General features: G+C 59.6%; 47 protein-coding genes and 3 pseudogenes (1 of these 50 running past the window's edge). 33 read left to right on the top strand and 17 right to left on the bottom strand.

Features of this window, described 5'->3' with window-relative positions:
- The 4 genes from FHL16_RS19980 to FHL16_RS19960 form a co-directional block, all read left to right on the top strand.
- Positions 1 to 783, top strand: the 3' portion of a protein-coding gene (locus tag FHL16_RS19980) for an APC family permease (RefSeq protein ID WP_077749072.1). The gene continues 567 nt to the left of window position 1, outside the view; 783 of the gene's 1350 nt are visible here — the last part of the coding sequence; its start codon lies beyond the left edge, outside the window; it ends in the stop codon at positions 781 to 783.
- A gap of 119 nt (positions 784 to 902) precedes the next feature.
- A complete protein-coding gene (locus FHL16_RS19975; protein WP_077749071.1) occupies positions 903 to 1919 on the top strand; it encodes an arginine N-succinyltransferase in 1017 nt (338 codons plus the stop codon).
- Positions 1920 to 1980: 61 nt separating this feature from the next.
- Positions 1981 to 3015 (top strand): arginine N-succinyltransferase, encoded by a 1035-nt coding sequence (astA, locus tag FHL16_RS19970; protein WP_010455566.1) that lies wholly within the window; start codon positions 1981 to 1983, stop codon positions 3013 to 3015.
- A 329-nt stretch (positions 3016 to 3344) separates the two neighbouring features.
- A complete protein-coding gene (locus tag FHL16_RS19960; protein WP_010455567.1) occupies positions 3345 to 4214 on the top strand; it encodes an isocitrate lyase/PEP mutase family protein in 870 nt (289 codons plus the stop codon).
- Between the two features lie 94 nt (positions 4215 to 4308).
- On the opposite strand, the gene FHL16_RS19955 is transcribed toward FHL16_RS19960, so the two are convergent.
- Both FHL16_RS19955 and FHL16_RS19950 read right to left on the bottom strand, forming a co-directional pair.
- Positions 4309 to 5550 (bottom strand): M20/M25/M40 family metallo-hydrolase, encoded by a 1242-nt coding sequence (locus tag FHL16_RS19955; protein WP_077749069.1) that lies wholly within the window; start codon positions 5548 to 5550, stop codon positions 4309 to 4311.
- Positions 5551 to 5673: 123 nt separating this feature from the next.
- Positions 5674 to 6747 (bottom strand): diguanylate cyclase, encoded by a 1074-nt coding sequence (locus FHL16_RS19950; protein ID WP_077749068.1) that lies wholly within the window; start codon positions 6745 to 6747, stop codon positions 5674 to 5676.
- 182 nt (positions 6748 to 6929) lie between these two features.
- Between FHL16_RS19950 and FHL16_RS19945 the strand changes: the two genes are divergently transcribed.
- From FHL16_RS19945 to hglS, 3 genes are all read left to right on the top strand, one after another.
- Positions 6930 to 8384, top strand: a complete 1455-nt coding sequence (locus FHL16_RS19945; RefSeq protein WP_077749067.1) for a flavin-containing monooxygenase — start codon at positions 6930 to 6932, stop codon at positions 8382 to 8384.
- Positions 8385 to 8406: 22 nt separating this feature from the next.
- The gene (locus FHL16_RS19940) at positions 8407 to 9354 is read left to right on the top strand and encodes an alpha/beta fold hydrolase (RefSeq protein ID WP_010455571.1); all 948 of its coding nucleotides are present in this window, start codon (positions 8407 to 8409) and stop codon (positions 9352 to 9354) included.
- A 177-nt stretch (positions 9355 to 9531) separates the two neighbouring features.
- Positions 9532 to 10923, top strand: coding sequence for a 2-oxoadipate dioxygenase/decarboxylase HglS (gene hglS, locus FHL16_RS19935; protein WP_077749066.1), 1392 nt, complete (start codon positions 9532 to 9534; stop codon positions 10921 to 10923).
- A 171-nt stretch (positions 10924 to 11094) separates the two neighbouring features.
- On the opposite strand, the gene FHL16_RS19925 is transcribed toward hglS, so the two are convergent.
- Positions 11095 to 11772 (bottom strand): type 1 glutamine amidotransferase domain-containing protein, encoded by a 678-nt coding sequence (locus FHL16_RS19925; RefSeq protein WP_010455574.1) that lies wholly within the window; start codon positions 11770 to 11772, stop codon positions 11095 to 11097.
- 416 nt (positions 11773 to 12188) lie between these two features.
- Here FHL16_RS19925 and FHL16_RS19920 point away from each other — a divergent pair, with 416 nt between their 5' ends.
- The 8 genes from FHL16_RS19920 to FHL16_RS19885 all read left to right on the top strand — a co-directional run bounded on the left by FHL16_RS19920 (position 12189) and on the right by FHL16_RS19885 (position 23101).
- On the top strand, positions 12189 to 12704 hold the full coding sequence (locus FHL16_RS19920; protein ID WP_033058787.1) for an Hcp family type VI secretion system effector: 516 nt from the start codon (positions 12189 to 12191) through the stop codon (positions 12702 to 12704).
- Positions 12705 to 12835: 131 nt separating this feature from the next.
- On the top strand, positions 12836 to 14878 hold the full coding sequence (tssI, locus tag FHL16_RS19915; protein ID WP_077749065.1) for a type VI secretion system Vgr family protein: 2043 nt from the start codon (positions 12836 to 12838) through the stop codon (positions 14876 to 14878).
- Positions 14868 to 15605 carry a DUF4123 domain-containing protein gene (locus FHL16_RS19910; RefSeq protein ID WP_077749064.1) on the top strand — a complete coding sequence of 246 codons (738 nt, stop codon included), beginning with the start codon at positions 14868 to 14870 and terminating at the stop codon, positions 15603 to 15605. The genes tssI and FHL16_RS19910 overlap by 11 nt, the downstream gene beginning before the upstream one ends.
- Complete coding sequence (locus FHL16_RS19905; protein WP_077749063.1) at positions 15605 to 20251, top strand: RHS repeat-associated core domain-containing protein; 4647 nt, start codon at positions 15605 to 15607, stop codon at positions 20249 to 20251. Before FHL16_RS19910 ends, FHL16_RS19905 begins: the two co-directional genes overlap by 1 nt.
- A 7-nt stretch (positions 20252 to 20258) precedes the next feature.
- A complete protein-coding gene (locus FHL16_RS19900; RefSeq protein ID WP_010455584.1) occupies positions 20259 to 20591 on the top strand; it encodes a hypothetical protein in 333 nt (110 codons plus the stop codon).
- 267 nt (positions 20592 to 20858) lie between these two features.
- Positions 20859 to 21953, top strand: coding sequence for a DUF6708 domain-containing protein (locus FHL16_RS19895; RefSeq protein WP_342212508.1), 1095 nt, complete (start codon positions 20859 to 20861; stop codon positions 21951 to 21953).
- Between the two features lie 485 nt (positions 21954 to 22438).
- Complete coding sequence (locus tag FHL16_RS19890; RefSeq protein ID WP_077749061.1) at positions 22439 to 22816, top strand: DUF6124 family protein; 378 nt, start codon at positions 22439 to 22441, stop codon at positions 22814 to 22816.
- An 18-nt stretch (positions 22817 to 22834) separates the two neighbouring features.
- Positions 22835 to 23101, top strand: coding sequence for a hypothetical protein (locus FHL16_RS19885; RefSeq protein ID WP_077749060.1), 267 nt, complete (start codon positions 22835 to 22837; stop codon positions 23099 to 23101).
- 38 nt (positions 23102 to 23139) lie between these two features.
- Here the strand turns inward: FHL16_RS19885 and FHL16_RS34810 are convergent.
- The 8 genes and pseudogenes from FHL16_RS34810 to FHL16_RS19850 all read right to left on the bottom strand — a co-directional run.
- Positions 23140 to 23789: pseudogene (locus FHL16_RS34810) on the bottom strand (VanW family protein); the annotation flags it as partial.
- A 304-nt stretch (positions 23790 to 24093) separates the two neighbouring features.
- Complete coding sequence (locus FHL16_RS19875; protein WP_010455601.1) at positions 24094 to 24672, bottom strand: hypothetical protein; 579 nt, start codon at positions 24670 to 24672, stop codon at positions 24094 to 24096.
- Between the two features lie 86 nt (positions 24673 to 24758).
- Positions 24759 to 24932 carry a hypothetical protein gene (locus tag FHL16_RS34070; RefSeq protein ID WP_010455603.1) on the bottom strand — a complete coding sequence of 58 codons (174 nt, stop codon included), beginning with the start codon at positions 24930 to 24932 and terminating at the stop codon, positions 24759 to 24761.
- A gap of 11 nt (positions 24933 to 24943) precedes the next feature.
- On the bottom strand, positions 24944 to 25186 hold the full coding sequence (locus FHL16_RS19870; protein ID WP_010455605.1) for a hypothetical protein: 243 nt from the start codon (positions 25184 to 25186) through the stop codon (positions 24944 to 24946).
- 62 nt (positions 25187 to 25248) lie between these two features.
- Positions 25249 to 26304: a lipocalin-like domain-containing protein gene (locus FHL16_RS19865; RefSeq protein WP_010455607.1), complete on the bottom strand. Its 1056-nt coding sequence runs from the start codon at positions 26302 to 26304 to the stop codon at positions 25249 to 25251.
- Entirely contained in the window at positions 26294 to 28765 is a 2472-nt protein-coding gene (locus FHL16_RS19860) for an ABC transporter permease (RefSeq protein ID WP_077749059.1), read from the bottom strand. Before FHL16_RS19860 ends, FHL16_RS19865 begins: the two co-directional genes overlap by 11 nt.
- Position 28766: 1 nt before the next feature.
- Positions 28767 to 29435, bottom strand: coding sequence for an ABC transporter ATP-binding protein (locus tag FHL16_RS19855; RefSeq protein ID WP_077749058.1), 669 nt, complete (start codon positions 29433 to 29435; stop codon positions 28767 to 28769).
- A gap of 180 nt (positions 29436 to 29615) precedes the next feature.
- The gene (locus tag FHL16_RS19850; protein ID WP_077749057.1) at positions 29616 to 31313 is read right to left on the bottom strand and encodes a sulfatase-like hydrolase/transferase; all 1698 of its coding nucleotides are present in this window, start codon (positions 31311 to 31313) and stop codon (positions 29616 to 29618) included.
- Between the two features lie 388 nt (positions 31314 to 31701).
- On the opposite strand from FHL16_RS19850, the gene FHL16_RS19845 reads away from it, so the two are divergent.
- The 17 genes from FHL16_RS19845 (at position 31702) to FHL16_RS19765 (ending at position 50501) form a co-directional block, all read left to right on the top strand.
- Positions 31702 to 33054, top strand: a complete 1353-nt coding sequence (locus tag FHL16_RS19845) for a UDP-glucose dehydrogenase family protein (RefSeq protein WP_077749056.1) — start codon at positions 31702 to 31704, stop codon at positions 33052 to 33054.
- Positions 33051 to 34109 (top strand): NAD-dependent epimerase, encoded by a 1059-nt coding sequence (locus FHL16_RS19840; RefSeq protein WP_138739056.1) that lies wholly within the window; start codon positions 33051 to 33053, stop codon positions 34107 to 34109. Before FHL16_RS19845 ends, FHL16_RS19840 begins: the two co-directional genes overlap by 4 nt.
- Positions 34106 to 34852: a sugar transferase gene (locus FHL16_RS19835; RefSeq protein WP_077749055.1), complete on the top strand. Its 747-nt coding sequence runs from the start codon at positions 34106 to 34108 to the stop codon at positions 34850 to 34852. Before FHL16_RS19840 ends, FHL16_RS19835 begins: the two co-directional genes overlap by 4 nt.
- On the top strand, positions 34853 to 35500 hold the full coding sequence (locus FHL16_RS19830; protein WP_010455621.1) for a CpsD/CapB family tyrosine-protein kinase: 648 nt from the start codon (positions 34853 to 34855) through the stop codon (positions 35498 to 35500).
- A gap of 22 nt (positions 35501 to 35522) precedes the next feature.
- Positions 35523 to 36548, top strand: coding sequence for a polysaccharide biosynthesis/export family protein (locus FHL16_RS19825; protein ID WP_010455623.1), 1026 nt, complete (start codon positions 35523 to 35525; stop codon positions 36546 to 36548).
- Between the two features lie 17 nt (positions 36549 to 36565).
- Positions 36566 to 38158 carry a GumC family protein gene (locus FHL16_RS19820; RefSeq protein WP_010455625.1) on the top strand — a complete coding sequence of 531 codons (1593 nt, stop codon included), beginning with the start codon at positions 36566 to 36568 and terminating at the stop codon, positions 38156 to 38158.
- The gene (locus FHL16_RS19815) at positions 38155 to 39243 is read left to right on the top strand and encodes a glycosyltransferase family 4 protein (protein ID WP_010455627.1); all 1089 of its coding nucleotides are present in this window, start codon (positions 38155 to 38157) and stop codon (positions 39241 to 39243) included. The genes FHL16_RS19820 and FHL16_RS19815 overlap by 4 nt, the downstream gene beginning before the upstream one ends.
- On the top strand, positions 39240 to 40607 hold the full coding sequence (locus FHL16_RS19810; protein ID WP_077749054.1) for an O-antigen ligase family protein: 1368 nt from the start codon (positions 39240 to 39242) through the stop codon (positions 40605 to 40607). Before FHL16_RS19815 ends, FHL16_RS19810 begins: the two co-directional genes overlap by 4 nt.
- Positions 40604 to 41572, top strand: a complete 969-nt coding sequence (locus FHL16_RS19805) for a glycosyltransferase family 2 protein (protein ID WP_077749053.1) — start codon at positions 40604 to 40606, stop codon at positions 41570 to 41572. The genes FHL16_RS19810 and FHL16_RS19805 overlap by 4 nt, the downstream gene beginning before the upstream one ends.
- Entirely contained in the window at positions 41565 to 42701 is a 1137-nt protein-coding gene (locus FHL16_RS19800; protein ID WP_077749052.1) for a glycosyltransferase, read from the top strand. Before FHL16_RS19805 ends, FHL16_RS19800 begins: the two co-directional genes overlap by 8 nt.
- Positions 42702 to 42713: 12 nt before the next feature.
- Positions 42714 to 43715: a polysaccharide deacetylase family protein gene (locus tag FHL16_RS19795; protein ID WP_077749051.1), complete on the top strand. Its 1002-nt coding sequence runs from the start codon at positions 42714 to 42716 to the stop codon at positions 43713 to 43715.
- Positions 43712 to 45016 carry a lipopolysaccharide biosynthesis protein gene (locus FHL16_RS19790; protein ID WP_077749050.1) on the top strand — a complete coding sequence of 435 codons (1305 nt, stop codon included), beginning with the start codon at positions 43712 to 43714 and terminating at the stop codon, positions 45014 to 45016. The genes FHL16_RS19795 and FHL16_RS19790 overlap by 4 nt, the downstream gene beginning before the upstream one ends.
- Positions 45013 to 46932, top strand: a complete 1920-nt coding sequence (locus FHL16_RS19785) for a hypothetical protein (RefSeq protein WP_077749049.1) — start codon at positions 45013 to 45015, stop codon at positions 46930 to 46932. The genes FHL16_RS19790 and FHL16_RS19785 overlap by 4 nt, the downstream gene beginning before the upstream one ends.
- Positions 46933 to 47018: 86 nt before the next feature.
- Positions 47019 to 47708: an N-acetyltransferase gene (locus FHL16_RS19780; protein ID WP_077749048.1), complete on the top strand. Its 690-nt coding sequence runs from the start codon at positions 47019 to 47021 to the stop codon at positions 47706 to 47708.
- Between the two features lie 4 nt (positions 47709 to 47712).
- A complete protein-coding gene (locus tag FHL16_RS19775) occupies positions 47713 to 48930 on the top strand; it encodes a GNAT family N-acetyltransferase (RefSeq protein ID WP_077749047.1) in 1218 nt (405 codons plus the stop codon).
- On the top strand, positions 48902 to 49693 hold the full coding sequence (locus FHL16_RS19770) for a ChbG/HpnK family deacetylase (protein WP_077749046.1): 792 nt from the start codon (positions 48902 to 48904) through the stop codon (positions 49691 to 49693). The genes FHL16_RS19775 and FHL16_RS19770 overlap by 29 nt, the downstream gene beginning before the upstream one ends.
- A gap of 115 nt (positions 49694 to 49808) precedes the next feature.
- On the top strand, positions 49809 to 50501 hold the full coding sequence (locus FHL16_RS19765; protein WP_077749045.1) for an N-acetyltransferase: 693 nt from the start codon (positions 49809 to 49811) through the stop codon (positions 50499 to 50501).
- Between the two features lie 451 nt (positions 50502 to 50952).
- Here FHL16_RS19765 and FHL16_RS19760 read toward each other — a convergent pair whose 3' ends face one another.
- A complete protein-coding gene (locus FHL16_RS19760) occupies positions 50953 to 51759 on the bottom strand; it encodes a class I SAM-dependent methyltransferase (RefSeq protein WP_077749043.1) in 807 nt (268 codons plus the stop codon).
- Positions 51760 to 51938: 179 nt separating this feature from the next.
- Here FHL16_RS19760 and FHL16_RS19755 point away from each other — a divergent pair, with 179 nt between their 5' ends.
- Positions 51939 to 52325 (top strand): hypothetical protein, encoded by a 387-nt coding sequence (locus FHL16_RS19755; RefSeq protein WP_077749042.1) that lies wholly within the window; start codon positions 51939 to 51941, stop codon positions 52323 to 52325.
- A gap of 3 nt (positions 52326 to 52328) precedes the next feature.
- Here FHL16_RS19755 and FHL16_RS19750 read toward each other — a convergent pair whose 3' ends face one another.
- From FHL16_RS19750 to FHL16_RS19735, 5 genes and pseudogenes are all read right to left on the bottom strand, one after another.
- On the bottom strand, positions 52329 to 53756 hold the full coding sequence (locus tag FHL16_RS19750) for a sigma-54-dependent transcriptional regulator (RefSeq protein ID WP_077749041.1): 1428 nt from the start codon (positions 53754 to 53756) through the stop codon (positions 52329 to 52331).
- On the bottom strand, positions 53725 to 55218 hold the full coding sequence (locus FHL16_RS19745) for a sensor histidine kinase (RefSeq protein ID WP_077749040.1): 1494 nt from the start codon (positions 55216 to 55218) through the stop codon (positions 53725 to 53727). Before FHL16_RS19745 ends, FHL16_RS19750 begins: the two co-directional genes overlap by 32 nt.
- A gap of 103 nt (positions 55219 to 55321) precedes the next feature.
- A pseudogene (locus tag FHL16_RS34065) lies at positions 55322 to 55564 on the bottom strand (SCO family protein); the annotation flags it as partial.
- Positions 55538 to 55948: pseudogene (locus FHL16_RS34060) on the bottom strand (copper oxidase); the annotation flags it as partial. The pseudogenes FHL16_RS34060 and FHL16_RS34065, both read right to left, overlap by 27 nt.
- 185 nt (positions 55949 to 56133) lie before the next feature.
- Positions 56134 to 57582 (bottom strand): sensor histidine kinase, encoded by a 1449-nt coding sequence (locus tag FHL16_RS19735; protein WP_077749038.1) that lies wholly within the window; start codon positions 57580 to 57582, stop codon positions 56134 to 56136.
- Between the last annotated feature and the right edge of the window lie 89 nt (positions 57583 to 57671).

Here is a 57671-nt window from a genome sequence, read left to right as displayed (position 1 = left end):
CTGTACAACCCGGACACCTTCAATTTCGCCCTGCTGATGCAAGCCGTGTCGATTGCGGTCCTGTCCTTCCTCGGTTTCGATGCGATCTCCACCCTCGCCGAAGAAATCAAGGGCGACCCTGGCCGCAGCGTCGGCAAGGCAGCGCTGATTACGCTGCTGGTGATGGGCGTGATCTTCGTCGTGCAAACCTGGATTGCCACAGACCTGGCGGCCGGCATGGGCTTCACCTCCGCCGACACCGCGTTCTATGAAATCGCCGAAATCGCTGCCGGCAGCTGGCTGGCAACCCTGACTGGCGTGGCCACCGCCCTGGCCTGGGGCGTGGCGGTTGCCATCACCTCGCAAGCGGCGGTATCGCGTCTGCTGTTCGGCATGGCCCGGGACGGCAAGCTGCCGAAAGTGCTGGCCAAGGTTCACCCGAAACACAACACCCCCTACCTGAGCATTTACCTCGTAGCGGTGCTGTCGCTGGTGATCTGCTACCTGTTCATCAACTCGGTGGACACCCTCACTTCGCTGGTGAACTTCGGCGCGCTGAGCGGTTTCATGTTGCTGCACCTGACCGTGATCAACTACTACTGGCGTCGGCAGAAGTCCGGCCAGGTGATCCGCCACCTGGTCTGCCCGGTGGTTGGCTTCATCATCGTCGCGGCCATCATGTACAACATGGGGGTCGATGCACAAAAACTCGGACTGATCTGGATTGCCTTGGGCCTGGTGTATCTGTTTTTCCTCAACAAACTGGGCGCCAGCACAGCGTTGCCCGACCCGAGCAACGGCTGACAAGAAAAAGAGCGGCGTCTGACAAGAAATCAGGCGACCGCCGATTTAATGCGTGGAAACCGACAGTGATAGTCAGGTTCGGCACACAGCGCCGAACCCTTTGATACAGGAGTACATCCATGCTGGTCTTACGCCCAGTCGAGTTAGCCGACCTGCCCCAGTTACAGCAACTGGCGCGCGACAGCCTGGTCGGTGTCACGTCCTTGCCGGATGACACTGAACGCCTGCGCCTGAGGATTCTCGACTCCTGCGCCTCGTTCGACAAAGACGTGGAAGGTCATGGCCCGGAGAACTATTTCTTCGTGCTGGAGGATCTCGCGGCCCGGCGTCTGGTGGGGTGCTCGGAGATCCTTGCCACCGCCGGCTTCAACGAACCGTTCTACAGTTTGCGCAACCGTCACTTCACCAGCGCCTCCCGGGAGCTGAACATCGAGCACGGCGTACCGGCGTTGTCGTTGTGTCAGGACCTCAGCGGCCACACCTTGCTACGGGGCTTTCACATCGACACGGCGTTGGTGCGCACAGCGTTTTCGGAGTTGCTGTCCCGGGCGCGCCTGTTGTTCATTGCCGCCCATTGGCAGCGTTTTGCGCAAGCGGTGATCACCGAGATCGTCGGCTTCAGCACCGAGGAGGCGCAATCACCGTTCTGGGATGCGCTGGGCAAGCATTTCTTCGACCTGCCCTACGCCGAAGCCGAGCGGCTCTGCGGTCTGGAGAGCCGGACCTTCCTCGCCGAACTGATGCCGCAATACCCGATCTACGTGCCGATGCTGCCCCAGGCTGCGCAGGATTGCATCGGCCGGATCCACCCCGATGGCCAGGAGGCCTTCGATATTCTTGAGCGTGAGGGATTTGAAACCAACAGCTACATCGACCTGTTTGACGGTGGGCCGACGCTGTACGCGCGCACCTCGAACATTCTCTCCATCGCCCAAAGCCAGACCGGCACGGCGCAACGGGCTTCACTGATCGATGCGTGCGGCCGTTACCTGGTGAGCAATGACGCGCTGAAGGACTATCGCGCGATCGTCGCCGAGTTGAATGTCCAGGCCGGGCAACCGGTGGGGTTGAGCGCCGAGATGTGTGCTGCCCTGAACGTCACCGATGGCAGCCCGATCCGGCTGATTGCCCTGTGAGCAGCACCCGGCCCCATGCCCAACGACAGCGCCCGAACTGGCGCGAAGAAGGAGCTGCATCATGATTGTCCGCCCGGTTCGCATCACCGACCTGCCCGCCTTGATGGATCTGGTGCAACAGGCCGGCCCCGGGTTTACCACCCTGCCGGCCAACGAAGAACGCCTGGTGCACCGGGTGCGCTGGGCCCAGCGGACCTTCGCCGAGCAGGTCGAGCGTGCAGATGCCGATTACCTGTTCGTGCTGGAAGATGACGATCAGCAAGTGGTCGGCATCAGTGCGCTGGCCGGTGCCGTTGGCCTGCGCGAACCCTGGTACAACTATCGGGTCGGGCTGACCGTCAGTTCGTCGCCGGACCTGGGTATTCAACGGCAGATTCCGACGCTGTTCCTGAATAATGAAATGACCGGGCAATCGGAAATCTGCTCGCTGTTCCTGCGCCCCGATCAACGCCACGGCAGCAACGGTCGGTTGCTGTCCCTGGGACGCTTGCTGTTCGTGGCCGAGTTCCCGCACCTGTTCGGCGACAAACTCATCGCCGAACTGCGCGGCAGCGCCGACGAACACGGCTGTTCACCGTTCTGGGACAGCCTGGGCCGGCACTTCTTCAAGATGGATTTCAGCCACGCCGATCACTTGTCGGGGCTGGGCAGCAAATCGTTCATCGCCGAACTGATGCCGCGCCAGCCGCTTTACACGTGCCTGCTCACCGAACAGGCCCAGGCCGTCATCGGCCAGGCCCACCCAAACACCGAACCGGCACTGAAGATCCTCAAGGCCGAAGGTTTTGTGCATCAGGGTTACATCGACATCTTCGACGCAGGCCCGGTGATCGAAGCCCCGGTCGCGAAAATCCGCACCGTGCGCGACAGCCAACCGCTGGTTTTGGCTATCGGCACGCCCGACGAGCAGGCCCCGGTGTGGCTGATCCACAATCGCCGCCTGGAAAACTGCCGCATCACCACCGCCCAGGCCAGGCTGGTGGGCAACAGCCTGGTCGTCGACCGACTCACGGCCAAACGCCTGCAACTGCAACCGGGTAACTCGGTGCGGGCCGTGCCGTTACCCAATCGGCAACAGCAGGCGGTGGCAGCGTGATCAGATCCTGAGTCCTACCCCACCCTTGTGGTAAGTGGGGTTCACCTGTGGCGAGGGAGCTTGCTCCCGTTGGGCTGCGAAGCGGCCCCAAAACTGCCACCCTATTTTTCCAGACACTCCGCACCCATCGTTTTACGACTGCTGCGCAGCCGAACGGGAGCAAGCTCCCTCGCCACAGGTAAACCCGCTCGCCACAGAGGTCCGCGTTTATCTGAGCCCCCCGCAAAATTCGTCATCATCTTCCCCTCCTTCGCGTGATAGCCTTTTGTTCCTTCGGCGTTGACACCTTTGCTCAAGCCTTTCCATTCCTTTGTATTGGTGGAACTCATATGTCCAGGCTTTCTCATCAAGATTTGCGCCGTAACTTCCGCGAGCTGTTTGCTTCCAACACCTGCTATCACACGGCGTCGGTCTTCGACCCGATGTCGGCCCGCATTGCCGCTGACCTGGGGTTTGAAGTGGGCATCCTCGGCGGTTCTGTTGCCTCGTTGCAGGTGCTGGGCGCTCCCGACTTTGCCTTGATCACTCTCAGCGAGTTCGCCGAACAGGCCACGCGCATCGGTCGAGTGGCCCAATTGCCGGTCATCGCCGACGCCGACCACGGCTATGGCAACGCGCTCAACGTGATGCGCACCATCGTCGAACTGGAACGCGCCGGCATCGCCGCCCTGACCATCGAAGACACCCTGCTGCCGGCGCAATTCGGCCGCAAATCCACCGACCTGATCGGCGTGGCGGAAGGCGTCGGCAAGATTCGCGCGGCACTGGAAGCCCGGGTCGACTCGGAAATGGCGATCATCGCGCGTACCAACGCCGGGATCCTGCCGGTTCAGGAAGTCATCAGCCGCACCTGTCATTACCAGCAGGCCGGTGCGGACGGGATTTGCATGGTGGGCGTGCGGGACTTCGATCACCTCGAACAGATTGCCGAACACCTGAGCGTGCCACTGATGCTGGTCACCTACGGCAACCCGCTGCTGCGCGATGACAAACGCCTGGCCGAATTGGGCGTGCGGGTGACCATTGATGGTCATGGCGCGTACTTCGCGGCGATCAAGGCGACGTATGACAGCTTGCGCGAGCAACGGCAGATCTTTACCCAGGCGTCGGATTTGAGCGCTACCGAGCTGACTCATACGTATACGCAGCCTGAGGAATATATCCGTTGGGCGGAAGAGTTCATGAGTGTGAAGGAGTAGCACTGCTGCTTGTTGCGCTGTAGGACATCGATTTTACTAACACCAAAAATCCCTGTGGCGAGGGAGCTTGCTCCCTCGCCACAGGGAACAATTTTCAGCGCTTCGCCAACTCCATGATCATCCGCGACAGCAGATAAATCCGCGGCGCTACGCTCTCTACCTCCGCGTATTCTTCAGGCGTATGAATATTGCCGCCGACAATCCCGAACCCATCCAGTGTCGGCGTACCCACCCCGGCCGAGAGGCTGGCGTCTGCCGCCCCGCCGCTGCCTTCTTCCGTCAACTTGCGCCCGATCTCGCCGTAAATTCCCTGAGCGATGGCCATCAGCCGATCCGATTCCGCCGTTTGCGGCATCGGTGGCAAACCGCGTTGTAGCGTGGTGGTGACTTCGGTATCAGGAATCAGCTTGTCCTTGGACACCCGCGCCAGGTCCTTCTCGATCCGGTCGAACTCTTCGGGTACCGCCGCCCGCACGTCGGCCTTGGCCGTGGCCTGGTCCGGAATCACGTTGGTGCGATCGCCCGACTTGATCACGGTGAAGTTGATGGTGGTTTTCTTCTCGGCGTCGCCCAGTTTGCCGAGTTGCAGAATCTGGTGCGCCGCCTCCATCGCCGCGTTACGCCCCAGCTCCGGCGCAACACCGGCATGTGCGGCTTTGCCTTTGACTTCCACCACCGCCGTCGCGCTGCCTTTGCGCCACACCACCAGGCCATCCGCCGGGCGGCCCGGTTCGAGGTTGAGGGTCACGTCGTGGGCCTTGGCGGTTTTCTTGATCAGGTCGGTGGCGATGTCCGAGCCGGTCTCTTCGCTGGCATCGAGCAGGAAGGTAATTTGCGCGTAGTCCTTGAAGTCGAGGTTTTTCAGGACTTTCAGTGCGTAGATCCCGGCGACGATGCCGCCCTTGTCGTCCATCACGCCCGGCCCGTAGGCGCGGCCGTCCTTGATGTGGAAAGGGCGCTCGGCGGCCGAGCCTTCCTTGAACACGGTGTCCATGTGCGCCATCAGCAGGATTTTCGCCTTGCCGGTGCCTTTGAGGGTCGCGATCACGTGGCTGCTTTTGTCCGGTGTGTTGGGTACCAGTTCGATGGTGGCGCCGAGTTTTTTCAACTCGTCGATGGCGATGTCGCGCACTTGCGTCAGGCCGGGTTCATAGCCGGAACCGGAGTCGATGTTTACCAGACGCTCCAACAATTTCAGGGCTTCACCCTTGTACTGTTCGGCGTCGGCGAGGACTTGTTTGTGGGGTTCGGCGAAGGCTGCAGGGGCGAATGCGCCAAGGGCGAGGGTCAGGCCAAGGCTGGTGGCCAGCAGGGAACGAGGGAGATTGAGCGTCATGAATCGATCCTTGTTTCGTGTCGGGGGTCAAAAACACCCTACCTGACTACGGCGCAAGGCTCTAGACCGAATGCGACGCACACGAACCTGAGGCCGATCCCGCAGGGGGATGTGTGCAGGCCCTCAGACCGGGTCGAGCAGCTCGTGATGGGGTTTGCCGTTTATGCGGTAGATCACGCGGTTGCGGCCGGTGGTCTTGGCTTGGTAGAGCGCCTGGTCGGCATCATTGAGCCACAAGGTGGCGTCGGTGTGTGACGGGTCGAATGCCGCCAGGCCAATGCTCAAGCTGACTTTCAGCGCCGGGTTCTGCTCGTAGCCCAGGGTCGCGAAGCGATCACGCAAGGCGTCCATGGCAGCCGCTGCGCTGTCGAGGGGCAAATCCGGGAGGAGCACGCAGAATTCGTCGCCACCATAGCGCCCCGCCACATCGGTCGCCCGCAGGTTCTGCTTGAGCATCTTGCTCAGTTGCCGCAGCACGATGTCCCCGGCGACATGGCCGTAGGTGTCATTGATGGTCTTGAAATGGTCGATGTCGATCAACGCAATCGCCCCGCCCTGCTGCTGGCGTTGGCAACGCTGGAACTCAACTTCCAGCTGGTCTTTCCAGGCGCCATGGTTCAGCAGGCCAGTGAGGCTGTCGGTACGGCTCAGGGCCAGCAATTCGCGTTTTTGGCGGCCCAGGGTGGTGGCCTGTTGAAAACAGATCCAGCCCAGCGCCAGCGGATACAGGCTCAGCAAGGGCAGACAGGCGTAGAGCTGCAACGGGCTGGTTTGCGCAACGAAGGCCGGTGTGAACACCAACAGGCCGACACCCACCCCGAGAATCTGCGCAACCGTGCCCACCAGCAGGAAACGCAAACCGCCGATCGCCACGTTGTTCATGGCCATCATGGACAGCGTCGCCGCGCTCGGCAGTGGATTGAACTGCATGGCAGCGACCCAGAATCCACCGAGAAAGGCATCGACGAGAATGTTGCGATGTTCGGCGTGAAACGGCACCTTCGCCCGACGCGCCCATTGATAGGCAACATGTGGCCAGAGCACGCCATTGACCACCATCAGCACCCAGACCCATGGCGCCGGGTTGAGTGGATACATCGCCGCGCCTACGCACAACAGGCCCAAGACCAGGCCCAGGGTTCGCGACGTATAGAGCCTTCTGGCCAGTGAAAGCCCTTTTCCTCCCGTTTTTCCCATAAGGGCCTCTGCGTCACACAACGGAACCCGACAAAACACGGGGTGCGGGTGTGGTGGGAGTCTATCAGGGCAACGTTAAATAGCCATCACCGGCGGGCAGCCTGAATCCTGCGCAGTCTTCGTCGGCCTTGTTTGGGCTATACATGAAGGAAGAGTTGGATAAACAACGATAAAGGAGACCCATGCAGACTTTTCAGGTGTTGATCATCGGCAGCGGTTTTGGCGGTCAGTGCGCGGCGATCAATCTGCTCAAGGCAGGCATCGACGATTTTCGCCTGCTGGAACGACGGGACTTTTTTGGCGGCACCTGGTGCCAGAACACCTACCCCGGCGCGGCCGTCGATGTGCCCTCGCCCCTCTATTCGCTGTCCTTCGCCCCTTACCGCTGGACGCAAATGTTCGCCGGTCAGGCTGAACTGCATCACTACACCCAGTACGTGGTCGAGCACTTCGGCCTGCGGGACAAGGTCGAACTGCAAGCCAATGTCGAGCGCATCGAATGGGACGCCGACGGCCAGCGCTGGGCGGTGCACACCGGCGCCAAAGGCACGTTTTACGCGCAGTTCCTGATCAACGCGACGGGGCCGCTGAGTCAACCGGTGGTGCCTCATTTCGAAGGCCAGGAACGCTTCCAGGGCACGACGTTTCACACCAACAAGTGGGATCACACCTTCGATTACCGGCACAAACGTGTCGCCATCGTCGGCAGCGGCGCCAGTGCGGCCCAGGTCATTCCGACCATTGCCCCAGACGTCGAGCACCTGCATGTGTTCCAGCGTACGCCGCACTGGGTGTTGCCCCGCGCCGACCGTACCTTCGGGCCTTTCCAGCGTTGGCTGCTGGGCCTCAAACCGGCGTACAAACTGCTGCGCTGGATGCTCTACTGGCAGTTCGAAACCCGGGTGATTGCCTTCAAATACTCGAAACCGGCGATCCGCATGGTCCAGCAACACGCCCTGCGCTTCCTCAAGCGCCAGGTGCCTGACCCCGAATTGCGTCGCAAACTGACACCGGATTTCACCATCGGCTGCAAGCGCGTGATCGTCTCTAGCACCCTCTACCCGGCACTCGGGCGCAGCAACGTGACGCTGCACAGCCGCGAACAAGGCATCGCGTCCATCGACGAAACCGGCATCGTCACCCAGGACGGTCAGCACATCGACCTGGACCTGATCGTCTGGTCCACCGGGTACGACGCCACCGACGGGGTGATTTCCTACCCGGTCACCGGTAAAAACGGTACCCGGCTCAAAGACGTCTGGGCCCAGTACCCGCGGGCTTATCTGGGCACCAGCCTGCCGGACTTTCCCAACTTGTTTATCGTCACCGGGCCCAATACCGGCATCGGCCACACCTCGGCGCTGTTCATCATCGAGTCACAGATGAATTACATCCTCGATTGCATCCGCACGCTGAAAGAAAAGGGTTTGCGCAGCATCGAAGTACGCCCCGAGGCAGAACGTACCTACACTGAGATGATCCACCGTGAAATGGAGCGTACCGTCTGGAAGTCCGGGGGCTGCCACAGTTGGTATCAAAGCAAGAGCGGTCATGTGATCGCCATGTTCCCGGGGTTCAGTTTCAGCTATCACCGGTTGACCCGGGCACTGAAACCCGCCGATCACATTTTGTCCTGATCACGTAAAAGGAAGATGCCTGATGCTTGTGTTGGTTGTCCTTATCGCGGTTTTTGTGGCCTGGAGCTGGCTGAGTTACCCGGCCATCGGCTATTGGCTCTATGACCTGAATATGGCCCTGGAAGCCAAGCTGTATCGGCTGCACAAAATCGTCGTACCCATCACGGAAATGACCGTCTCGACCTGGCAAGGCGGGCCCTATGAAGCGTCCAGCAGTGTGCTGATGCTGCACGGCTACAGCGCCGACAAGAACATCTGGCTGCGCTTCGCCCGGCATTTTGTCGGCAACTATCGGGTGATCATCCCGGACATCGCCGGTCACGGCGAAACCGGCTTCAAGGCCGGTGGCGGCTATGACATCCCGCTGCAGGCCAAGCGGATGATTCAGCTGCTGGACGTTTGCGGAGTCGAGAAAGTCCATGTGATCGGCAATTCGATGGGCGGCTACATCGCCGCGTGGCTGGCGGCGACGTACCCGGACCGGATTGCCTCCGTCGCCCTGATCGACCCGGCTGGCGTCACCGCCCCCGAGGCCAGCGACCTGGAGCGACATCTGGCCAAGGGGCACAACCCGTTTCTGATCAACTCGCGGGAAGAATTCCAGCGCTTCTACGCCATGACCATGGCCGAGCCGCCGTGGGTGCCGGGCGTGGTGCTGGACGCCATCGCCCAGCGTTATGAACAGAGTCGTGATGAGCTGGAAGAAATCTTCAACGACTTCCGCGCCAGCCCGCCGATGGAGCCCAAACTCCCAGACATCAAGTGCCCGGCGCTGCTGCTGTGGGGGCGCAAGGACCGTCTGATCGATGTCAGCAGCGTGGCGGTCTGGAGTAAAGGCATTGCTGATTTGCGCGTGGACATCTGGGACCACATTGGCCATATGCCGATGGTCGAACAACCGGCCAATACGGCGCGGTTGTATCGGGAGTTCCTCGGATCGCTGCGTTCGGAGAGCCGTTCGCACCTGTAATCCCCAATCAATCCTGCAGGACCGCCGCCCGCTCGCTCCTACAGGGTTTGTGGGCAACCAATAGTGCGAAGCAGTCCTTGGCAGAATGAAGTCCGTAAGATTCTTCGTTTGTCGGCGTTGCAGAAGGCTGCGATCTTTTCCCCCATCCTTCACGTCACCGCGCCAGGAATTTTTTTCATGAGCCACCCAAGCTTCGTCAGCCCTGACCTGATCCGCCAACGCTTCTCCAAAGCGATGTCCGACATGTACCGCGAAGAAGTGCCGCTGTACGGCGCGCTGATGAAGCTCGTGGAGCAGACCAACCGTCACGTGCTCGACAGCGATCCGCAGGTGGCCCGCCAGCTGAACAGCACCGGCGAAATCGAGCGGCTGGACCTGGAGCGTCACGGCGCAATCCGCGTCGGCACCGCTGGCGAACTGGCCACCCTCGCCCGATTGTTCGCGGTCATGGGCATGCAGCCCGTGGGCTATTACGACCTGACCCCGGCCGGCGTGCCGGTGCACTCCACCGCGTTCCGCGCCGTGCATGAAACCGCCCTGCAAGTCAGCCCGTTCCGGGTGTTCACCTCACTGCTGCGCCTGGAACTGATCGAAGACCTGGAGCTGCGAGCCTTCGCTCAATCGGTACTGGATAAACGCCAGATCTTCACCCCCACAGCCCTTGCCCTGATCGACCGCGCCGAAACCGCAGGCGGTCTGAACGAACAAGAGGCGCAGGACTTCGTCGAACAGGCGCTTGAAACCTTCCGCTGGCACCACAGCGCCACGGTCACCGCCGAGCAGTACCAGAAACTCAGCGCACAGCATCGCCTGATTGCCGATGTGGTCGCGTTCAAAGGCCCGCACATCAATCACCTGACGCCGCGTACCCTGGACATCGACATCGTCCAGGCGCAAATGCCCGCCCACGGCATCACGCCCAAAGCCGTGATCGAAGGCCCGCCCCGCCGTCAGTGCCCGATCCTGCTGCGCCAGACCAGTTTCAAGGCGCTCGACGAGCCGATTACCTTCACCGATCAAGCCGGGACACGCGGCAGCCACAGCGCACGCTTCGGTGAAATCGAACAGCGTGGCGCGGCGCTCACCCCGAAAGGCCGGGCACTTTACGACCGCCTGCTCAACGCAGCCCGTGATGAGTTGCAGGACTTCCCCAACGAGGCCAATGCCGCACGCTACAACGCGCTGATGATGCAGCACTTTGCAGAATTCCCTGACACGTATGAAGGCATGCGCCAACAGGAACTGGCGTACTTTCGTTATTTCGTCACAGAAAAAGGCCTGGAGGCGGATGAGCTGAAATCGTTGTCGCTAGACGATTTGCTCAGCGGCGGGTACTTGCGGGTCGAACCGTTGGTGTATGAAGATTTTCTGCCGGTCAGTGCGGCGGGGATTTTCCAGTCGAACCTGGGGGATGCGGCGCAGGTGAATTATGGCGTGCATTCGAACCAGGAGGCCTTTGAACAGGCGCTGGGGCGGCCGACCATTGATGAATTGGGCTTGTATGCCGAGACGCAGCGGCGTTCGATCGAACAATGTTTTGAGACTTCGAGATTGTCGCGTCTGATTTGACTCCACGAACTGCCAGCCGATTGCAATGTGTGGCGAGGGAGCTTGCTCCCGCTTGAGTGCGCAGCACTCACAAAATCTCCGTCATACGGAGAATTTTTGGGGCCGCTTCGCAGCCCAGCGCGAGCAAGCTCGCTCGCCACATAGAATCTTCAATCCGCTGAGATTCCGTGTTTAGCGGAGTTTTGCCAACAGCGCCTCAGCGGCAGCCTCGGACGACGCCGGGTTTTGCCCAGTGATCAGCAGGCCATCGGTGAGCACATAACTTGCCCAATCCGCGCCCTTGGAATACTCACCGCCCTTCTCTTTCAGCATGTCCTCCACCAGAAACGGCACGACCTTCGTCAGTTGCACCGCCTCTTCCTCAGTGTTGGTGAACCCCGTCACCCGCTTGCCTTTGACCAACGGCTGGCCATCCGCACCCTTGACGTGACGCAGCACACCCGGTGCGTGGCAAACGGCCGCGACCGGTTTATCCGCCTTGATAAACGCTTCGATCAGCGCGATCGAGTTCTTGTCTTCGGTCAGGTCCCACAACGGCCCATGACCGCCCGGATAGAAAACCGCATCGTAATCTTGAACCCTCGCGGTGCTCAGCAGCGCGGTAGACGCCAATGCGGACTGGGCTGCGGAGTCTTTGCGAAAGCGATCAGTGGCAGCAGTTTGTGCATCTGGCTCGTCGCTTTTCGGGTCCAACGGCGGCTGGCCACCCTTGGGCGAAACCAGGGTCAGCTGTGCACCGGCATCCTTGAAGGCGAAGTACGGCGCGGCGAATTCTTCCAGCCAGAAGCCGGTTTTCTTACCCGTGTTGCCCAATTGATCGTGGGACGTTAAAACCATCAGGATTTTCATGTCGTTCTCACTCCACTTCCAGGTTGTTTGGACGCTCGACGGCGCTGTTTTTATGGACCACTCAGCCCATCGATTCGTTGCACCGAGTTCCAGACACCTTCACGTGATGGCGCAAAGCCTTGCTGTGCAAGAAGTTGCGCACTGCTCGGGTCAAACGCGCTTGCAGGATCGCTGATCGCCCGGCCTGCCAGGCTCTCCGGCCAAGTGCGCAAGTTCTTGCGCAGTGCTGCGCAAGAACTTGCGCACATTCATGCGGCGCTCCTTGCAAAAACCTTCCAGGCACTTTAAAAAAAGCCTCAACACCTTGATTTATATAGCCTTAACCGTTTCTGGCACGGACCTTGATAACAGTCAGGCACCCACCGGGCGATACCGCCTCCCGGGCACCCTCACTATATTCAGCAAGGAGCACATCCATGGCTACTCCAGCGTACATGTCCGTCACTGGCGAAAAACAAGGTCTGATCACCGCCGGCGCATTCACCGCCGACTCGGTTGGCAACACCTATCAAGAAGGTCACGAAGACCAGGTCATGGTTCAGGCTTTCAGCCACGACGTGATCATCCCGCGTGACCCACAATCCGGCCAGCCAACCGGTCAGCGCGTTCACAAGCCAGTCGTGATCACCAAGGTCTACGACAAGGCTTCGCCACTGCTGCAAGCTGCTCTGACCTCCGGCGAGCGCATGAGCGAAATCGTTATCCAGTGGTACCGCACTTCGGCTCAAGGTACCCAAGAGCATTACTACACCACCAAACTGGAAGACGCGATCATCGTCGCCATCAACAACAAAATGCACAACTGCCAGGATCCGTCGAACTCGCACTTCACTCACCTGGAAGAAGTGCAATTCACCTACCGCAAAATCACCTGGACCCACGAAGTATCCGGTACTTCGGGTTCCGATGACTGGCGTCTGCCGGTCGCCTAAGTCAGGCTGACCGTCACAAGCATCGGCCAGCTCTGCTGGTCGATGTTGTTTCCGCCCTTCCAGAATTTCGCGTCCGTTGACCCGGTTTCCGGCTGTCAGCGCATGCCGCAGCACTGCACGAGGAACAAGGGATGTTCGCGCCGGCCAATCAAACTCACTTTGCCCTGACCATCGAAGGTCTTTCCAGCGACTTTCAGGTTCTTTCCCTGCAAGGTCGGGAAGCCATCAGCCAGCCTTTTGTGTTTGAGGTGGAGCTGGTCAGTGAACAGCCGTCCCTGGACCTCGAGACCCTGCTGCACAAACCGGCCTTCTTGCAGCTCTCGCCTGACGGCAGCGGCATCCATGGCCAGATCTATCGCGCCGCCCAGGGTGATTCCGGCAAACGCCTGACCCGCTACGCGGTGACCCTGCGCCCGCAACTGTCCTACCTCGCGCACCGCATCAACCAACGCATCTTCCAGAACCTTACGGTGCCGAAAATCATCGGCACGGTCCTTGAAGAGCATGGCATCCAGAGCAATGCCTACGAATTCAAAGTCGGGGCGATCTATCCCGAGCGCATCTACTGCGTTCAATACGATGAATCGGACCTGCAGTTCATCCAGCGCCTGTGCGAGGAAGAAGGTATCCACTACCACTTCCAGCACAGCGCCACGGCCCACAAACTGGTGTTCGGCGATGACCAGACGGTGTTCCCGAAACTCGCCCCCGTGGCCTACCAGCAAGACTCCGGCATGGTGGCCAACAACCCGGTGATCAAGCGCTTCGACCTGCGCCTGGAAACCCGCACCAGCCGCACCACCCGCCGCGACTACGACTTCGAAAAACCTCGCCTGACGCTGGAAAGCGAAAACCGTGGCGACGCCCTACCCGACCTCGAAGACTACGATTACCCAGGTCGTTTCATCGACCGCGAGCGCGGCAAACACCTGGCCAAGCGCAACCTGGAACGCCACCGTAGCGACTTCCAACTCGCCGAAGGTAGAAGCGATCAGCCGCTGCTGGTCAGCGGCCACTTCCTGGCCCTGACTCAACACCCTAAGCCTAAATGGAACGACCTGTGGCTGCTGACCGAAGTCCTGCACGAAGGCAAACAGCCGCAAGTGCTGGAAGAGTCGGTGACCAGCGACACCACCAGCCTCAAAGGCGACTTCCACCAGGGTTACCGCAACCGCTTCCAGGCCACGCCGTGGGACGTGCCGAACCGCCCGCCGCTGACACAAAAGAAACCGCGCATCCTCGGCAGCCAAAGCGCCGTGGTCACCGGGCCCAAGGGTGAAGAGATCCACTGCGACCAGCACGGCCGAGTCAAAGTGCAATTCCACTGGGACCGCGAAGGCCAGGCCGACGACAAGACCAGCTGCTGGCTGCGCGTCTCCTCCGCCTGGGCCGGCGCCCACTACGGCGGCATCGCCATCCCGCGGATCGGCATGGAAGTGCTCGTCACCTTCCTCGAAGGCGACCCCGACCAACCACTGATCAGCGGCTGCCTGTACCACAAGGAAAACGTCGTCCCCTACCCGCTGCCGGCGAACAAAACCCGCAGCACCTTCAAAACCCTCAGCTCCAAGGGTGGTGGCGGCTTCAACGAACTGCGCATCGAAGACAAAAAAGGCCAGGAACAAATCTTCCTCCACGCCCAGCGCGACTGGGACGAAAACGTCGAACACGACCAGAAAATCCGCGTCGGCAACGAACGCCACGACACCGTCGAGCAAAACAGCTACAGCGAATTCAAGGCCGAAGAACACCACACCGTCTACGCCGACCGCAAAGTCGAAGCCCGGGCCAACGACCACCTGACCGTGGGCGTGAACCAGCACATCAAGATTGGCACCGGGCAATTCATCGACGCGGGCCAGGAGATTCACCTGAGCAGCGGCATGAAAGTCGTGTTGGAAGCGGGCAGTGAGTTGACGCTGATCGGGGGTGGCAGCTTTATCAAGATCGATGCTGGCGGCGTGACCATGAGCGGGCCGGTGATCAACATGAACTCCGGGGGTGGGCCGGGTAGCGGGACGGGGGCGGCGCCGTTGTTGCCGGGGGTGTTGAAGCAGGCGGATGCGGATAAGGCTGGGGCGGTTTTGACACCGGCGCAGATCAATACGTTGAAGCGGAATGCGCCGTTCTGTGAAGAGTGCGAGAAGTGTAAGGCAGGTGCTTGTGCGATCTGATCTGTTGACTCCGCAGGCGTGGCTTGCTGAAAAACCGTTGCAAGCAGACGAACGCCTGTACCTGATCGTCAGCGCCGCCAGCGATGCTGAAGCGCTCAAGACGCTTTATCAAAATGAACCCATGACCCAAGCGACCCCGATCTGGGGCGGAACGCTTTACGCGGGCTGGCAACAGGTCATGCCCTACCTCGTCGAGTTGAAACCCACCTCCGGTTTTCTGCAGTGGATTGCCGAAACGGATGCGCAAGACTGGGGTTGGTTGGCGGTTTCAACCAGCACACCGGAGGTGGTGTTTGAACACCTTCGAAGCTTGACCCAAGTGCGTATGCCCGACGGGACTGAGGTGTTTTTTCGGTTTTGGGATGGACGGCATATCTATCCGATTCTGGAAGGTTTGGGTGATGCGGCAGGCGAAGTGCTGCCGATGTTTGATCGGTATTTGATTAATGGCAAGCGTCTGGAGGTTGGGCCGCGGGTTGTGCCGCCAGCGAAAGATTGGCCCTGGTGGGAAGTGCCCAAGACATTGCTCGATGGCTTGGCCAAGAAAAACCCGTCAACCCTGATTGGCAACCTGATGCAATGGCTGGAAGAGGAACGACCAGACATCTACGCAGCTTACCCCGAGAGCAACCTGAAGCTGAAAATCGCACGTTTCGTGCGTCGCCCAGATGCTCCAAAAAACCTGAATGAAGCACTGTTAAACCACCTGATTCTGGAGCAAGGCTGATGGATCGCGTTGCCTACGTTGACAACCAACTGAGTACGTTCAAGGACAGTCTGAAGCTGTACCAGGAACAAACCAAAACCTGGTACGCGAAGGTCGCCGATAAAGGCAGCCGCACAGCAGACCTACCCTCCCTGCTCGGCATGGAACGAGTGATAAAGGTTGGCAACACCAGCAAATCGGTCAGCATGACTGACGGCGACTTCTCCTCGAACGTGGCTCAGTGTCCCCTCAAAGGTCCGTTGCTGATCGAGAGCAAGTTCGAATCAGCCTATGACATTCCGCTGGGCGATATCGAAGTCGAAATCGTTGCGGTGGAAGGTGGCGCGATCAGCAAGGTCAAGCTGGATGCTCAAGGCAAAGCGGCCTGGACAGGTGGTGTTCCGGGCAAGTTCTACAAGATCCGCGTTCACAATGAAGTGACCCCCGCGCAAATCGATACGCTGTTCAGCTCCTATAGCGGCCTCACCGCCGACCTCGAAGGTTTTCTGCGCAAAGAGTGGGCCGGTTTCAAACCTCAATGGTCGAATGTATCGGCTTCCGGCACCGCAATGGCCATCGGCAACGGCATCCTTGAAGGCGGTTGGGAAGCGATCAAAGGCGTCTGGGACGGCATCAGTCTGGTGCTGGATATCCTGCAAGACCCTGGCAAGTTTGCGAAGGACCTCGGTGCTGGCACCCAGAAACTGATCGATCTGGCCAAACAAGCGCCCGACGTCATGAAAAAGGCCATGTTGCTGGCCAGCGACGAGGCCGCCCTGTTCCTGATGGTGCGCAGCGCCGTTATCTGGCTCGCGGGTCTGCCACCGATGAAGATGGCTGGCGACATCACAAAGATGACCACCGCGGCGGTCGTCGGAATCGCCATCGACATCGTTATTTCGATCGTCCTGACCATTGCAGCTGAAGGTACTGGCGTCATCTACCTCGCCGCACGGTTGAAGAAGTACGGTGAAATCATCATCAAGGCGGTGACCGGCTTTGTGGAGTCGGTGTTCAAGATCATCAAAGGCTTCATGGAATACGTCACGAAATACACGGCAGTTGCGGCACGTGGTGTGACGGCGCAGATGAAGAAGGGCTTGGCAGAGTTACGTTTTGATGGAAAGAAAAACGCCAAACTAGGCAAAGGGAAGACCGGCGACGACGCTTCCAAGCAAGCAAAGACGCCCGCCGACAAGAGTGCCGAGCCCGCCGCCAAAACCTGCACCGACAAGTGCCCTGTTTCTATGGTCACCGGTGAAGAGCTGTTGACGCTGAGCGATGGCCAACTCGACGGTCTGCTGCCCTTTGAGTGGACGCGTCTGTACCGAACCAGCGCCGTGGAAATCGATTGTGGTCTGGGTTACGGCTGGAGCCATGCGCTGGCACACCGTGTCGAAATCAACGGTGAAGAGGTGATCTGGACCGACCACGAAAACCGCGCCACGCCGTTTCCGCTGCCGAGCCAGCAACGCCCCGCCATCACCAACAGCCTGTCCCGGGCTGCGATTTTTATCGGTGACGACCCATCGGAACTGGTACTGGCGCAGGCGGGCAACCGTCCTTCGTTCTACCACTTCCGCTTCAACAGCAAAGGCGCAACCCTGATCGCCATCAGCGACAGCTATGGCAACCGCTTGCATATCACCCGTGACATTCACGGCCGGATCAAACGCCTCGATAACGGTGCCGGTCGCGCCCTGCTCTTGCGTTATGACCGTAAGCACATCGTTGCCGTCGACTATCAGCAGTTCCTTCCGGCAGACAATCTGGAAGACGCCTGGAACACCGTCCAGACGTTGGTTACGTACAGCTATGACGCCCAGCATCGCCTGATCGAAGCGAAGAACGCTGCCGGTGAAGCCGAGCACTATCGCTACGACGATCAACACGTGATTCTTGAGCGGGAACTGGCAGGCGGCGCCAGTTTCTTCTGGGAATGGGAGAGCGAAGGCAAGTTGGCTCGCTGCATCCATCACTGGGCGAGCTTCTCGCAGATGGAAGCGCATTACGCCTGGGACGATAAAGGTAGCGTGACCGTTACCAACGCCGATGGCAGCGAAGAGGTCTACACCCACGACGATAAAGCGCGATTGATCAGCAAGGTTGACCCCGACGGCGCTGAACATCTCAAGGCCTATGACGAAAAAGGCCAGTTGATCGCAGAGAAAGATCCACTGGGCGCGGTGACCGAATACCGTTACGACGAAGACGGCCTTATGACGGCAGTCATCCCCCCAGAAGATGAACCCGTTACTTACGAATACAGCAATGGATTCGTCAGCGATGTTCATCGCGGCAAAGCCACGTGGAAGTATCAACGCAACAACCAGGGTGACATCACCCAACAGATTGACCCGGACGGCAATGCCACCCTCTACAGCTACGATCGCCAAGGCCGCCTGCTTGAAATCCGTCACCCCGATGGCAGCCGCCATCAACTGGGCTGGAACAACCTTGGTCAACTGCTGGAAGAAAGCCTCCCTAACGGCGGCCAGCGCAAATACCGTTACGACGCCTTGGGCCGGCAGATCACCCGTCAGGAAGAAACCGGCGCGATCACCCAGTACCAATGGGACGCCGCCAATCGCCTCGCACAAATCACTCTACCCGGTGGCGCAACCCGGGCGTACACCTATAACGCCTACGGTAAAGTCACCGCCGAGCGCGACGAACTCGGCCGCATTACCCGATACGAATACGCTGAAAGCCTGCATCTCGTCAGCCGCCGTCTCAACCCGGACGGCAGCCAGTTGCGCTACCGCTATGACAACTCGCGCCTGTTGCTGACCGAGATCGAAAACGAGCGTGGCGAGCACTACCACCTCGACTATTACCCTAACGGCCTGATCCAGCAGGAAACCGGCTTCGACGGTCGCCGCACCGCTTACGAGTACGACCTCAACGGCCAACTGCTGAAGAAAACCGAATTTGGCGACGACGGTAGCGAACTGATTACCGAGTACCTACGCGATGCCGCCGGCCGCTTGCTGGTAAAAACCCTGGCCGATGGCGAGGAAATTCACTACAGCTACGACGCCTTCGGGCGCCTCGTAAACGTCGACGACGGCCACTGGCCGCTCGCCTACGAATACGACCTGCAAGATCGTCTGATCACCGAGCACCAAGGCTGGGGCACGCTGCGCTACGAGTACGACAAACTCGGTCAACTCAGCCACTGCCGCCTCCCCGATGGCAGCAAACTAGATTATCGCCACCAATCCGGCGGCCGACTGAACAGCATCGACCTCAACGGCTCGCGCCTGACCACGCATCAATTCAGCGCCGGTCGCGAACTACAGCGCCAACAAGGCCTGTTGCTGAGCCAATACCAGTACGACGAACAAGGCCGGTTACAGGCCCACACCGTCAGCCAGCAGGAACGCAACCTGTTCCGCCGCCGCTACGCCTATGACGCCAATGGCAACCTCGCCGGCATCGACGACAGCCGTAAAGGCAATCGCAGCTACCACTACGATCCGCTCGATCGGCTGATCAACGTTCGCGGCAGCACCCCGGAAAGCTTCGCCCACGACCCGGCCGGTAACTTGCTGGGCCAAGGCGACCAAATCAGTGCAAACCTGGCCAACGTCAAAGGCAACCGTCTGCTGATGCAGGGCGACCGTCACTACGACTACGACGCCTACGGCAACCTCACCCGCGAACGTCGCGGCACCGGGCAAAAACTCGTCACCGAATACAACTACGACTGCCAGCACCGCTTGATCGGCGCCAGCCTGCCGGGTGGCAGCGTCGCAACCTACAAATACGACGCCTTCGGCCGCCGTATCGAAAAAACCGTCGATGGCAGCACCACCGAATTCCTGTGGCAAGGCGAACGCCTGATCGCGGAAAGTGCCAATGACCGATATCGCACTTACATCTATGAGCCGGGCAGCTTCCGGCCGCTGGCAATGCTCGACGGTGAAGGCCCGCTGAAGGCCACACCGTATTACTACCAACTCGACCACCTCGGTACACCGCAGGAACTGACCGACTACAGCGGTGAGATCATGTGGTCTGCCAAGTACCGCGCTTACGGGAACCTCGCAGCCCTCGACGTGGCTGAAATCGACAACCCGTTGCGCTTTCAGGGGCAGTACTTCGATGCGGAGACAGGCTTACATTACAACCGGCATCGCTACTACAATCCGGGGACCGGGCGGTATCTGACGCCGGATCCGATCAAGCTTGCGGGTGGGTTGAATAACTACCAGTACGTGCCTAACCCTACGGGGTGGGTGGATCCGTTGGGGTTGGTAACTACAAAACCTCAATGCCCTGGAAATACCAAGACAAAAGTACCGATTAACCATAAACCAAATGGGGATTTGGACTGGAATGGAGTCGATAAAAAAGGACTAACTCGAGCAGACCACGTACGTCGACATGGCGCGGACGACCCCACCAGACCGGTACCTCATGGTGTCTTTACAGAGGAACCAATAAAAGCGACGGAAAATGCGTGGGCGATAGCCAAGCGCGATGGTATAACCCCATACGTCGAACAACCTGGTAACGGAAACTGGATTTACGATGTCCCATACCCAAATGCAGGATTTAAAGGTGGACTCCCAGGCGCAGCGGACGGTCATCCGGTATTGAACTCAATTAGAATTGTAGTTAAACCAAACACAAATAACGTTGTTACCGCATTCCCGATGTGAGGATCATATGGAAAAAATATTCTATGCTGCAGATGCATATGTGAGCACATACGGTCAAGGCGCAGACTTGATAATTATAAAATCGCCAGAAGGCACTATATACGGAGCCGCCTGCGAGTTTGATATATGCACAAAAGACATAACTAAAGTCTCTATTCAACAAGGTGAGACTTTTGATGCTAGTGATAAAAAATTTGAAGAAGCTGAATGGCTTGAATATACAGATGACATAGGAACCACTCCCGCCGGATGGGAAGACATCGTAAACGCAGGTCTATCGGATTTTGTATCCGGATACCAACTAGAAAGTGAAGTTGTAATTCACAGATTCAAAAAATAAAAAAATTGACAAAAAGGGGACAGATTTATTTTCACTAGAGAAAATAAATCTGTCCCTTTTTTCACCGTTTTACGCTACCACCCCGTAGCCGGTGATAAATCTTTCCGAGAGAAGCGATTCGAAACCACGACCCTAAACGCGCAGAATGGCAAGCTGCTTCAATCAGTATCTGTGTTAAGGACGCGTGCCACGAATGCCCCTTGGTTGCTAGTAACTAACGACTCCCTGTAGTGGCCTAAACCGCCTACATTTTTTCGGTTGAATTGCATGCCATCCAAACCTGAACAGCAAGTCGAACTTGACCTCAAAAATCACCGCCCCACGGCGGGTGAAACTCGTCGTTTTGCCACAGGTGAAGCATTATTTTTCTCACCGCTGCCAGTTCCGACCGGGCAAATCCCAATGGATCTCGGCGGAAGTTTTGTTGAAGTCAACGACACCTATCTGGACTTGGGTAGCAGCAATCTCACAAAGTCTTTCCAAGCACGATTAGCTGTGTCACTCCCAACAGTCGTAGTTATCGTTTGTCTATTTGTTCTCCCAACATTGATGGGCTTCGCAGCATTCATAAACCCATTCGGCAGAAGCTTCTGGTTTTACTTCAACGATTTTTTTGAGTTCGGAATATCACTAGCGCTCTGGTGTGGAGGGGGAGCAGCGCTGATTGGCCTGTACGCGATTATCAGCACCACAAGGAACAAAGCCCGCGCGAGACCCATCCGATTTAACCGTCAACGCCGAGAGGTCTGTTTCTTCCCGAATGGCTCCGACGAAGCCGTGATCCAGCCTTGGGAAGACACGGTTGCGTGGATCTCAGTCAGCACCGGATTCACTGGAGTAGGCGTAATCAGTAGCTACACCTTTGGCATGGCCCTAGATAATCCCAAGGCCTATACGGTGCACTTTCTCACACAGGAGGTCATGACTCCTGTTCATGGACTAGGCAAATGGGAAGCCATACGTACCTACATGGAAAAAGGACCGGAGTTCTGCCCTGGTAAAGCACCCTACGAGGGTCGCCACACCTTCGATAAAGAACGACAAGACATGCACGAGGAATACCAGCACAACGAACGTTCCGCATTAGGAGTTGGTTGGTGGTACCTGACACACATGATCACTTGGTGGCGCTTTCCATACTGGGTGGCGGAGTGGGACCATCGTTTCAGTATGAAGTCTCTACCTGATTCCATTGCTGAGTGGTCCAAACCTCTTCCGTCTGAACAATGGGCCAAGCCAAGCCCAGCGCTTAAAGAACAAAGCTCGAAAATCGAAAAAGCCTTTGCTCAAGGGCAGGATTTTATGACGTACTTCAAGGCAAACCTAAACGAAAGCAAGGCAGAAGAATCAACAAATAGCTGAGCTATATGATTGCCAAAAATCAGGTGGCCCGATAACCGTTAGATCAGAGCAAAAAGAGCAAAAAGGGGAGCAAAAAGGAGCAAAAAGGGGACAGATTTATTTTCACTAGAGAAAATAAATCTGTCCCCATTTTCACGAGATCCGTCCCATTTGATTTCAATACATCTGACAGTCACGTCGGAGATTTCCTGCAAGCTACGGCGTATATTCGAACTTGCGCTCAGCTTCCCATGCCGATAACCTTCGACAGTCGCTGCATATCAGTGACCGGTTTTGACAGACCGAACGTTATCAAGGCATGCAAGTGCCGTCATGTGAACAGTTGGCACTTTTTTTATGCCCGCCGTTCCGTATTATGGCGGCTGTGCGTGGGGCACCTTCGGGTGCGCCGGGTTCCTTGATCCTCGGTCTGTCAACCCGCGCACAGCTGCCACCCTTGTTTGACAGCGAGTAGTGGTAGCTCCATTTGATCAAGGAGATTCACCATGAAAAAGATCACCCCAAATCCCCCTGGACTCTCGGATTCGGCTGCCCCTCTAGACACGATAGAACTAAGCACAGCCACCCAACGCGCCGTCAGCGCCCGCCTCCGCGACCCAAAAAAACCTGACCCCGTCAGCCACGTCTTCACCATCCTCCCCAACATCGACACCGAAACCCTGCTAAGTCATGCCTGCGAAACCCTCGCTTCACTCAACGTTCTCACCACTGACCTGGCCTGTGAACTCGAGGGTTCACACCGCAGCCTCGCGCTGTCGATTCAGCAATTGGCCGTCCTGGGCGAGCTGCTGGTAAACCGAGCGCTGGATAACCTCGATCCACCCGGCGAGGCGTCCGACGTTCCGTCGGGCACTGAGTCTTGAGAGAAAGGAGAATCAGCCATGGCTCGATACATGCCCATCACCGGCATCGACTGCATGATCCCTTCCCTGCTAATTGATACTGAAGCTCCCCTCGACGTATTGCATGACACGGCGGCACATCGAATCCGCAGCGTGACCCAACTGCTGGAATCAATGGCACTGAATGAATCACTCACTGGCGAAGCCACGCTATTGCGGGATTTCGCTCAGGTAATTGCAACTCAACTACGCGACGGCTGCGATTTGCTGGATGTCATCGGTCGACGATTACAGGCACGAACTTAAACAAACAAAAAACGGGCGATCTTATGATCACCCGTTTTTCATCCATTCACCACCAACAAACTCTCCCCAACCTCATACTTAACAACCACCCAATTCCTATAAAGCAGCTCATTCTCCAACACCTCACTCCCCTGCCCTTTACTCCGCACCTCCCGCCAAATCTCATTCCCCCGAAACACCCCCACCCTCGCGCAAAAACCGATGCCCAACCTGATAAATGTGATACCCCCCCCGCACCCGATCACACAACAATTCCCCTTCCAACTGCTGCTCGCCCACGTTCAACTTCAACTTCAACTTCAACTGAAAATGCCGCTCCGTCGGGTATGCAATACCAGATCAACGTAGTTATAAAAAATCGCCGGCCCTGAACCGAATGGCAGTACCCGACCTTCATCAGGAAACCGATCGAAGCTGTGGTTTGACCGCTCCACCACTAAAAGCGGCGACTGAATGGCTACCAAATGACAGGTCCATACCTTCGACGTAACCGCGTTTGCGGGTCAGTCGGCCGACCAGGCGGCAGAGGGAAAAGTATTCACCCGACGCGATGACTATGCCGTAATTGATGACACGGCCTGTTTGAGGTTGATGACTTTGTTGTGTTGCAGCGCAAAATATCGGAGTTGCCGAGTTTACGAGTCAGCTTGGAGGTGTGTTTGAGGTAGCGAAACGGCAAGCGGGATTCGGCGTTGATGTATTGCTGCAGGTGCGTATCGCACCCGGGAGGTGTTCGCCCAGTGTAATGGCCTCGGCAATCCATGCACTGGTAAAGAGCCTTGCCACTGGGCGAACGGGAAGTATTTTAATGGAAGTTGGCGAAGTTGTCCGCATACATAATCATGAAATTTATCGATACAACATTAATTAAATGTCATCTTAAATATTATTTGTACGACAACAAAAACTCACCAGTTCGACCATTAAAACTGATTGTTCTTATACAAAAAAACTGTACGAGAACAATCAATATATAGAGCTAATACTCAACTTCAGTGTTTACTGGTCACTGTGAGGATATCGGTGTAGGTCACGACGACACTCTGTCCAACTTTCAGGTCTTTCAATTTTGCTTGAACTTCGGGTCGTACAACGTCGATGGTCTTGGACTGGCCAGCAGGATTTTCAAAGGTCAGCTGGTTTTTCTTCAAGTCGATTTTGGTGATTTTCAGCTGAACCTGCACCTGACGGTAGGCTTCGCCGCCCGGGTTGTCGCTGCCGGGGGCGGCACGGACTTCGCCTGTGCGCTCGACAGTGCCTGGCAAGCCTTTGTCGACATCGGTGTCGAGGTGGGCGGCGACGGAACTGGTGACCTTGATGTCGACTTGATCGCCGACTTTCAGATTACCGAGGTTTTTCGCCTTATCGGTCAGCTGTACATGGACCTGACGACCTTCCGGCCCTTCCAGGACAACCCGGTGATTAGCCGCGTCGACCGAGACGACTTTGGTGGTGACTTGATCCGCTTCCACAACGGCAGACAGCGGGATATCCGCAGCCATGGCGCCAAGGCTGGTGGCAGACAGCAAGGTAGCGAGGGTGATGGCTTTCGTCAGTGCGTGGAGTTTCATAAGCATACTTTCCCTGTGATTGGGTGGCAGCAGACGGCTCTGGCCCGAGGGTCAGCGCCGACTGTGCAACTCAGCATAGACGCAGTTCAGGGATTTTTTGCAGTTTCTTGCGCGGTGGATTCACCGCTTTGCGTGCCCTTGCCGCTTTCCTTGCGCCGGGTCGGATCGGTGGGGCGCAGGGCATCGTTGTCGCGTTCGACTTCGCCGGGTGGTCGCGGTTCGTCAGGGTGTTCGGCGGTGTCGGGGGATTGGGGTTTCATGGTGGTTCTCCTCAGGCTTCGGGATCATCGACTTCTTGTGCAACGTTCACCGCGGGCGAGTCTTTGTGGGATTGCTCGGCATTGGCCTTCAAGGTCTGCCACTGTTCCAGGTCAATGGCGCCCTGCCCCAGCAAGTCGTCGGCCACCCGCAGCAGTTCGCTGTAGTGGGCGTCGGGGGATTGCTGCCAGTAGGCCTTGTCTTCGAACAGGCGCTGCCAGGCATCGAGGTCAGGTGGCTTGAGGTCTTCGCTCATGACGGGCTCCATTGAATGGGCTTGTTAACTTAGGAGGCCGTCGCCGAACCGAGAGTTCCGACTCAATACCCGGTCATTTCCAGATAACCCGTGCCACCTTTGAATTGCACGGGGCCTTCCCAGTAAGGAATGCGCAAATCCATCCAGGCGTTGGGATTGAGGGCGGTGATGGAGATGTCGAGGTGTTTGGCCGGGATTTTGATCGCCCAGCGCACCGGCATTTCACGCCCGGCGACTTTGGCGGTGGCTTGCGGTGTGAGGCTGATGTCGGAGGCGTGCAATGACTGAGCCTGGCCTTGAGCATCGATCCACGTGCCTGTGAGGTAAGGCGCGCCGTCCTTTTGCCGCATGCGATAAAGCATGACCTGTTCGCCGCTGTCCAGGTGCAGCGAAAACCAGTCCCATCCTGTCTGGTTCGCAGTCAGTGGCTGACTGCTCCACTCGCGATCGAGCCAGGCCGGACCGCTGACCTGATAAGTCTTGCCGTCGATTTCCAGCGCGCCGCTGGCCTGGAAAAACGGTTGGCTGTAGTAATACGACGCCTGCCCTTGTTCGGATTTCTGACTGAAACCCTTGTCACCCTGAAGCACCAGCGGGCGGGTGGACGTTAGCCGCAGTTGGTAGCTGAAGCCCTTGTCCCGGGCGCTGAGTTGCAGGTCCGCCAAGGCATCGGCCCCCTGACTGCTGAAGCGCCAATCGTCGATCCAGGCATTGAACGGTGCGAGACTCACCCCCGCCTGCCCCACGCCACCACGGGCGTAACGTTCGGCCGCGTGATGGGCCGTTGCCGACGTCACGGCTGCGTGCCCCAGCCAAATGGTCTGATTGCCCCAACCCGACTGCTCCGGGACAGCTTTCAACGCGCTGCGAAACAACGTCCATTGCACGCCGAACTCGCGACCCTGATCGTCCTTGAGATTGGCAGTGACGTACCACCATTCGATGCGAAAGCCATCGTGAGGACCGTGATCTGCCGGGAAGCTGAATTCTCGCCCGGGCACTACCGGTGTGAATACGGAGGCGTCACCACCCAGACCTGCGAAGCCTTTCTCGTCAGGCGCGGGGTTGTCGCAGCCGCTCAACAAAACCAATAGCAACACGCCGACCTTAATCCTCATGCGCAAACGTCCTCAGCAGATCCGCCGGTTGAGTGCGGTACAGCGAATACAGCGGCCACGCCGACGCCAGTAACGTTGCGAGCAACGCCAGCCCCATCAATTGCAGCAGCTGCAACGGAAACACCCGCAACGGCAATCGCCAGCCAAACGCTTGCACGTTGATCACCGTGTCCAGGCACCACGCCAACGCGATCCCCAACGGCAATGCCAGCACCAGCGTCAGCGTCGCCAGCAGCCAGGTTTGTCCGAGGTTGAGCAGCATCAATTGCCGGCGCGTCACGCCCAGCGCCCACAGCGGCGCGAGTTGGCCGAGGCGGCTCTGGCTCTGCGTCAGCAGGCTGATGAACAACGCCACACCGGCGACGGCCAGGGTCAGGCTGTTGAGCGCGGCGGTGGCGGCGAAGGTGCGTTCGAACACTTGCGTGGACCAGCCCTTGAGGCGCGCCTGATCGACGATACGGCTGTCGTCCAGGGTAAAACGGCTTTGCAGCGTTTTGAGGAATGGCGCAATCAACGCGGGCTCGATGCGCAGGTTGAAACGATTGGGCGTGAGCTGCGGCCACCCGCGCAGCAAATGGTTGGCGTTCACCAGAAGGTGCCCCTTGGGATTGCCGTAGTCGGCGTAAATCCCGACGATCCGAGGTGACCACGGGCCGCCCGGTGTGGGGATGGTCAAATGATCGCCGAGCCGCACCTTCAACCGGCGGGCCAGTTGTTCGCTGAGCATCAGCGCATCGTCCTTGGCCAAGCGGTCCCAGGGATTGTCGCCCAAGGCTTCCAGCAGCGGCCAATGCTGGCGATAGGTCGGGTGATCGATCACGCCGAAGATATCCGCCGGCCAGCCTTGCAGCTGGATCGATACCTGCCAGTTGGGCAGCACGGCAGTCAATGAAGGTTGCTGTTTGAGCCAGCTGTGCAGCTCTCGGGACTGGGCCGGGTTTTGCGGATTGACGTAAAGCTCGGCGGTCAGGCGTTGTTCGAGCCAGTCGTTGAAGGTCTGGCGAAAACCGGCGGTCATGCTGCCGGCACCGATGTTCGCCGCCAGCGCCAACAGCAGCGCCATAAGCGCCAGGCTCAGCGCCGGCAGTTGCTGACGGCAGTCGGCGAGAAACCATTGGCCGAGCACCGAATGACTGCGGCTCAGTGCCAGGTTCAAGACCAGATTCAGCACCACCGGCAAGGCCAGTGCGGCCCCGATCAGCAGAGCTGCCATCAGCACAAAACCACTGGCCAGGCTGTCCCCCCGGAACAAGACGATAAGCGCGATGACAGCGGCCAGTGCCGCGACCCAACCCTGACGCCGTAACCAGCGCGCGTGAGCCTGATGCCAGGCTTGCGGATCGGCCAGGGCCAGCAACGGCAGGCGCGCCGCCCGCAGCAGACTGTTGGCCCCGGCCAGCAGCGCACCCAGCAGGCTCAAGCCCACCCCGCTGAACCACCACCACGGACTGAGGCTCAACTGCCCCGCCACTTCGGAGCCGTACAAACCGCGCAGGCTGGCGGCCACGTCCGGCAACAATACGCTGGCCAGCAGGTAACCGCTGGCGACGCCGGCAATACCGCCGATCATCGCCAGTGCTCCGAGTTCAACCACCAGACAGGTGATCAACATTCGGGCGCTGACCCCACAGGCGCGCAGGGTTCTGAGCAAGCCTCGACGTTGCTCCAGCGCCAGCCCGATTGCGGCGTGAACGATGAACAGGCCGACCACGAAGGACAGAAAACCCAAGGCATCGAGGTTCAAGTGAAAGCTTTCCGTCAGCCGCGAGAGATTGTTTTCTTCACCGCTGGTTTTGAACTGCAACTGGCCTTTGTATTGATCGGGCAGTGCGGCGCTGAAATCCTTGGGCAACAACAGGCGCGACAGTTGCTCCGGCAGGCCGAGAATCTGCTGGGCGAAGCCGATGTCCACCAGCAACATGCCGGGGGCCATATCGGTTTGGACGTGCAGCGGTGGCAGAATCTCGCCATTAGAGTTCACTGGCTGTTCACCTTCGTGCAGACCTAACGTCTGCAAGGTCTGCGGTGAGATCCAGGTGCGGCCCGGCGGGGTGAAAAATTCGACAATCTGCTCGATCGCCAACGACCGCCCCGCCACCGCCGAGCCGGCCGGCAGCGACACCGGTTCGATGCCCATCAGCTGCAGACGTTGCTCCTCATGGCCCTTGAGCGTCACCCGCCCTTGCAGCACGGGCGAGACCGGCCAGCCCGCGCGTCGCAGGTCGACAAACACTTGCTGGGAAAAGGTCGCGCCACTGGGCGCACTGAGGCTGGCCTGCGGTTCACCGCCGATCAACTGACTGGCTCGCGCATAACTTTCACGTGCCTGGCTGTTCAGCGCCTCTACACCGGTCAGCAGGCTGGTGGCGAGCCAGAGCCCGGTCAGCACACTGAAAAATTGCACCGGGTGCTGCCACCAATGGCTGAGCAACGCCCGCAGCGTTTCGCGAAAGACGCGCACCTCAGTGTTCGCCCGCGCCAGCCAGACGGCCGCGATGCAGCACCACTTTCTCCGCCAGCCGTGCGGCAACGCGATGACTATGGGTGACCATCAACAAGGTGGTCGGACTGTCGTCGAGCAATTCCAGCAACAACTTCAACACTTCATCGCTGGTGGCTTCATCGAGGCTGCCGGTGGGCTCGTCGGCCAGCAACAATTTGGGCTTCGACGCCAGGGCGCGGCCCAAAGCGACTCGCTGCTGTTGCCCACCGGAGAGCTGCTCCGGGTAACGCCGCAGCAAATCACTCAAGCCCAGCCGCTGCACCAGGTGCGCCTGCCAGCGCGGATCATGCCGCCCGGCCAGGCGTGCCTGAAAAGCCAGATTGTCCTCGACCCGCAAGCTGCCGATCAGGTTGAACTGCTGGAACACCAGGCCGATTTCAGTCCGTCGCCAGTTCGCCAGCTGCCCTTCGTTCATCTGGTCCAGCCGATGCTCGCCGCTTTGAATGCTGCCGCGATCGACCTTGTCGAGGCCGGCGATCAAGTGCAGCAAGGTGCTCTTGCCACTGCCCGACTCACCCATCAGCGCCAGGCTGCTGCCGGGTTTCAATGTCAGGTCGACACCTTGCAACACCGGCAAAGGACCTTGCGGAGTGGCGTAGCTTTTGAAGACGCCTTGGACCTGAAGCATGAAGGGAGGCTCGCTGAAGTCAGAGCGCCTAGGATAGCCGAGAGTACATCCGAAAACTTCTCTCTGATCTGGCTGACGCCATCGCGAGCAGGCTCACTCCCACAGGGGACTTTTGAACGACACACACCCCTGCAGGAGCGAGCCTGCTCGCGATGAGGCCGGATCAGTCAACCAAAAACCTCACTGCCCCACCGCAACATTTGTAGGCGCCTGCGAAGGCGTCACAATGCTGTTCAGATCAATATACTTCCACTCAGGCTTCGCCCCCAGCCGCGCATTGAACCGATAGTTGAATGTAAAATCGTCCGCCGTCGGCACACTCAACGGCTTGCCATAAACCGCCTCGATCCCCGCCAGGTCATAGCCCATCAACTGCAACAATGTCGGGAAGATGTTGTAGTGACTCGACCGATCCTTGTTCGCGGCCAGCGCTTTCTGCCAATCCAGCGTGCGCAACTGATCCCCTTGAATCACCACCAGCGGCACCAAGCCCTCCTCCGCCACCGGATCACCGCCGCAGTGCAAATTCAACCCGGGATTGCCCCGTTCATGCAGGTCCTGCCCATGGTCCGAGGTGTAGATCAGCAGCGCATTGCTCATGTCTGCCTTGGCAAACACCCGTGAGAAAAACTCCCCGACGTTCCACAACAAGGTGTTCTTGTAGGCGTTGCGGTAGAGCACCCAATCATCCGGCTGACCGTTGAAACCATCGCGCTTGCCGGTGTCCGCGATCTCGACAAACTGCCCCCGAGGCAATGTCGGACGATAGGCCATGAACGCATCCGGGTACTTGTCATGCACCGGAAAATGCGCGCCCACCTTGTTGATCACCACCAGCTCGGGCTTGCCGTCGTTGAGCAGGTCGATCAGTTTCGCCGCGGCCGCCATGTCGCGATCACGCACGCTGGCCTGGTCGAATTGCACAAACTCGTCGATGTCCTTTTTCTCGGCGTCGTTCATCAGGTTCTGCAAGTTGCCCCCGGTGCGCTGGGCATCGATGTAGACGGTGCGCAGGCCGGCCTTCTTCGCGTACTGCCAGATCGACGGCATCGTGCTGTTGATGCGCATGTAGTCGGCGCGGGTGCCGCCGTACCGCAGGGTGATGTTGGTGTCGGCGCTGCAATTGGCAATGGACGCGGCGTAACCGTAATTGAAGATCGCGACGCCCGGGCGCGGTTCCTTGAGGTTGCTGTGCACACCGAACGGGGCGTTGATGTCCAGGTAGTTGCCGGAAATGCTTTCGTCGATGATCAGAACGATGTCGTGCCCCGGCGGCGCGTCGTTGCGCGCCAGGCTCACAGGCTCGCGTGGGCCGACGGTGTTGTGCAGGGCTTCATAGGTGAACAGGTTCAAGTAGGCCAGCGGCGTGTACATGATCGGCAGGCCACGGGCGCCTTCGCCGGCTCGCACGAACAACACCGCACTGAGCAGCAGCACTCCGAGCACCGGCGCCGCCACCAGCAACGCACCGGGCAGCGGCATTCGTCGACGCGGTTTGAGCCCGATACCGAACAACAGCAGCAAGCCGCCGACCACCCCGCTGATGATCGCGTCGCGGTACTGGTACGCCGCCTCCTGAATGAACCCGCCGGAATACACCAGCGACACGAAGCTGCTGTAGGTCAGGTAGTCGGCCGTGACGCGGGTATAGACATCGAAAAACACGGCAGACACAAACATCATCAGAGCTAATAGATGACGGATCAGCGTCTGGCGAATGTACGCGGTCATGAACAGCGCCACGGTCAGCCCGATAAACATCCCGCCAAACAGCAGCACCGGCAAACCCATTCCCAACGCGCTCAGGCGCTCCAGGTAATAGTCGTAATTTTTGAATAAGTAGAGAACTAAGAGCAGTTCTTTGAGATATCGAATCATAGTATTTCCGATGCTCGCGGCCGTCCGTTGGCCAATAGATTGTCAGCCATTTTTTGACACTAGCACCGGGCCATCAAAGCGCAAGAAATGTCGGGTTTTTACACAAAGCGTCAAAAAAACGTTGACTCAAATCTGACACACCTGACCGGCTACAACCCTTGTGTTTCAAGCCCTACGACCGTTTATCGTTTTCTTCGAATTGTGAAAAACCCGTCAAAACCGCGGCAAATCCAGCAGTGGCAAGCACTTGATGGCAAAACGCCCCAAAAATGGGGCTGTTATAGCTGCGCAACATGTCATTTTGCTGACACGTTTTCCCAACGCTGGGCTATACCCCTTTTGACAGTCTTATTTCAGTTCTTTCAACCGTCTTACGAGGCACGCCAATATGGACGTGAGCGTATTTGGTACGGGCTACGTCGGCCTGATACAAGCAGCGGCACTGGCCGATGTCGGACATCGTGTCTTATGTGTCGACATCGATCCCAACAAGATCAAACAACTGCAACAGGCCGTGCCGCCGATCAGCGAACCGGGGTTATCCGGCACGCTGGAAGAGAACATCAAGGCCGGCCGTTTGCTGTTCACGACCCAGGCCAGCGATGCGGTCGAACACGCCGAGCTGATTTTCATCGCCGTGGGCACGCCCGCCGATGAAGACGGGTCGGCCGACCTCAGTCACGTACTGAATGTGGCCCGCCAGATCGCCAGTTACATGGAGGCCGATCGCACCCTGATCATCAAGTCCACCGTGCCGGTCGGCACCGCGGACCAGGTGGCCGCCACCGCCCACGAAGAACTGCTTCGTCGCGGCAAGAGCACCCTCAATGTACGGGTGGTCTCCAACCCCGAGTTTCTCAAGGAAGGCAGCGCCCTCGCCGATTGCATGCGCCCGGACCGGATCATCGTCGGCACCGACGACGAGGAAGCCCGCGGTCAGCTCAGCGAGCTCTACGCGCCGTTCTGCCGCAACCATGAAAAGCTCATGTTCATGGACAACCGCAGTGCCGAGCTGACCAAATACGCGGCCAACGCGATGCTCGCCACGCGCATCAGCTTCATGAACGAACTGGCGAACCTCACCGAGCTGCTGGGGGCCGATATCGAAGCGGTTCGCAAAGGCATCGGTTCGGACCCGCGCATCGGTTACCACTTCATCTACCCAGGTTGCGGTTTCGGTGGCTCGTGCTTCCCCAAGGATCTGCGCGCCCTGCTGCATACTGCCGAACACAACGGCATGCCGCTGCGCTTGCTGCGTAGCGTCACCGACGTCAACGACAGCCAACGCCACATTCTTTTCAGCAAACTGAAAGCACAATTCCCCAATGGGCTGGCCGGTAAATCCATCGCGATCTGGGGCCTGGCGTTCAAGCCCAACACCGATGACATGCGCGAAGCCCCCAGCCGTTACCTGATGGATGCGTTATGGGCTGAAGGCGCGAGCGTGCAGGCCTATGACCCGGAAGCCATGTCCGAATGCCGACGCATCTACGGCTACCGCAATGACCTGCACCTGTGCGCCACCCGCGACGACACGCTGGAGGACGCCGACGCCTTGGTGATCTGCACCGAGTGGAAAAACTTCCGCGTGGTCGACTTTGAATTGCTGGCAAGCAAACTGCGTTCGCGGGTGATCGTCGACGGTCGCAACCTCTACAACCCGGAACAGGTGGCGGCCGCCGGTTTGCACTACAGCGGCATCGGCCTGCGGCACATCGTTCCCGAGGCGCCGCGGCCATGAAGATTCTCGTCACCGGAGCGGCCGGTTTCATTGGTGCCCATTGCGTGTTGCGGTTGATCCGTGACGGGCACCAGGTGGTCGGCCTCGACAATTTCAATGATTACTACGACCCGCAACTCAAACACGACCGCGTGAATTGGGTGCAGGAGCAGGTTGGCGCTTTCCAGCTCGCGACGGTTGACCTGGCCGACGGTCCTGCCATCGAGGCCCTGTTTGTCCGTGAAAAGCCCGAGGTGGTGATTCACCTCGCGGCCCAGGCCGGGGTGCGTTACTCCCTGGAGAACCCACGGGCTTACCTCGACAGCAATTTGAGCGGGTTCCTCAACATTCTCGAAAGCTGCCGCAACCACCCGGTCAAGCACCTGGTCTACGCCTCGTCCAGTTCGGTGTATGGCGCCAACCAGCACACGCCTTACTCGGTGAAGGACGGCGTCAACCATCCGCTGTCGCTGTACGCCGCGACCAAGAAAGCCAACGAGCTGATGGCCCACAGCTACAGCCACCTGTTCGGCATTCCCTGCACCGGCCTGCGTTTTTTCACCGTGTACGGGCCCTGGGGTCGGCCGGACATGTCGCCGATCCAGTTCGCCCGGGCGATTGCCGAAGGGCAGCCACTGAAGTTGTTCAACTACGGCGAACACCAGCGCGATTTCACCTACATCGACGACATCATCGAGAGCATCGCACGCCTGATCGACCGTCCACCGCAAGCCAACGCCGAATGGGACCGTGAACAACCGGACCCGGCCAGCAGCATGGCGCCGTGGCGGATCTTCAACATCGGCGGCCAGCACCCGGTGGAACTCAAGGATTACCTGGCGCTGCTGGAAAAACACCTTGGACAAAAAGCCCTCGTCGAGTTGCTGCCACTGCAGCCGGGCGACGTGCTCAACACCTGCGCCGATGCCAGCGACCTGGCTCGGGCAACCGGATTTCAGCCTTGTATCGAGCTGGATGAAGGACTCGGGCGCTTCATCGCCTGGTTCCGCGATTACTACCCACTGCCTATCGCCCACGCGCCGCTAGCGGCTGAACTTCAGCGGAGGATTCTATGACTGGACATGAAAAAACGGTGCCGATGCAACAGATGCGCCGAGACAAGCGCCTGGACCCGGAGCACCGAATGCGCCTCGACACCGCGATCCATATGCAGGGTCGTGGCTGGATGACCGGCCGTGACGGCGGTCGCCCCTGGACGCTGTCGCGCACCAACCGCGTGGTCGCCTGCCTCGGTGCGTTGGTGATTCTGCTGCTGATCTCGCCCATCTTGTTGGGCCTGGCACTGGCGATCAAATTCAGCAGCCCGGGACCGGTGATGTTCGTGCAGAAACGCACGGGCTACCGCGGTCGCAAATTCGGCATGTACAAGTTCCGCACCATGGTGGCCAACGCCGAGGAGCTTAAAGAGTCCCTGCGTCACCTGAACAAGCACGGAGCCGACGCGATCGATTTCAAGATCGACAAGGACCCGCGCATCACCGGCATCGGTGGTTTCCTGCGGCGCAGCAGCCTGGATGAGCTGCCAAACCTGATCAATGTGGTGATGGGCGACATGCGCCTGGTGGGCCCGCGGCCAACCTCGTTCAACGCCTACCGCTACAAGGACAATCACCTTGCACGCCTGAGCATCTACCCCGGCATGACCGGCCTGTGGCAGATCTCCGGGCGCAGCAACATCGACTTCGACCAGCGCGTTGAGTTGGACCTCAGCTATATCGCCGAGCAGAGCCTGTTGCTTGATCTGAAGATCCTGTTGAAAACCCCCTTCAAAGTATTCAGCGGCCACGGAGCGAGTTAAATGGACGGTTCATCAGCCAAAAGCCTAAGCATTGCCAACCCGAGCGAGTCCAACCTGACCTCGACCGTGCTCGATCAAGATCTGCGGATCCTATTTCTGACCGCCGCCAACCCCGGCGCCGGCACCACCACCAGTGCCCTGGCGCTGGCCAGTCAGCTGGCGAAAATGAGCAGCGGCGAAGTGTTGCTGGTCGATGCCAGTCAGTCATCGACCAACCTCACGCAACAGATGGGGCTGACCAAGGAGCGCGGTTTTCGCGACCTGCTGTTCAACACCCAGAGCCCGCCCCTGCTGCAGGACTGCGTGGTGAACGTCTCCAGCCTGCCCTTCCACATCCTGCCCAACGGCCGGTATGTGCGTGGCACCGAGCACCTGACCCCTGAACGCCTGGGCCCGTTGCTCGATCAGCTCGGCAGTCAGTATCGCTTTGTGGTGATCGACGGCGACGCGGTGTATTCCGCCGCCGACACCATGATCATCAGTACCCAGGTGGACGGCGTGATCATGGTCGTGCGCTCCGAAGACACGCGCTGGGAAGTAGCCCAGGCGGCGGTTCAGCGCTTGACCCAGGCCGGCGCGAAACTGGTCGGCAGCGTCTTCAACCGGCGCAAGTACTACATGCCGAAATGGCTCTACAAAAACCTGTGAGCAATCAGAAAAGGATGACGACATGAACGCCAAAATGCTTGTCCTGCTGTTGCTGCCGCTTGCAGGTTGCTCCAGCACTTCCGAAACCCAGAACATGCCGGTGAATATCCTCACGGCCTCACCGGCCAACGCCCAGGCCACTGACATGCCCAAGGTCGAACAGACCTTGCGGCCACAGGATGTGCTGGACGTGATCTTTCACATCAGCACCAGCGGCTCGGACGCCTACCGCATCCAGTCCGGCGACCAGATCGGCCTGAACTTCACCGCTGCCAGCCAGCTCAACGGCAATCAACTGGTGCTGCCCGATGGCACCATTGAACTGCCGGGCGCCAACACCTCGGTGAAGATCGCCGGACTGACGTCCGAACAGGCGCGTGAGGAAATCCAGCGCGCCTACCAGCGCAAACAGCTGTTCCAGCCGAACCGCAACCAGTTGTCCGTGCAGGTCATCAGCCCGCTGAGCAACGAGTCGAACCTCAAAAGTGCCCTGAACCACCCCGCTACCGGCATGAGCCGGGAGATCACCGTGGGCACCGACGGTTACGCCAGCTTCCCGGAAATCGGCGCCGTGCCGCTGCAAGGCATGACCGTCAATCAACTGGAAACCTTCCTCAACCAACGCTACGCGAAGCTGCCGGGGCGGATGACCGTCGACGTGCTGCTGAAGTCCACGGCGGGTAACGAAATCTATGTGCTGGGCGAAGTTGGCCAACCGGGGTCCTACCCGATTCGCCGGCCAGTCTCGGTGCTTGAAGCGCTGACCCTGGCCCGTGGCAGCAACACCAAGGCGCGGCTCGATTCGGTGATGATCATGCGCCGCAATGGCAACCAGGTGCAGGCCGTGCGCTACGACGTCGAAAAGGCTTTGGCCGGCGATGCGTCGCAGATTGCGTACCTGCAACCGGACGACATGCTCTATGTGCCGAAGACCAAACTGGCGAGCGCCGGTGAGCTCGCGCGGCAACTGGCAGACGTGGTGTTGTTCCAGGGCGTGGGCTTCAGCTTCGGCTACCGCGTCGACAACAAAGACAGTGACAGCAACTAACTCTCAGGTGACCGACCATGAATCCAAAGGAAAACTACCTGCACGAGTTCTTCAGGATCTTTTTCGCCAACAAGCAGTTGGTGAAACGAGTCTTCCTGGTCTTTGCAGTGATCGCCCTGGTCTTGCCGCTGATGCTCAAACAGAGCTTCGATATCACCGCCCAGGTGATCGTGCAGTCCAAAAAACTCTCACAGGGAGACGCCACAACCTCCCTCAACCAGGAGAACGCCTCGTTCATTCCACCGTCCCTGGCGGACATGGAAACCGAGAGCAATATCCTGCGCTCGCCGGCGTTGATCCGGCAGACCATCAGCGAGTTGCGCGACAAGGGTGAGTACACGCCTACCCCTGGCGTTTTCAACAAACTGGTGACCCAGCCATTCAAACAGTACGTGACCACGCCGCTGCGTGAATACGTAATCAATCCGATGAAAGCCACCCTGGGCCTGGAAACCGACCCGGTACGCGACACGGCGCTGGATGCTCTGACCCAACAGGCGATCGACAGTCTGAAAATCGAGACCCTGCCAGGCTCCAACGTGATCTCCATCATCTACAGCTTCGACAACCCAACCCAAGGCACCAATTTCGTTGCAGCCTTGCTGCAGAACTACCTGACGAGCCGTCAGGCACTGCAATCGATCGATTTGCCGCAGTCGTTCTACGAAACCAAGAAGAAGCAATACCAGGTGCGTCTCGATGGCCTGGAAGGCACTCGGCTGGGCTTGCTTGAAGCGGTCGGCTCGTCCGATCCGAAGGAAGAAATCACCTTCCGCCTCAACGCCATCAACACCGAGGAGCAGGCGCTCAACCTGTACCGCGATCGCCTGCTGCAAAGCCAACGCTGGCTCGACTACCTGAAAACCAGCCTGGCCGCAGCGAGCAACTCGAAACTCAACGACTACACCTTCCCCTACACCTTCACCACCACCGTGGACAATGTGGCGTTCGAGGATCGTGAGATCAAACAGATGGGTGAGGCCCTGACCACGCAGGTCAGCCGCTACATGAACGACCTGGCGATCTTCCAGCCAAGCAGCGAACCGATGTTGCTGACCCGCGAGCAAATCGCCCGCACCCGTCAGCAGTTTCTGAAAGTGGTCAGCAACCGGATTCAGGAACGCAACACTGATCTGGCGATTGTCAGCTCGGTGATCGACCAGAAAACCAAGCGCATTGCCGAGTTCAAGGAGCGCATCCACCAGTTGCAGGAAACCCAGAGCAAGCTGCGGCAGATGGACACCGAGATCAACGCGTTGCACGCGGCGTTCTCGACCTATGCCCAACGCTTCGCCGAAAGCAGCAGCGCACGTTCGCTGGACAACGACCTGTCCAACGCACGGGTGCTCAGCCCGCCGTATGAGCCCACCGAAGCGGCGTTCCCGAAACCGATGCTGATCATTCCGTTCGGCTTGTTCACCGGTCTCTTGCTGGCGATTGCCCTGGTCTACGTGCGTGAGTTTTTCGATCACCGTTTCAAACACCCAGCGCAAATCACCCACGAACTGGGCTTGCCGGTGCTGTTGGTGATCAACGATCAGAACGTGGAACCCACCAATCCGCACAGCAACTGGTCCTTACCGCGCCTCGTGCATTGGGTGCGCAATTGAACGCGCCGCTCATCCCTTCCCTGCCGATCATTCATTTGCTCAGCAGCGGCGGCTTCTACGGGGCTGAGCGGATGCTGCTGGACCATTGCCTGGCGACGCCGGGGCAGCACCAGGTGCTGTTTCTCGATGCGCCGCCAGACTTGATCGCGCGGTTTCGTCAGGCGGGGGTCGACTGCCGGGGTTGCGCGGGGTTGGGGGAATTACTGGCGCATTTGCGCCAGCGCCGGGCGGAACGGCCGTTGATCAATACGCACAACTTCAAGGGCCTGTTGTTTGGCTGGGTGGGCGCAACGTTGTTGCGCCTGCCGCTGGTGATTACCCAGCACGGTTTCACACCGCGCAGCCGCAAGCAGAAGTTCTACACCTGGCTGAGCCTGCAACTGTGCCGCACCGCGTCGGTGAATCGCGTGGTCTGCGTTGCCGAAAGCATCGCCGTGCTGTGCCGTCAGGCCAGCGTCCGGGCGGAAAAGCTGCAGGTGATTCCCAATGGTCTGCCGGCGACTGACGGACTGTTGCCGCGTCACGCGAAACGCCAGCGTTGGCTGGCCGGTTACGTCGGGCGGCTGAGCAGTGAAAAGGGCCCGGACTTTTTTCTCGATGCGCTGATTCCACTCTGCCGGCAACACCCGCAACTGGACGCCGTGATGCTCGGCGACGGCCCGGAACGGGAGACGCTGCTGGCGCGTATCAACGAAGCGGGTTTACAGGACCGCATCACCCTGCCGGGTTACCAGACCGACATGAGTGTGTGGTGGCGACAACTCGATGCGCTGGTGATCAGCTCGCGCACCGAAGGCACGCCGATGATTCTGCTCGAAGCGATGCAAGCCGGTGTGCCGGTGGTGGCGTTCGGCGTCGGCGGGATCCCCGATGTGCTGCAAGACCGGCACAACGGCCTGCTGGCGACACCCGCCGACAGCGCCGCCCTCGCCCGCCAGATCGGCTCGTTGCTGACTGAACCGGCCATGGCCCGCAACCTGATCGACAACGCAAAACGTACGCAATTGGACCGTTACGACCTCAAGGCCCTGGCCGAACGCTGGTCGCAACTTTATCTCCGTACTGCACGGGAGGCACGCGCGTGATCTTTCCGCTCTCGATTGTCAGTTTGTTTGGCCTGGTCTGCCTCGCTTTGCTGGCCAGCCCTTATCCGTATCTGGCGCCGGGAGCGGTGCTGGGCCTGGTCGGTGTCGCGCTGCTTTACCGAAAACCCACCTGGGGTTTGCTCGGGATCGCGGCGCTGGTGCCGTTCGAAGGTTTCTTCAAGGATAATTCGCTGTCGGGCACCAAGTTCCTCGGCGCGTCACTGGCCGTGATCCTGATGCTGCAACTGGCCATCCACCAGATACCCTCCGAACGCCTGCGCAGCAACATCTGGCGCTACCTGATCTGGTTCATGGTCTTGTACCTGCTGAGCGTGATCAACACCGACAACATGGGCATGTCCATGGGGCACCTGCGAGAACTGAGTGTCGGCCTGGTGCTGTTTGTGATCACCCTGCTGATCGGCCGCGAGCTGAACATGGACCTGTTCGCCAAGATGGTCACCCTCAGTGTCACGGCGACCTGCGTGTTGGCGATGTTCTCCAGCAAATACCAAGACCAGGGGCGCGCCGCCGGCCTGCTGGAAGACCCGAACGCCTTTGCCATGCTGATCGCCTTCGCCGTGCCGCTTGCCTTGCTGCTGGTGGTGCGCAGCCCGCACTTTCTGCATCGAATTTTCTGGGTCGCTTGCTGCATTTTGCTGCTGGGCGGCATGACCAAGACTGAATCCCGTTCGGGGCTGGTGGTGCTGTTCCTCAGCCTGATGATCGGCGTCTGGCATTACCGCGCCGAGCTTAAACGCATCCGTCCTCGGCACCTGGGGTTTGCCATGCTGGGCCTGGTGATCGTGATTCCGCTGGCCATTTATGCGATGCCCAAGGGTTACATCGAGCGCATTCAGTCCTTGAGCATCTTGAGCGCCGGCGCCAAGAGCCAGGACCAATCCCTCGGCCGTCGCGCCTCGTACATTGTGGTCGGCAGCGAGATGATCCGCGAGAACCCGTTGCTGGGCACCGGCCCCGGGACGTTCCCGCTGCACTACGCCACCACCGGTTATGCCAAGGCGTTTTCGGCCAACCGCAAAATCGGCGACCTCTACCGTCGCGCCCACAACACCTACCTGGAAATCTTCAGTGAGCTGGGGATTCCCGCCGGCCTGTTGTTCGTCGGCATGCTCGGCCTCGGTTTGTACAACCTGGTCCGCGCCCGTCGTGCATGGATGCAGCGACGCAACCGCGAACAGGCAGATTTGCTGACGCACCTGAGCATGAGTTTCCTGTCGTTGACGCTGTTTTTGATGTTCCTCAGCGCACCCAATCAGAAGTACGTGTGGATCATGCTCGCCCTGACTAGCGTGCTGCGTTTGAAAGCCGAAGAAAGCCCACTCGCGGAGGCCAAGGCATGAGCCGCATCAGTATCGTTATTCCGATGTACAACGAATCTCGCCACATCGCTCGGACCTTGCTGGCTGCGCAACGCGCTGCCATCGCCGCCGGTCTGGAATGCGAGCTGATCGTGGTCGATAACGGTTCCGACGATCAGGGCCCGCAGATAGCCCGGCAATTCGGCGCTCAGGTGCTGGTGCTGCCGGGCGTGCTCATCGGCGCCTTGCGCAATCGCGGTGCGGCCATCGCCACCGGCGATTGGCTGGCTTTCATCGATGCCGACGTCGAGATGCCCGAGGACTGGCTCACTCTGTTGTTGAAAATCGAGCCCGCGGTTCAGGTCGACGTCCTCGGGCTGGACTTGCACACCCCGGCCGAAGCCCCCTGGTATGCCAATGCCTGGCAACGTCGCACCTTGCGTCCGAACAACGAGACGGTGCAGACGGTGCGCTGGCTGCCCAGTTCCAACCTGTTGATGCGCCGCCCCTGGTTCGACAAGGTCGGCGGCTTCAACGAAACCCTGCGCACCGGCGAAGACAAGGATTTCACCATGCGCCTTTCCCACGCGGGGGCTCGCCTGCTGTCGGTCAATCAGACCGTCGCCCTGCATTGGGGTTATGAGGGCAGCTGGCGTGAATGGATGGGCAAGGAATTCTGGCGTCAGGGCAGCCATCTGCAGTTACTGCGCCGCCATGGGCTGAGCATGCGTCTGCTGCGCTTCCCGCTGGTGTCGCTCGCCGCCTGGATGTTGGATTTCCTGGCAATCTCCGCCCTGCTCGATGGCTTCCCCCACCATGCGGCGCTCATGGTGTTCCTGACCAGCCTACCGGCGCTGGCCTTGAGCATGCGCCAGACCTTCAAACACCGTGATCTGCTATTGACCCTGCAACTCTGGGGCCTGCATTGGTTGCGTCTGCACCTGGCCGGTGCCGCGTTTGTTCTCAGTTTTTGTCATTGGAAAGCCAGGAGGCCTGCCCGTGGCTGAATTCATTTTCTGGTTGTGCCTGTTGCTGCCGGTTTACGCCTATCTCGGTTACCCCTTGCTGTTGACGCTGCTGGCGCCATTGTTTGCGGCGCGGCGTAACGCAATCGCGGAACCGATGAACATCAGCATCGTGATTGCCGCGCACAACGAAGCGCGGCACATCGAACACAAGTTGCGCACGTTGCTCGCTCAGGATTATGAGCCGGCCTCGCTGCAGATCATTCTGGCCAGCGACGGTTCGACCGATGACACCGTGGCCTGTGCGCGCAAGGTGATCGACCCGCGCATCACCATCCTCGACCTGCCTCGCCAGGGCAAGGCCGCGACCCTGAATGCCGGCGTGGCGTTGAGCACCGGGGATATTCTGGTATTCACCGATGCCGACAACCAATGGTCCCGCGACACCCTCGGTCACCTGCTGGCGCCGCTGTGCGATCCCCAGGTTGGCGCGTGCGCCGGGCACATGGTGATCCCGGTCACCGGCGGTGGCCTGAGTATCGGCGACAGTCTCTATCGGCATTACGAAGGCTGGCTGCGCAAGGTGGAAAACCGCACCGGCTGCATGGTCTCCGCCGACGGCGCCCTGCTTGCCCTGCGCCGCGAGTTGTTCCAGGAGGTGCCGGCCGAGGTCAACGATGACTTCTTCATCAGCACCTGCGCGCCGGTGGCGTTCAAGCGCATTGTCTATGTGCCCGAAGCGCAAGTAATCGACCAAGGCGTCGATGAAGCAGACAAACAATTCCGCCGCCGTCAGCGGGTTACCGTCGGGGGCTTGCAAAGCCTGGCCCAACGTAGCGAGCTGCTCAATCCGCTGAAACATGGCCTGTATTCGATTGCCTTGATCAGCCACAAGTTGATCCGCCGTCTGGCGCCGATCCTGTTGCTGCCGCTGTTGCTGAGCAATTTCTGGCTGTGGGAAGAACACGGTTTCTATCGCCTGAGCCTGGTCGCGCAACTGCTCGGTTACGCCGTGGCCATCGCCGGTCTGCTGGATTCGCAACACCGTCTGCCCAAACCTTTCCGCCTCGCCGCGTTCCTGCTAGTGACCCTGGCCGGGATGAGTATCGGTCTGTGGCAGTTCCTGCGGGGGCAGCGGTACGCCCAGTGGAACCCTGAGCAAAACCGTTGAAAGGACTGAGCCATGGCGATCAAACAACTATTAAAACGTACCAGTGGCTGGCTTTATCTCAACTCGCCGGTGGGCCGCAATCAACTGCAAGGCGCCGGTGTGATCCTGATGCTGCACCGGGTGCTGGCCAGCGACCACGCCGCCGAACTGCCCCATCGCAATGAGCTGTGCGTCGGGCCAAAAGCCTTCGAACACTTGCTGGTGTGGCTGAAAAAACACTTCGATTGCGTGTCGTTGATGGACATCTTGCAACCCGGCACGGTGAGATCGGATCGCCCGAAAATCACCCTGACCTTCGACGATGGTTGGCGCGACAACGCCCTGAACGCCTTCCCGTTGCTGCAAAAATACCAGGTGCCTGCGAGCATTTTTCTCTCCACCGATTTCATCGGCAGCCGCCAGCGGTTCTGGTGGGAGAGCATCGGCGAAACCCTCTGGGGCAGCCACGGTGAACGGGCGCGGATGCAATTGATCGATTGCCTGCGACAAGTCGGTCGGCCGTTGCCGGTGGCCTTCGATGAACTGGAAGTGGAGCGTCGCAGCCTGGCCTTGCTGCATTTTCTGCACAGCCTGAAAACCCTCAGCCCTGCTGACTTGAATCACCTGACCGACGAGTGCCCGGACGAGTCATTGCCCCAGGCGCTGGACTGGCAGCAGGTGCGCATGCTGGAAGGCTCGGGGCTGGTGCGGTTCGGTCCCCACGGCGCCAGCCATGCGATTCTCACCGGCCTCGATGATCAGCGTTTGCATGAAGAACTCAGCCGCAGCCGCGACGCCTTGCACAATGGCTGCAACCGTCCGCTGCCGGTCTACTGCTACCCCAACGGCGACAACGATGCGCGGGTACGCGAACACGTTGCCGATCACGATTACCCGTTCGCCCTGGGCACCGGCACCGGGATTTATCGGGGCACCGATGACCCCTTGAACCTGCCCCGTTTCGGCGTCAGCCAACGGGTGGCGCGCAATCCGCAGCTGCTGTCCTGGCGCCTGTTCCGCGGGGCCCGCACATGAGCCGCAGCCATTACCTCAAGCATCTGGCCCTGAGCATGGGCACCAAACTGGCGATGATCGGTTTGCGGCTGATGCGCAACGTGTTGCTCGCAAGGATCCTCGGGCCGAGCGAACGGGGTTTGTTTGCCCTGCTCAGCACCTTGCCCGACCTGATCAGCGCCGCCACCAGCGGCGGGCTGAATTCGGCGGTGGGTTTTCAGGCGGCCAAGCAACGCCCCATGGGGTTGCTGCTGAGTCAGGTGCTGGTGTTCGGTTGCTTGCTGGCGGGTCTTTTGACTTTGCTGGTGGTCGCCCTGGTGCGTGAGTTCGGCAGTGAACTCGACATCACCACGCAACTGGGCCTGCTCGCCTGGCTGTTGTTGCTGGCGGTGCCGCTGACCGTACTCAAGAGCGGACTGCTGACCTTGCACAACGCCTCCGGCGGCGTGGTGGCCTTCAACGCGTTGCGCCTGGTGGAATCCCTGGCGCCGCTGCTGCTGTTTCTCGCCTTGTTCTGGATGTGGAAAGACGCCGCGCTGGAAGCAGCCCTGATCAGTTGGCTGGCAGGCATCAGCCTGGTGGTACTGGCGGGCTGGTTCTGGCTCAAACGCGCTCAGCCCCTGAAATTGCAATGGGACCGCGCCAGCCAAAACGAGCTGCTGCGCTACAGCGCTCGCAGCCATCCCGACCTGCTGTTCCAGCAAGTGATCCTGCGCTCCGATTACCTGTTCATCGGCGCCCTGCTCGGCAGCACCGCGCTCGGTCATTACGCCATGGCCAGCGCCGCCGCCGAGTTGCTGCTGATTGTCCCGGAAGCCGTGACCACGCCGTTGATGAAACGCCTGCTGCAACAGGAAGAAGGCATCGACAAAGTGACGCCGCTGGCCCTGCGCCTGACCGCCACGGTAATGCTCGGCGCCTGCGTGACCATGGCGGTGATCGGCGAATGGCTCATCGTGACGCTGTTCGGCGCGGCCTATCAGCCGGCGTATCCGGCCTTGCTGGCGCTGCTGCCGGGTCTGCTGGGCCTGTGCTACGCGAGCATCCTGCGCCTGGACTTGCTGGGCAAAAACCGTCCCGGCACGATTTCGCTGTTGATGGGGCTGGGCGCCTTGCTGAACCTGGCGCTGAACCTGGTGTTGATTCCGGCCTACGGGATCGTCGGCGCGGCGGCGGCCTCGTCCATCGCCTACCTCGCGGTCACCCTCGCGCTGCTGGTGATGTACTGCCGGTTGAGCGGCGTGCCGGTCTGGCAAACCCTGATCATCCTGCCCAGCGATGTAACGCCGATGCTGCACATGCTGCAACGGAAGTCGGCATGAAACGCCTGGTCCTGCTGTTTATCCTTGGCCTCGCGCTGAGCGCCCAGGCGGCGCCCATGCGTTGGGCCGATATTCGCGACGGCAGCCTGTACCTGCAACCGGATCGTCCCGACACGCTGACCATTCGCTGGGCGCCGGCGTGGCAGGCGGATGCCAACGAAGAACGCCTGTACCTGCTCGACGGCCAGGGCAAACTCCAGGGCGAGCGCCTGATCGCCGCCAGCGAATCGCGCGGCAGCCAGAGCTGGCCGTTGACCCCGAGTGCCTCCAGCTATCAACTGGAAATTCCGGGCTACAGCTTCCGTCGCTACCGGGTTGAACACGACGAACACACGGTGGCGTTGTTCGCCCCGGCCAAGGTGCATTTCAGCGCCGAAACCCACAACGGCGATGAGCTGTACTTCAAGGTAGCGCCGGGTGAGCGCGCAGTGCTGGCCGGCAAGTTCCACGGCGGTGTCAGCGCCTTGCAAGCGCAGCGCGTGGGCGACGGCAAACAAGTGGCGCTGACGCTGAAACCGTATCGGGGTTATTGGCAGTTCGACAAGGTCGAGTTGCCCGTCGCAACAGAAGCACAAGTCTGGCGCCTGCGCCTGCAAGGCAGCGGCAAGGTAGCGTTCTGGCTAGATGGCACCGCCAACCTCTTCGCCCAGAATCCGCAGCAACTCAAGCCCCTGCGCGAGGACGATGGCCAGGTCCGGCTGACATTGCACAATAAAATGCTGGGGCCGACCCCGAACCTGGGCATCGCCCTACCCTACGTCAAGGTGCCGGAATCGAGTTATGCCGTGCTCGATGCACTCAAGCCACAGGCGGGCACTTACTACAGTTTCGTCGACATCACGGCGAAGAATCCGCACTACGAAGATGAATTCCGTCGGCTGTATCAGGACCGCTTCGGCATCACCCAGGACATCACGCTGTTGGCCGGGAGCCAGCGCCAGGCTGACTTGCGCGCCGACACCCTGAGCAACGCCGGGCTCGACGCCTGGCTCGCGTCGACCCGGGCCCTGGGTGGCAAAGGCACGCACTACATCGGTTTTGCCGACGAGCCGAACCTCAATTACCCGGACTACGCCAACTACCAAAGCATCTTCAACAGCATGGCCCGCCAAGTGCGTAGCAATCCCGCCAATGCCAAGGCCGGCGTGCGCATCGCCATGCCCGCCAGTTCGCGACTGGTCAACGGCCCGTTTGCTGACAACGCCGCCGACAAACGCGGCATCGATTGGGCCAAACGCTTGCTGGCCGAATCCGGCGACAACATCGATGCCCTGGCCTGGCACGAATGGATGATTCGCGACCTGCTGGCAACACGGGTCTACCGTGACAGCGTGCGCCGCGCCGCCGACCTGGTCGGCCTCGACGCCCAGGGCCGGCCGCGCAAAGCCTTGCTGCTGGACCAGACCAACATGTCCAGCGGTTCCAGCCTCAGTCCTTACGATCAGGAAACCCACTTCGCATCGTTGTGGTGGACGTCGGTCGTCATCAACTCGTCCCAGGATGGCTTGCTGGAGATGCTGAGCTGGTTCCAGGCTGCTGACGAACCGAACTACCCCAAAGGCATGTTGCGTGTCCTCGGCGACGATCGCTTCGAGCTCAAGCCCGTGGGCCTGGCTCAGCAGTTCATCCGCCAGCATTGGCTGCACGACGTGATGCTCCTCGATAACGACGCCTTCGAGGTCGACGTGCTGGCCATGGCCGAGGACAAGAAGCGCAACCTTCTGGGCGTCAATAAAGCCACGCGCTTGCAGCGTGTGGCCCTGACTGGGGTCCAGTGTCCGCTGGCCAACGGTTCATTAAGCTACTTCGGTGCCGACAACCGCGCCCGCGACGCACCCTTCAATTGCCAGGACGGTCGCGTCAGCTTCGAGCTGCCAGGACGGACCCTGTTCAATCTCAGCTGGAGCGCCTCATGAATTGCCAAGTATTGAATAGCGAAATCGGCCATTGGCCGCACCTCGCATCACTCCACTCGCGGCCGAGACCGTCAGGAGTCAATAACATGAGCGTTTTGCAGAAACTCAGCCAACACATCAGACAAAAAGGTTGGCGCGCCACCCTCAGTAAAATCTGGAAGCACTACGTGTTTTTCCATCAGGAACTGTTGTGGATGGAGCGCGATCTGGTCACTCCGGTGCCGCCTTACAAACTCAGGCCCTACCCGCCGCTGCAGGTAGTGCGCATCACCCCGGAAAACGCCGTGGCGTTCACCCGTTACTTCGGTGACCGCGTGGAGACCATGGCCGAACTGGCCCGTGAAGGCTACACCGGGCATATGCACCTGGACGACAAGGGCGATGCGGTGGCCTTCATCTGGGGCGCCGCGCGCAACTATCACGACAAGCACTACTACGGCTGCTGGTTTCCGGTGAAAGAAGGCGAGTTCTTCGAATTCGGCGGCGAGCTGACCCGTGCCTATTGGGGCACCGCACTCTCGATGGACCTGCAGACGGAGTTGTGGAAAGCCATGCTTGCCCAGGGTTGCCACACGGTGGTGGATGTCTGTGAGTTCCACAATGTCCCTGCCCTCAAGCTGCACATACGCACCGGCTACAAGGAACAAGGGCGGATCATGAACGTCTACGAGCTGTTTGGTCGCTGGCGCTTCTACCGCGAAACCCATTACAGCGGCTCACGCCTGGATGCCTTGCGCAAACCGGCACGTGAACCCGCCACAGCAGCGGTGAGCTGACCCTATGGCAGCACGATTCGAATGGCGCACTTCGTTGTGCGCCGCTGATTTCCCGGAAACGGCTTATGAAGCGTTGCGTCTGCGAGTGACGGACCACACACCGTTCAACACACTGGCCTGGATGCGTGCATCCGAACAGGCTCTGACCACCGGGCAACGCTTGCATGTGTTGCTCGGCTGGCAGGGTCATGAGCTGGTCTTGTGTTTGCCGTTGGTGGCCTCCGTCGAGCGTTTCGCCAGGCTGCCGTTTCGCGTGCTGCATCACCTTGGCTACCCACTTGCCGACCGCCTCGCGCTCCTTGCAAAAACGGACTCGGAGAATATCCGCAAGGCACTGATCGAGATCCGCCGACAACTTCCCCATGCCCTGCTGCAACTCAACGAGTTGTCGGAACCGGTCGGCGAAGAAAGCGTGCTGACCGAGTGGATGGCGCACAGCTCGACCGGTGAACGGCGCCTTAGCTGTCGGGTGCCGGTGCACGTGATCAGCGACGCGGACCACCAGGAAGTTTCGGGTGACCCCCGCTATAAACTGCGCCGCGCACGCAAACGCATCGCAGCCTGTGGTGCCCAGGTTCGACGGATCACCCCCGATGCGTCGACCATGGGCCCGTTGTTGCAGGCCATCAGTGAAGTCGAAGCGGTCAGTTGGAAAGGCGATGAAGGCGTCGGGATTTTCGCCGACGAACGTCACCGACAATGGATGGACCGAGCCTTCACCGCCCTCGCCGAACAGGGGCTGGTGCGGGTCGTGGTGCTGGAGCTGGACGGGCGCTGCATCAGCTACCGCCTCGGGTTGCTGGAACAAGGCCGGTTGTACGATTACAACCTGGCGTTCCTGCCGCAATACGCCGATCTGGGCAGCGGTCGGGTGCTGCTCGACGAGTGGATTCGCTGGGGGCTGGACGAGCACTGGCGCTGGATCGATGCCTCGCGGGTGAGCCTGGAAAATTCCAGCCATCAACTGCACGAACGCATGACCGGGCAACTCGAACACTGGCGCTGGAGTTTCTATTCCTGGCGCCCCAGCGGTCTGGCGCTGGGCCTGGCCCTGAGACTCTGGCAGCGGCTCAAACCCTTGTTGCAGAAATGGCAAGCCAAACGGGCAGCAGCGACGGTTGCCACTGCACCGGCGCCCGTTGCCGCAGCGGTCAAAGCAACGAAGCCAACCGACACAAACAGGGAGGGCGACCATGCCTCGCCAAGTCATAGTCAACGCTGACGATTTCGGTCTCAGCCCGTGCGAAAACGCGGTAATCCTGGGCGCCTTCCAGGCGGGGGTGATCAGCTCCGCCACGGCCATGGCCAATATGCCGGCCTTCGAAGCGGCGTGCGTCATGGCCCAGCATCCGTTGCTCAAGGACCGGATCGGCCTGCATTTCAACCTCACGTATGGGCGTCCGTTGAGTCAGTCGATTCTGGGTCGAAGGAACTTCTGTGACAGCCATGGGGTGTTCGATCTCAACCTGTCCCGCCATCGCCTCTGGCTCAGCCGGGGGGACCGCGACGCAGTGCTGGAGGAGCTCAACGCCCAATGGCAACGCTGCGTGGACAACGGTGTACGGCCCAGCCACATCGATTCCCATCAACACGTTCACAACATCTGGCCCATTGGTGAGATCGTCGCCCGCTTCGCCGCGAGCCAAGGGGTGGCCGTGCGCCTTGCGCGCAATCTGGGGCAAAACCTGAGCTTGCCCAAGCGCGTGTTCAAAACCTTGCTCAACAGTCGTTTGCAGAGCCTGGCGGGTGTGACTGCGGATTATGTGTGCACACCGGTGGACCTGCGCAATGAGGCCATGCCGACCGATGGTGTGCTGGAAATCGTGGCTCATCCGACTCAGCTTGGCGCTGATTTCGGTGATGCCTATTTGCAGCCAGAAGAGTCTCTAACCCTTGTTCTAGAGCGGCGTCTTCACGGTGTGCCGCGGGCGTCCTATGGTGTTTTGAACAGCCATTTGGTGACCGGTGAAGCCGCGCTCGAATGAGTTACATACGTTGCAACACATTCAAAGCTGGCGCTTTGATATGAACTTTCAAGCTTGATCTATACCCATCAAAAGCGTTTCCACCCACACCCTGGCTTAGGCTAAGGAGAGCGTCATGAGCATCATCGAAAAGCTTCGCGAACGCATAAAACAAAAGGGCCTGAGCCGCACGTTCAACACGCTGTGGAAACGCTACGTGTTTTTTCATTGGGAGCTTTTATGGATGGAACGGGACCTGATCAGCCCGGTACCGCCGCACAAACTGCGTCCTTATTCGGGACTGCGCATGGTGACCATCACCCCCGAAAACGCCAGCGCCTTCGGCAAGCATTTTGGTGACCGCGTCGGGACCATGGCCGAACTCGCCACCGAGGGTCACACCGGGCACATGTATCTGGACGAAGAAGGCCACGCTGTTGCGTTCATCTGGGGCAGCGTCCGCGACTACCACGACCGTCACTATTACGGCTGCTGGTTCCCGGTCAAACCTGGTGAGTTCTTCGAGTTCGGCGGCGAAATGGCCCGCCCCTACTTCGGCACCAGCCTGTCGGTGGATGCTCAGGTAGACCTCTGGGCGGCAATGGCAGCCCAAGGCTGCAACAAGGTGGTGGACGTCTGCGAAACCCACAACATCCCTGCCCTGAAGCTGCACATCCGCATGGGCTACCACGAACAGGGTCGCGTTACCCACGTCTACGGCCTGTTCGGACTCTGGCGCTTCTACCGCGAAACCCGCTACACCGGCTCACGGCTTGATCCGCTGCGCAAACCGGGACGGCCAGTGGTAACAGGGGCGGCTAGCGCCTGATATCCGATAGACAGACCGAGTTGCGGCCATCGCGAGCAGGCTCGCTCCCACAGTAGATCCTCAGCGCACGAAGATTTTGTGTTCGACGACGATCCAATGCAGGAGTGAGCCTGCTCGCGATGGCGGCGGCACATTCGGTATTGAGGTGACTGACAGAGAGCTATCGCGAGCAGGCTCGCTCCCACACTGGATCTCCAGCGCACGCAGATTTTGTGTTCGACGACGATCCAATGTAGGAGTGAGCCTGCTCGCGATGGCGGCGGCACATTCGGCATTGATGTGACTGACAGAGAGCTATCGCGAGCAGGCTCACTCCTACAGTGGATTTTCAGCGCACGAAAATTTTGTGTCCGACGACGATCCCACAGTAGATCCTCAGCGCATGCGTATTTCGTGTTCGACGACGATCCAATGTAGGAGTGAGCCTGCTCGCGATGGGCGCGACTCGGTCTCAGCGCTTCACCCCCACCCACGTAAAACACAACGGCAACTGCGCCGTCTGCCGCTCATACCGGTCATAGAGTTCCTCGCGGTTGGAATGCGGGTACTCCTTGAAATGGCTGATCTGCAGTCCCGCCTCGATGGCGCCGGTGAAGATGGCGCCCAGGGTGTGGACGAACCAGTAGGACGACGCGGTGTGCTGGTCGACTTTGCCTTCGTAGACGATCGGCTGGTCCTGCACGAACGGCTCGCTGCGAAAGTACGAGCTGTCCAGACGATAGGGATCGGCGGCCTCGGGGTCGACCATTTCCAGGAAGGGGTGGGTTTCGTACACCACCAACGCACCGCCGGGCTTGAGGGTCTGCGCGACATGGTGGAAGAATTCGCCGATGTCGGGCATCCAGTTCAAGACGCCGATGGTGATCAGCGCCACGTCGAAGCGGTCATGCAATTCAGCCGGCAGGTGATGAATGTCGGCCTCGATGAATTCGGGCTCATGGGGTGAGAGTCCAGCCAGTTCCCGCGCCTGATCGAGAAACGCGTCGGACTGGTCGACGCCCACCACGCTGCGAGCCCCCAGCGCAAACAGCGAAAGACTTTCCCGTCCGTTGTTGCAGCCCAGTTGCACCACGTCCTTGCCCTCGACGCCGACCTGCTCCAGTACACCGCGAAGTGTGTCATCGATGCAGCAAAAATCGCGATGACTGACCGCCTCCACCAGAGCCTGCCAATCGGGCGCGTCCTTGTGGTGTCGGGCGGAGTCGTTCCAGGCATCGCGGTTGCTGGCGATGGCATTTTTTTTGGTCGGCATTTCCATTGCACACTCCAGAATCCGGGTCATTGTTGACCGGCACGAGTCTAGATCAGGGTGCTGAAAAACCCCATTGGGCGTTTGTTGGAATGTTGTAATCCGGGCGCCGCGAACGCGTGCCCGTAGGGCAGCTATAGTTAATGGCCTTGGGGAAGTGCGGGAAAACCGATTTCGCAGGTGTTGCCATGAAAAAAACTGATCTGACGCTGTTGTTCGCCCTCAGCCTGACCGCCCTCACCGGCGCCCAGGCGGACGATATCCTGACACCCACCACTGACTACAGCAGTGAGTTCAATTATTACGGGGCCGACCAGCCCTTCGCCCACCCGGTGCCGCCCTCCCTGAGCACCGTGCCGCCTCGGTCATACATCCCGACCGCACCTCAGGATTTCATCCCGATTGCCAGCCAGCATGAGTTCCACGACTCAATATTACCGACCGTCGCGGATGCCTCAGTCCGGGTATTCATCCGCTCCTACGATCCGGTACGTGGCGTCTACGTCAACCAGGAAGTCCTCGACCCCACATGCGTGCTCGAATGCCTCATCCGTCAGGGGGCAACGTTGCAATAAACCTCACCACTGGCGTTTGTCCGGGCGTGCGAGGCCGAGCTTTTCGATCCGGTAACGCAGCATGTCGCGGCTCAGGCCCAGCAAGCGTGCGGACTTGGTGACGTTCCAGTCGGTCTTGTCGAGCATCTTGCGCACCATGTCGCGCTCGACTTCCGGCAGGTTCATCGACTCGGTGCCGTTGTAGGCCGGTCGCGGTTCGTGGTGCTGGGGTTCTTGCAGCACGATCGGATCATCCACCAGGCTCAGGCAGACGTTGAGCTGATGGGCGGCAATCGTATCGCTTTGCGCCAACAACACGGTTTGCTCAAGCATGTTGCGCAATTCACGCACGTTGCCCGGCCAACTGTAGCTGAGCAGCAACTCTTCAGCCTGGTCACTGAAATGCAGGTGCGGTTTGCCATAGCGTTTGCCGTGGATCGCCAGGAAATGCCGGGCCAGCAGCAGGATATCGGCGCCGCGGGCATACAGGCGCGGCACCTTGATCGAAATAATGCGCAAACGGAAGAACAGGTCACGACGGAACTTGCCCTGTTGCACCATTTGTTCGAGGTTGCAGTTGGTCGCGCTGATTACCCGCAAATCGACCTTGCGTTCCTTGACCGAGCCGACCCGGCGGATGGTTCGGTCTTCCAGCAGCTTCAGCAGTTTGGCTTGCAGCAGCAGGTCCATTTCACCGACTTCATCGAGGAACAGCGTGCCGCCATCGGCCGCTTCCACCAGACCAACTCGACGGTCCTTGGCGTCGGTGAAGGCGCCCTTCTCGTGGCCGAACAGTTCCGACTCCACCAGATTGGAAGGGATCGACGCGCAGTTGAATTCAATGAACGGACCTTTGCTGCGCGGACCGTCGAAGTGCAGCGCCCGGGCCACCAGTTCCTTGCCGGTACCGGTCTCTCCTTCCACCAGCACGGGCGGCAGGTCGGTGTTGGCCATGCGCCGCTCGGCGTCGAGCAACTGGGTAATGGTGTTTTTCAAGTATTGCATCGGCGCCGATTCGCCGATCAATGCCTGTACGCCTGACTTCTGCGCCTCGCGCTCCTGATAAAACGACAGCGTGCGCTCCATTCGATCAGTGGCCAGGGCCTTGTCCAGCAGCAGCTTGAGTTCCGGCAAGGCCACCGGTTTGGTGACGTAATGAAAAGCGCCCTCTTTCATCGCCACCACGGCATCTTCGACGTTGCCGTAGCCGGTCATCATGATCACCTTCAGATCCGGCGCGCTGATGCGCAGCTTCTGGATCAGGTCGTGACCGCTCATGCCCGGCAGCGAGTTGTCGGTCAGCACCACATCAGGGGTGAACGTACCCAGTTTATCCAACGCCTCTTCAGCCGAATGGCAGACCGTCACCTCGAAGTCTTTGCGCTCCAGGTAGGTCTGAATATTCTCGGCCAGGAGTTCATCATCCTCGACCAGCAGTATGCTGTGCTCCATATTCCCCTCCCGTTGCCACTTTGAAATTGAGACAGACGCGGGTTCCTTCCTGCTCCTGGCTGGTCAGTTCGACCGAGCCTTCGAAACGCTCCATTATTCGTTTGACGAGGGCCAGGCCAACGCCCAACCCTCCCTGTTTGGTGGTGAAAAACGGCTTGAAGACCATCTGTTGCTGCTGCTTGGTCATGCCTTTGCCGGTATCGCTCAGGGTCATCCGCACCTGAGCGGGCCTGGGGTGCTCAATACCGATACTGAGCAAACCGCCCTTGGGCATGGCCTCAAGGGCATTGGCAATCAGGCTATTAAGAATCTGGGTGAGCAGCACCCGTTGGCTGACGACCGGTGGACAGGTCTGCGGCGTGAAACGCACCTCCACGTTCGAGCGTCGGATCAGCGCGTCGAAAGCGCTCAGGGTGTCATCAATGGCCAGCACCAGGTCCACCATTTCGGAGTCGTCGTTTATCGGCCGCAACGACACCAGCAACTCCCGGACCCAGCGCGACATGCGATCGACCTGGTTGATGATGTCGCCGATGTTTTTCTGCGCACTCTGGCTGGCGATTTCCTGGGCCAGTTCGGCGCTGGAGCGTATGTTCGCCAGCGGATTGCGCAAGCTGTGGGCGACGGCCGAGGACATTTCTCCCAAGGCGACGAAGGTCTCGTTAGTGATCAATTGTTTTTGCTGGCTCTGCAGCAACACGGACGCACGCCGCACGATCCAGAACAGCCCTAGGTAGATAAGCAGGCCACCGAGCAAGGTCGCCAGCCAGATCGCCTTGAAGCCACGCTGAATGCGTTCCACCAGGTCCGCCGGTTCCTTGTAGATCTCGACCATGGCAATGACCTTGCTTTTGTCGGCATTGAACATCGGGATGTAATTCTCGATGAACAGGTACTTGGGCTCGCGCAACAGCATCTGTTCGGGACGTTCCTCGTCGATCTGGTGATAGCTGGTGGAGACCGGCTCCTTCATTTCAAAGGATTCGTCCAGTTCTTCATCACCTTCGACGCGCATGCCGATCATCTGTGGATTGGTCGACCAGACCACCGTGCGATCCAGGGCATACACCACCGCCAACAGCGTGTCCGGCAAGTGTTCGACGTGATCGAGAAACTCAATGCGGGCAGCGGCACGGGCACCTGGGTTTACGTCGGGATAGGCGTTGTCTTCGCGCGGATCGAGCATCTCGCCCATGGTTCTTTTCAGGGTGATGCCGGCGTGGCGAATTTCCGCATCACCGATGGCCTGAATGAATTGCGCAGTCAGCATGGAATCACGCTCGATGCTCTCATCGACAACAAACCGCGTGGACACATAACCCAACCCCATCGCCACCGCCGCAATGATGAGAAAGCTTCCCAGCGAAAACCAGCGCAGCAGATTGAACTGTCCACTTCGACTTTGGCCTTCTGCTGCCGGGGCGTCCGGCGCAGGTACTTTTTGTTGTTCCAGTATCTGCATGGGTCTTGTCCAGGGTGCTTGCATCAAGCCTTTTCAGTCATGTTTCGGATCAGTGTAGGTGGCATTGATCGTGGTCGACGGCTTCACTGATAGTATTTCGCCGCTATGGCACCTGCGCCGCTTGTAGCGGTTGCTGGCGATCGGTTTCTTCCTGCAAAAACCCAAGAATTGACTGCGCAGCATTCTCGTCCAGACGCAGATTGGGCATGGGGATTTTGTCGAAGCGTTCAAACAGTGCCAGCGCGAGCGGGTCCTTTTCAGCGAGCATGCGGTCCGGTTCGCGAATCCAGCGGTTGAGCCAGGCCAGATCCCGTTGGCGCGTCACGCCGACCAGGTCCGGGCCGAACGCCTCAAACAACACCATCTGCTGAGTGAACGGCTGAGCGCCAAAGAGAGGGCTCGGTTTGCCATTGGTGGGGTAGTTGAAACTGGTCTGCATGGCAGGCGACAGGATGTTTTCCGTGCGCGTCGTGTCTCGGCTGCCTTTGACGCCGTCGGGCAAATCGAAGGAATCTGCGTTGGCCTCGGGCAGGGTCAAAATGGCGTTCAGCGCCGCGGCTTCGTCAGCCGGTTCATCGTAGTATGCCGAGGGGTCGGAAGGTTCTGGCTGTCGCTCGTCAACGATCGGGCTGGCCTGTAGCGTCGTGGTGCCGAGCGTCATTGTCAGGAGGACGCTCAAAGGTGTCAGGAGTCCGAACCACTTGCAGGGGGGCCGCGCGTTTCTGTCCATCACCAGCCGCCTCGACGTCATGAAGGAGGTGGTGGTGGCTTTGCAAGGAGCTCGCCAGATCCATAACACTTTTATACAAAAGCATTAACACCTAACAAAACAATGGCTTATCAACAACGATGCACCCCGACCGGCGAAACGACTGGGTCCTGGTACCCGCTAGCGGGGAAAGTTCACACCCATGTTCAGGGAATCCGCTTGAACGACAGACGGACGCAAGTGCCCTCGCCTTCACGGCTACCCAGGCTTACCCCGCCGCCGAAACGCTCCATGATCCGCTTCACCAGCACCAACCCGACACCCAGCCCGCCCTGCTTGGTGGTGAAGAATGGGCGGAACGCCATCCGGCGCTGTTCTTCGTTCATGCCTTTGCCGGTGTCGCACACGGCGACGCCAATGCCCCGGGTATCGGTCGGCTCCAGGGTAATGGTCAGTGTGCCACCCCGTTCCATCGCTTCCACGGCATTGGCCAACAGGCTGTTGAGGATCTGCGTAAGCTGCACCTGCTGGCTCAACACCATCGGCGTCTCCTGCGGCTCGAACACCACCTGCACACCGGCCTTGGCAATCTGATGCTCGAAGGCCATAAGGCTGTCATGCAGGGCCGCCACCAGGTTCACCGGCTCGGCGTCATCATTGAGCGGGCGTAAGGACTGCAGCAATTCCCTGACCCACTTCGACATGCGATCCACCTGACCGATGATGTCGTTGATGTTCTTGTGGGCCAGGCCAGTGTCGAACTCCAGGGCCAGTTCGGCGCTGGAGCGTATGGTCGCCAATGGGTTGCGCAGGCTGTGGGCCACCGCCGAGGACATCTCCCCGAGTGCCACGAAGGTTTCGTTGGTAATCAGTTGTTTTTGTTGCACTGCCAGCAAAATGGCTGCCCGGCGCACGATCCAGTACAACCCGAGATAAATCAGTCCGCCGCCCAGGGCCGTGGCCAGCCAGATCAGTACCAGGCCGCGCTCCATGCGATCGATCAGGTCCCTGGGCTCCTTGTAGATCTCGACCATCGCCGTGACGGTATTGCCATCGGCATCGAACAGCGGGATGTAATTCTCTATGAAGATGTAGTCCGGGGGCGTGATGAACTTCTGCTCCATGCGGCTTTTGTCGACGTTGTGATAACTGGCCGACACTGGAGTCTTGGAAGCGAAGGCCTGGTCCAGGTCTTCGTCGGCATGGATCGTGGTGCCCATCAGTGCCGGGTTGGTGGACCAGATCACCATGCGGTCAGGGGCATAAATGTTCGCCAGAATCACGTCTGGCAAATGATGGATATGGTCGAGGAATTCACCACGGGCACTGGCGCGGGCCATCGGATCAACGTCAGGAAAATCCCTGTCCTTGCGCGGGTCCAGCAGCTCGCCCATGGTTCGCACGTTGGGGATCGAGACATGGCGCACCTCGGCGGAGGCAATCGCTTGAATGAACTGGGAGGTGAGCAAGGCATCGCGCTGCACGCTTTCGGTAATCACGAACCGCGTCGACACCGCCCCCAGCGCCACGACCACCGTGCCGATCACGGCCATGCTGATCAGCGAGAACCAGCGCAGCAGATTGAACGGCTGTTTGCGCGAGCTCAGGCGGATATCGCCCTCTTCTTTCAGGAGGGTGGTGGTCTGACTGGTCATGGACGTTGTTCCCGGAAACTCCCTATAGGGTTATAGCCCACTGTCCGGTCTTTGCCCGACATCGGGTTTTTGTCCCCCCCACCCAATTC

It is taken from the genome of Pseudomonas sp. FSL W5-0299, from assembly GCF_005930655.1.
Taxonomy (GTDB): Bacteria; Pseudomonadota; Gammaproteobacteria; order Pseudomonadales; family Pseudomonadaceae; genus Aquipseudomonas; species Aquipseudomonas mandelii.
This window is presented reverse-complemented; position numbering and strand designations above follow the sequence as displayed.

What these genes read in the sequence shown, in the direction of transcription:
- FHL16_RS19975 (WP_077749071.1), top strand. Translation starts at nt 903, where the DNA reads ATGCTGGTCTTACGCCCAGTCGAGTTAGCCGACCTGCCCCAGTTACAG.
- astA (WP_010455566.1), top strand. Translation starts at nt 1,981, where the DNA reads ATGATTGTCCGCCCGGTTCGCATCACCGACCTGCCCGCCTTGATGGAT.
- FHL16_RS19960 (WP_010455567.1), top strand. Translation starts at nt 3,345, where the DNA reads ATGTCCAGGCTTTCTCATCAAGATTTGCGCCGTAACTTCCGCGAGCTG.
- FHL16_RS19955 (WP_077749069.1), bottom strand. Translation starts at nt 5,550, where the DNA reads ATGACGCTCAATCTCCCTCGTTCCCTGCTGGCCACCAGCCTTGGCCTG.
- FHL16_RS19950 (WP_077749068.1), bottom strand. Translation starts at nt 6,747, where the DNA reads ATGGGAAAAACGGGAGGAAAAGGGCTTTCACTGGCCAGAAGGCTCTAT.
- FHL16_RS19945 (WP_077749067.1), top strand. Translation starts at nt 6,930, where the DNA reads ATGCAGACTTTTCAGGTGTTGATCATCGGCAGCGGTTTTGGCGGTCAG.
- FHL16_RS19940 (WP_010455571.1), top strand. Translation starts at nt 8,407, where the DNA reads ATGCTTGTGTTGGTTGTCCTTATCGCGGTTTTTGTGGCCTGGAGCTGG.
- hglS (WP_077749066.1), top strand. Translation starts at nt 9,532, where the DNA reads ATGAGCCACCCAAGCTTCGTCAGCCCTGACCTGATCCGCCAACGCTTC.
- FHL16_RS19925 (WP_010455574.1), bottom strand. Translation starts at nt 11,772, where the DNA reads ATGAAAATCCTGATGGTTTTAACGTCCCACGATCAATTGGGCAACACG.
- FHL16_RS19920 (WP_033058787.1), top strand. Translation starts at nt 12,189, where the DNA reads ATGGCTACTCCAGCGTACATGTCCGTCACTGGCGAAAAACAAGGTCTG.
- tssI (WP_077749065.1), top strand. Translation starts at nt 12,836, where the DNA reads ATGTTCGCGCCGGCCAATCAAACTCACTTTGCCCTGACCATCGAAGGT.
- FHL16_RS19905 (WP_077749063.1), top strand. Translation starts at nt 15,605, where the DNA reads ATGGATCGCGTTGCCTACGTTGACAACCAACTGAGTACGTTCAAGGAC.
- FHL16_RS19900 (WP_010455584.1), top strand. Translation starts at nt 20,259, where the DNA reads ATGGAAAAAATATTCTATGCTGCAGATGCATATGTGAGCACATACGGT.
- FHL16_RS19895 (WP_342212508.1), top strand. Translation starts at nt 20,859, where the DNA reads ATGCCATCCAAACCTGAACAGCAAGTCGAACTTGACCTCAAAAATCAC.
- FHL16_RS19890 (WP_077749061.1), top strand. Translation starts at nt 22,439, where the DNA reads ATGAAAAAGATCACCCCAAATCCCCCTGGACTCTCGGATTCGGCTGCC.
- FHL16_RS19885 (WP_077749060.1), top strand. Translation starts at nt 22,835, where the DNA reads ATGGCTCGATACATGCCCATCACCGGCATCGACTGCATGATCCCTTCC.
- FHL16_RS19875 (WP_010455601.1), bottom strand. Translation starts at nt 24,672, where the DNA reads ATGAAACTCCACGCACTGACGAAAGCCATCACCCTCGCTACCTTGCTG.
- FHL16_RS34070 (WP_010455603.1), bottom strand. Translation starts at nt 24,932, where the DNA reads ATGAAACCCCAATCCCCCGACACCGCCGAACACCCTGACGAACCGCGA.
- FHL16_RS19870 (WP_010455605.1), bottom strand. Translation starts at nt 25,186, where the DNA reads ATGAGCGAAGACCTCAAGCCACCTGACCTCGATGCCTGGCAGCGCCTG.
- FHL16_RS19865 (WP_010455607.1), bottom strand. Translation starts at nt 26,304, where the DNA reads ATGAGGATTAAGGTCGGCGTGTTGCTATTGGTTTTGTTGAGCGGCTGC.
- FHL16_RS19855 (WP_077749058.1), bottom strand. Translation starts at nt 29,435, where the DNA reads ATGCTTCAGGTCCAAGGCGTCTTCAAAAGCTACGCCACTCCGCAAGGT.
- FHL16_RS19850 (WP_077749057.1), bottom strand. Translation starts at nt 31,313, where the DNA reads ATGATTCGATATCTCAAAGAACTGCTCTTAGTTCTCTACTTATTCAAA.
- FHL16_RS19845 (WP_077749056.1), top strand. Translation starts at nt 31,702, where the DNA reads ATGGACGTGAGCGTATTTGGTACGGGCTACGTCGGCCTGATACAAGCA.
- FHL16_RS19840 (WP_138739056.1), top strand. Translation starts at nt 33,051, where the DNA reads ATGAAGATTCTCGTCACCGGAGCGGCCGGTTTCATTGGTGCCCATTGC.
- FHL16_RS19835 (WP_077749055.1), top strand. Translation starts at nt 34,106, where the DNA reads ATGACTGGACATGAAAAAACGGTGCCGATGCAACAGATGCGCCGAGAC.
- FHL16_RS19830 (WP_010455621.1), top strand. Translation starts at nt 34,853, where the DNA reads ATGGACGGTTCATCAGCCAAAAGCCTAAGCATTGCCAACCCGAGCGAG.
- FHL16_RS19825 (WP_010455623.1), top strand. Translation starts at nt 35,523, where the DNA reads ATGAACGCCAAAATGCTTGTCCTGCTGTTGCTGCCGCTTGCAGGTTGC.
- FHL16_RS19820 (WP_010455625.1), top strand. Translation starts at nt 36,566, where the DNA reads ATGAATCCAAAGGAAAACTACCTGCACGAGTTCTTCAGGATCTTTTTC.
- FHL16_RS19805 (WP_077749053.1), top strand. Translation starts at nt 40,604, where the DNA reads ATGAGCCGCATCAGTATCGTTATTCCGATGTACAACGAATCTCGCCAC.
- FHL16_RS19795 (WP_077749051.1), top strand. Translation starts at nt 42,714, where the DNA reads ATGGCGATCAAACAACTATTAAAACGTACCAGTGGCTGGCTTTATCTC.
- FHL16_RS19790 (WP_077749050.1), top strand. Translation starts at nt 43,712, where the DNA reads ATGAGCCGCAGCCATTACCTCAAGCATCTGGCCCTGAGCATGGGCACC.
- FHL16_RS19785 (WP_077749049.1), top strand. Translation starts at nt 45,013, where the DNA reads ATGAAACGCCTGGTCCTGCTGTTTATCCTTGGCCTCGCGCTGAGCGCC.
- FHL16_RS19780 (WP_077749048.1), top strand. Translation starts at nt 47,019, where the DNA reads ATGAGCGTTTTGCAGAAACTCAGCCAACACATCAGACAAAAAGGTTGG.
- FHL16_RS19775 (WP_077749047.1), top strand. Translation starts at nt 47,713, where the DNA reads ATGGCAGCACGATTCGAATGGCGCACTTCGTTGTGCGCCGCTGATTTC.
- FHL16_RS19770 (WP_077749046.1), top strand. Translation starts at nt 48,902, where the DNA reads ATGCCTCGCCAAGTCATAGTCAACGCTGACGATTTCGGTCTCAGCCCG.
- FHL16_RS19765 (WP_077749045.1), top strand. Translation starts at nt 49,809, where the DNA reads ATGAGCATCATCGAAAAGCTTCGCGAACGCATAAAACAAAAGGGCCTG.
- FHL16_RS19760 (WP_077749043.1), bottom strand. Translation starts at nt 51,759, where the DNA reads ATGGAAATGCCGACCAAAAAAAATGCCATCGCCAGCAACCGCGATGCC.
- FHL16_RS19755 (WP_077749042.1), top strand. Translation starts at nt 51,939, where the DNA reads ATGAAAAAAACTGATCTGACGCTGTTGTTCGCCCTCAGCCTGACCGCC.
- FHL16_RS19750 (WP_077749041.1), bottom strand. Translation starts at nt 53,756, where the DNA reads ATGGAGCACAGCATACTGCTGGTCGAGGATGATGAACTCCTGGCCGAG.
- FHL16_RS19745 (WP_077749040.1), bottom strand. Translation starts at nt 55,218, where the DNA reads ATGCAGATACTGGAACAACAAAAAGTACCTGCGCCGGACGCCCCGGCA.
- FHL16_RS19735 (WP_077749038.1), bottom strand. Translation starts at nt 57,582, where the DNA reads ATGACCAGTCAGACCACCACCCTCCTGAAAGAAGAGGGCGATATCCGC.